Origin of the sequence: Pseudomonas pichavaramensis (assembly GCF_050473265.1) — a bacterium.
GTDB lineage: Bacteria > Pseudomonadota > Gammaproteobacteria > Pseudomonadales > Pseudomonadaceae > Aquipseudomonas.
Genome location: NZ_JBJKFJ010000018.1, coordinates 1 through 57,671, shown reverse-complemented (window position 1 = coordinate 57,671; position 57,671 = coordinate 1). Strand labels below are relative to the sequence as shown.

General features: G+C 62.4%; 44 protein-coding genes, 1 other RNA gene and 1 pseudogene (1 of these 46 running past the window's edge). 23 read left to right on the top strand and 23 right to left on the bottom strand.

The features are described 5' to 3' along the window. Both ACJRW5_RS22985 and lpcA read left to right on the top strand, forming a co-directional pair. Positions 1-248, top strand: the 3' end of a protein-coding gene (locus ACJRW5_RS22985) for a M18 family aminopeptidase (protein ID WP_484572805.1). Its footprint begins 1,042 nt before the window's first position; 248 of the gene's 1,290 nt are visible here — the last part of the coding sequence; the start codon falls outside the window, past its left edge; its stop codon occupies positions 246-248. An 8-nt stretch (positions 249-256) separates the two neighbouring features. Beyond that, complete coding sequence (gene lpcA / locus ACJRW5_RS22980) at positions 257-844, top strand: D-sedoheptulose 7-phosphate isomerase (protein ID WP_484572804.1); 588 nt, start codon at positions 257-259, stop codon at positions 842-844. Positions 845-920: 76 nt separating this feature from the next. On the opposite strand, the gene ACJRW5_RS22975 is transcribed toward lpcA, so the two are convergent. After that, positions 921-1,670, bottom strand: coding sequence for a helix-turn-helix domain-containing protein (locus ACJRW5_RS22975; protein ID WP_484572803.1), 750 nt, complete (start codon positions 1,668-1,670; stop codon positions 921-923). Positions 1,671-1,906: 236 nt separating this feature from the next. Between ACJRW5_RS22975 and ACJRW5_RS22970 the strand changes: the two genes are divergently transcribed. From ACJRW5_RS22970 to ACJRW5_RS22960, 3 genes are all read left to right on the top strand, one after another. Next, a complete protein-coding gene (locus tag ACJRW5_RS22970) occupies positions 1,907-2,611 on the top strand; it encodes a hypothetical protein (protein ID WP_484572802.1) in 705 nt (234 codons plus the stop codon). Positions 2,612-2,672: 61 nt separating this feature from the next. Continuing rightward, entirely contained in the window at positions 2,673-5,069 is a 2,397-nt protein-coding gene (gene lon / locus ACJRW5_RS22965; RefSeq protein WP_484572801.1) for an endopeptidase La, read from the top strand. Between the two features lie 76 nt (positions 5,070-5,145). Next, positions 5,146-5,538 carry a protease inhibitor I42 family protein gene (locus ACJRW5_RS22960; protein WP_484572800.1) on the top strand — a complete coding sequence of 131 codons (393 nt, stop codon included), beginning with the start codon at positions 5,146-5,148 and terminating at the stop codon, positions 5,536-5,538. A gap of 247 nt (positions 5,539-5,785) precedes the next feature. Here ACJRW5_RS22960 and ACJRW5_RS22955 read toward each other — a convergent pair whose 3' ends face one another. The 8 genes from ACJRW5_RS22955 to kdgD all read right to left on the bottom strand — a co-directional run bounded on the left by ACJRW5_RS22955 (position 5,786) and on the right by kdgD (position 15,418). After that, positions 5,786-6,547, bottom strand: a complete 762-nt coding sequence (locus ACJRW5_RS22955; RefSeq protein ID WP_484572799.1) for an ABC transporter permease — start codon at positions 6,545-6,547, stop codon at positions 5,786-5,788. Beyond that, on the bottom strand, positions 6,544-7,473 hold the full coding sequence (locus tag ACJRW5_RS22950; protein ID WP_484572798.1) for an ABC transporter ATP-binding protein: 930 nt from the start codon (positions 7,471-7,473) through the stop codon (positions 6,544-6,546). The genes ACJRW5_RS22955 and ACJRW5_RS22950 overlap by 4 nt, the downstream gene beginning before the upstream one ends. A 198-nt stretch (positions 7,474-7,671) precedes the next feature. Further along, on the bottom strand, positions 7,672-8,613 hold the full coding sequence (locus ACJRW5_RS22945; RefSeq protein WP_484572797.1) for a 2-hydroxyacid dehydrogenase: 942 nt from the start codon (positions 8,611-8,613) through the stop codon (positions 7,672-7,674). Positions 8,614-8,639: 26 nt separating this feature from the next. After that, positions 8,640-10,058, bottom strand: coding sequence for an FAD-binding oxidoreductase (locus ACJRW5_RS22940; protein ID WP_484572796.1), 1,419 nt, complete (start codon positions 10,056-10,058; stop codon positions 8,640-8,642). A 1-nt stretch (position 10,059) separates the two neighbouring features. Further along, positions 10,060-11,616: a galactarate dehydratase gene (garD, locus tag ACJRW5_RS22935; RefSeq protein ID WP_484572795.1), complete on the bottom strand. Its 1,557-nt coding sequence runs from the start codon at positions 11,614-11,616 to the stop codon at positions 10,060-10,062. 23 nt (positions 11,617-11,639) lie between these two features. Beyond that, positions 11,640-12,992 (bottom strand): MFS transporter, encoded by a 1,353-nt coding sequence (locus ACJRW5_RS22930; protein WP_484572794.1) that lies wholly within the window; start codon positions 12,990-12,992, stop codon positions 11,640-11,642. 56 nt (positions 12,993-13,048) lie between these two features. Next, on the bottom strand, positions 13,049-14,398 hold the full coding sequence (gene gudD, locus ACJRW5_RS22925) for a glucarate dehydratase (protein ID WP_484572793.1): 1,350 nt from the start codon (positions 14,396-14,398) through the stop codon (positions 13,049-13,051). 108 nt (positions 14,399-14,506) lie between these two features. Then, on the bottom strand, positions 14,507-15,418 hold the full coding sequence (gene kdgD / locus ACJRW5_RS22920; RefSeq protein WP_484572792.1) for a 5-dehydro-4-deoxyglucarate dehydratase: 912 nt from the start codon (positions 15,416-15,418) through the stop codon (positions 14,507-14,509). 530 nt (positions 15,419-15,948) lie between these two features. Between kdgD and ACJRW5_RS22915 the strand changes: the two genes are divergently transcribed. From ACJRW5_RS22915 to ACJRW5_RS22895, 5 genes are all read left to right on the top strand, one after another. Continuing rightward, positions 15,949-17,343 (top strand): enolase C-terminal domain-like protein, encoded by a 1,395-nt coding sequence (locus tag ACJRW5_RS22915; RefSeq protein ID WP_484572791.1) that lies wholly within the window; start codon positions 15,949-15,951, stop codon positions 17,341-17,343. Between the two features lie 34 nt (positions 17,344-17,377). Continuing rightward, complete coding sequence (locus ACJRW5_RS22910) at positions 17,378-18,355, top strand: tripartite tricarboxylate transporter substrate binding protein (protein WP_484572790.1); 978 nt, start codon at positions 17,378-17,380, stop codon at positions 18,353-18,355. A 58-nt stretch (positions 18,356-18,413) separates the two neighbouring features. After that, a complete protein-coding gene (locus ACJRW5_RS22905) occupies positions 18,414-18,923 on the top strand; it encodes a tripartite tricarboxylate transporter TctB family protein (RefSeq protein WP_484572789.1) in 510 nt (169 codons plus the stop codon). A gap of 9 nt (positions 18,924-18,932) precedes the next feature. Further along, positions 18,933-20,453, top strand: coding sequence for a tripartite tricarboxylate transporter permease (locus tag ACJRW5_RS22900; protein ID WP_484572788.1), 1,521 nt, complete (start codon positions 18,933-18,935; stop codon positions 20,451-20,453). Between the two features lie 167 nt (positions 20,454-20,620). Continuing rightward, complete coding sequence (locus ACJRW5_RS22895; protein ID WP_484572787.1) at positions 20,621-21,526, top strand: LysR family transcriptional regulator; 906 nt, start codon at positions 20,621-20,623, stop codon at positions 21,524-21,526. A gap of 4 nt (positions 21,527-21,530) precedes the next feature. Here the strand turns inward: ACJRW5_RS22895 and ACJRW5_RS22890 are convergent, their stop codons facing one another. Continuing rightward, a complete protein-coding gene (locus tag ACJRW5_RS22890; RefSeq protein ID WP_484572786.1) occupies positions 21,531-22,685 on the bottom strand; it encodes an L-talarate/galactarate dehydratase in 1,155 nt (384 codons plus the stop codon). 223 nt (positions 22,686-22,908) lie between these two features. Here ACJRW5_RS22890 and ACJRW5_RS22885 point away from each other — a divergent pair, with 223 nt between their 5' ends. The 4 genes from ACJRW5_RS22885 to ACJRW5_RS22870 all read left to right on the top strand — a co-directional run bounded on the left by ACJRW5_RS22885 (position 22,909) and on the right by ACJRW5_RS22870 (position 29,386). Then, complete coding sequence (locus tag ACJRW5_RS22885) at positions 22,909-24,534, top strand: methyl-accepting chemotaxis protein (RefSeq protein ID WP_484572785.1); 1,626 nt, start codon at positions 22,909-22,911, stop codon at positions 24,532-24,534. A 145-nt stretch (positions 24,535-24,679) separates the two neighbouring features. After that, on the top strand, positions 24,680-25,813 hold the full coding sequence (locus ACJRW5_RS22880) for an efflux RND transporter periplasmic adaptor subunit (protein ID WP_484572784.1): 1,134 nt from the start codon (positions 24,680-24,682) through the stop codon (positions 25,811-25,813). An 86-nt stretch (positions 25,814-25,899) separates the two neighbouring features. Then, positions 25,900-28,953 (top strand): multidrug efflux RND transporter permease subunit, encoded by a 3,054-nt coding sequence (locus tag ACJRW5_RS22875; RefSeq protein ID WP_484572783.1) that lies wholly within the window; start codon positions 25,900-25,902, stop codon positions 28,951-28,953. A 205-nt stretch (positions 28,954-29,158) separates the two neighbouring features. Beyond that, the gene (locus ACJRW5_RS22870; protein ID WP_484572782.1) at positions 29,159-29,386 is read left to right on the top strand and encodes a PA4570 family protein; all 228 of its coding nucleotides are present in this window, start codon (positions 29,159-29,161) and stop codon (positions 29,384-29,386) included. 339 nt (positions 29,387-29,725) lie between these two features. Here the strand turns inward: ACJRW5_RS22870 and bamJ are convergent, their stop codons facing one another. Then, on the bottom strand, positions 29,726-30,355 hold the full coding sequence (bamJ, locus tag ACJRW5_RS22865) for a BamJ family beta-barrel-assembly machinery protein (RefSeq protein ID WP_484572781.1): 630 nt from the start codon (positions 30,353-30,355) through the stop codon (positions 29,726-29,728). Positions 30,356-30,568: 213 nt separating this feature from the next. On the opposite strand from bamJ, the gene ACJRW5_RS22860 reads away from it, so the two are divergent. The 4 genes and pseudogenes from ACJRW5_RS22860 to ACJRW5_RS22845 all read left to right on the top strand — a co-directional run bounded on the left by ACJRW5_RS22860 (position 30,569) and on the right by ACJRW5_RS22845 (position 35,805). Continuing rightward, positions 30,569-33,058, top strand: a complete 2,490-nt coding sequence (locus ACJRW5_RS22860; protein ID WP_484572780.1) for a hybrid sensor histidine kinase/response regulator — start codon at positions 30,569-30,571, stop codon at positions 33,056-33,058. After that, positions 33,048-34,127 (top strand): HD domain-containing phosphohydrolase, encoded by a 1,080-nt coding sequence (locus ACJRW5_RS22855; protein ID WP_484572779.1) that lies wholly within the window; start codon positions 33,048-33,050, stop codon positions 34,125-34,127. Before ACJRW5_RS22860 ends, ACJRW5_RS22855 begins: the two co-directional genes overlap by 11 nt. A gap of 52 nt (positions 34,128-34,179) precedes the next feature. Next, positions 34,180-34,947 (top strand): annotated as a pseudogene (locus ACJRW5_RS22850) (MCP four helix bundle domain-containing protein); the annotation flags it as partial. Further along, entirely contained in the window at positions 34,942-35,805 is an 864-nt protein-coding gene (locus tag ACJRW5_RS22845) for a methyl-accepting chemotaxis protein (RefSeq protein ID WP_484572820.1), read from the top strand. The pseudogene ACJRW5_RS22850 and the gene ACJRW5_RS22845, both read left to right, overlap by 6 nt. On the opposite strand, the gene ACJRW5_RS22840 is transcribed toward ACJRW5_RS22845, so the two are convergent. From ACJRW5_RS22840 to ACJRW5_RS22810, 7 genes are all read right to left on the bottom strand, one after another. Continuing rightward, on the bottom strand, positions 35,796-35,957 hold the full coding sequence (locus ACJRW5_RS22840) for a DUF2256 domain-containing protein (RefSeq protein ID WP_484572778.1): 162 nt from the start codon (positions 35,955-35,957) through the stop codon (positions 35,796-35,798). The two genes, ACJRW5_RS22845 and ACJRW5_RS22840, sit on opposite strands and share 10 nt — an antisense overlap. After that, positions 35,954-37,489, bottom strand: coding sequence for a cryptochrome/photolyase family protein (locus ACJRW5_RS22835; protein WP_484572777.1), 1,536 nt, complete (start codon positions 37,487-37,489; stop codon positions 35,954-35,956). The genes ACJRW5_RS22840 and ACJRW5_RS22835 overlap by 4 nt, the downstream gene beginning before the upstream one ends. Next, entirely contained in the window at positions 37,486-38,832 is a 1,347-nt protein-coding gene (locus ACJRW5_RS22830; protein ID WP_484572776.1) for an exonuclease domain-containing protein, read from the bottom strand. Before ACJRW5_RS22830 ends, ACJRW5_RS22835 begins: the two co-directional genes overlap by 4 nt. Before the next feature lie 49 nt (positions 38,833-38,881). Further along, the gene (locus ACJRW5_RS22825; RefSeq protein WP_484572775.1) at positions 38,882-39,184 is read right to left on the bottom strand and encodes a DUF6482 family protein; all 303 of its coding nucleotides are present in this window, start codon (positions 39,182-39,184) and stop codon (positions 38,882-38,884) included. Positions 39,185-39,315: 131 nt separating this feature from the next. Next, entirely contained in the window at positions 39,316-39,807 is a 492-nt protein-coding gene (locus ACJRW5_RS22820; RefSeq protein ID WP_484572774.1) for a TIGR00645 family protein, read from the bottom strand. 137 nt (positions 39,808-39,944) lie between these two features. Further along, a complete protein-coding gene (locus ACJRW5_RS22815; RefSeq protein ID WP_484572773.1) occupies positions 39,945-40,298 on the bottom strand; it encodes a PA4575 family protein in 354 nt (117 codons plus the stop codon). 164 nt (positions 40,299-40,462) lie between these two features. Next, a complete protein-coding gene (locus ACJRW5_RS22810; protein ID WP_484572772.1) occupies positions 40,463-42,946 on the bottom strand; it encodes a Lon protease family protein in 2,484 nt (827 codons plus the stop codon). A 185-nt stretch (positions 42,947-43,131) separates the two neighbouring features. Here ACJRW5_RS22810 and ACJRW5_RS22805 point away from each other — a divergent pair, with 185 nt between their 5' ends. Continuing rightward, positions 43,132-44,772, top strand: coding sequence for a cation:proton antiporter (locus tag ACJRW5_RS22805; protein ID WP_484572771.1), 1,641 nt, complete (start codon positions 43,132-43,134; stop codon positions 44,770-44,772). 6 nt (positions 44,773-44,778) lie between these two features. On the opposite strand, the gene ACJRW5_RS22800 is transcribed toward ACJRW5_RS22805, so the two are convergent. The 4 genes from ACJRW5_RS22800 to ACJRW5_RS22785 all read right to left on the bottom strand — a co-directional run bounded on the left by ACJRW5_RS22800 (position 44,779) and on the right by ACJRW5_RS22785 (position 49,176). Then, positions 44,779-47,241 (bottom strand): TonB-dependent siderophore receptor, encoded by a 2,463-nt coding sequence (locus ACJRW5_RS22800; RefSeq protein WP_484572770.1) that lies wholly within the window; start codon positions 47,239-47,241, stop codon positions 44,779-44,781. Between the two features lie 102 nt (positions 47,242-47,343). Then, positions 47,344-48,267 carry a DUF4880 domain-containing protein gene (locus ACJRW5_RS22795; RefSeq protein ID WP_484572769.1) on the bottom strand — a complete coding sequence of 308 codons (924 nt, stop codon included), beginning with the start codon at positions 48,265-48,267 and terminating at the stop codon, positions 47,344-47,346. Further along, complete coding sequence (locus ACJRW5_RS22790) at positions 48,254-48,772, bottom strand: sigma-70 family RNA polymerase sigma factor (RefSeq protein WP_484572768.1); 519 nt, start codon at positions 48,770-48,772, stop codon at positions 48,254-48,256. The genes ACJRW5_RS22795 and ACJRW5_RS22790 overlap by 14 nt, the downstream gene beginning before the upstream one ends. An 80-nt stretch (positions 48,773-48,852) precedes the next feature. After that, a complete protein-coding gene (locus ACJRW5_RS22785) occupies positions 48,853-49,176 on the bottom strand; it encodes a TraR/DksA family transcriptional regulator (protein WP_484572767.1) in 324 nt (107 codons plus the stop codon). A gap of 210 nt (positions 49,177-49,386) precedes the next feature. On the opposite strand from ACJRW5_RS22785, the gene ACJRW5_RS22780 reads away from it, so the two are divergent. Together ACJRW5_RS22780 and ACJRW5_RS22775 are read left to right on the top strand one after the other, a co-directional pair. Then, positions 49,387-51,228 (top strand): DUF7840 domain-containing protein, encoded by a 1,842-nt coding sequence (locus tag ACJRW5_RS22780; protein WP_484572766.1) that lies wholly within the window; start codon positions 49,387-49,389, stop codon positions 51,226-51,228. 63 nt (positions 51,229-51,291) lie between these two features. Further along, positions 51,292-51,537, top strand: coding sequence for a hypothetical protein (locus tag ACJRW5_RS22775; protein WP_484572765.1), 246 nt, complete (start codon positions 51,292-51,294; stop codon positions 51,535-51,537). Positions 51,538-51,565: 28 nt separating this feature from the next. Here the strand turns inward: ACJRW5_RS22775 and ACJRW5_RS22770 are convergent, their stop codons facing one another. Next, entirely contained in the window at positions 51,566-54,481 is a 2,916-nt protein-coding gene (locus ACJRW5_RS22770; protein ID WP_484572764.1) for a hybrid sensor histidine kinase/response regulator, read from the bottom strand. 126 nt (positions 54,482-54,607) lie between these two features. Here ACJRW5_RS22770 and ssrA point away from each other — a divergent pair. Together ssrA and ACJRW5_RS22760 are read left to right on the top strand one after the other, a co-directional pair. Beyond that, positions 54,608-54,964: a transfer-messenger RNA gene (gene ssrA, locus ACJRW5_RS22765) on the top strand. 40 nt (positions 54,965-55,004) lie between these two features. Then, complete coding sequence (locus ACJRW5_RS22760) at positions 55,005-57,536, top strand: site-specific integrase (protein WP_484572763.1); 2,532 nt, start codon at positions 55,005-55,007, stop codon at positions 57,534-57,536. Positions 57,537-57,671: the final 135 nt, after the last annotated feature.

Here is a 57,671-nt window from a genome sequence, read left to right as displayed (position 1 = left end):
CCGCCGGCTTCTTCCGCCACCTGTGCCTGGAGAACGAAGTACCGGTGCAAAGCTTCGTGGTGCGCAGCGACATGGGCTGCGGCTCCACTATTGGCCCGATCACCGCCAGTCAGCTCGGTGTGCGCACCGTAGATATCGGCCTGCCGACCTTCGCCATGCACTCGGTGCGCGAACTGGCCGGCAGCCATGACGTTGACCACCTGGTGAAAGTGCTAACCGCGTTCTACTCCAGCAGCGATCTGCCTTGAGGCCCTAGATGATCGAACATATCCGCAACAGCCTGCAGGAAGCCCAGCGTGCGCTGGAGGCCTTCCTCGCCAACGAACAGACCCTCGGCAACATCCAGAAAGCCGCCGAGCTGCTGGTCGAGAGCTTCGAGCACAAGGGCAAAGCTTTCTCTTGCGGCAATGGCGGCTCGATGTGCGACGCCATGCACTTCGCCGAAGAGCTGACCGGACGCTACCGCAAGAACCGCCCGGGCATCGCTGCGGTGTCGATCAGCGACCCCAGCCATATCAGTTGCGTGGCCAACGACTTCGGTTACGACTTCATCTTCTCGCGCTATATCGAGTCGCACGGTCGCGAAGGTGATGTACTGATCGCCATCAGCACCAGCGGCAAGAGCCCCAACGTGGTCAAGGCCGCGGAAGCGGCCAAGACCTTGGGTGTGAAGGTGATCGCGCTGACCGGCAAGCCCGGTTCGTTACTGGAAAGCCTGGCTGACGTGTGCATCTGCGCTCCAGGCGGCGACTTCGCCGACCGCGTGCAGGAGCTGCACATCAAGACCCTGCACATTCTGATCGAGCTGATCGAGCGCAAGCTCAGCCCGCAGAACTACAGCTGAGACTCGTCGAACGCAGTCGAGACAAAACGTAGCCCGGATTTCATCCGGGCTACGACAACCAGCGAGCTGCGTTCGATCAGGCCGCGCGCAAACGCTTCGGTGTCAGCCCCAGATAACGACGCATCGCGGTGGTCAGCGCGCTCTGACTCGAAAAGCCGCACTCCTCGGCAATACGCACCAACGGCAGACTGCTCTCGCGCAACAAGCGGGCCGCACGGTCGAGGCGAGCCTTGAGCAGATACTGATGCGGGGTGAGCCCGACGCTGTCCTTGAACTGCGCATGAAAGTGACTGGCACTCAGGCACATTACCTGGGCCAACTCCGCCACACTGATACGCCGCGCCATGTGCGCGTCGATGTAAGCGTCGAGACGCTGCAGATCCAGCGTACCCTGGGGCTGACGACGGCGCTCACCGAATAGCCGCAGGTGCAGGGCCCGCAGCAGCACACCGCCAATCGAACGCGCCAGGATCGAATCGCCGCCGTAGCGTTCCAGCTCGGCGCCCGCGTAGTTGAGGAGGTTCTGAAAATCCACATCCAGGGCTGGATAGCGCGGAGTCTCGAACAGGCGATGGAGCAACTCGAGATCTTCGCCAGGGGTGTCCTGTTCATCCAGATCGAGAATCAGCATGCGGTTGTCACCCATGCCGGCGAACTGGTGAGCGGCATCCCCTGGAACCAGGCAAGCGCGCATGCGGCAGACCTCCCCGCCACGACCACCGACCTCGAATTCAGCCCGGCCGGCCAGCGACATCACCAACTGGTGATGGTCATGAGCATGTACATGGGCCTGCTCATCCAGGCGGATCACACGGGCTTGCAACATTACGGAGAACTAAGGTCACGAAACGGGGTTGCACTTTACTCGTTTTCGCAGAGAAACGCCGCAACCACCCATCAGCAGCAAGGTTGCACTTATAGCAACCAAGCCGATCAGCGCCAAACTTTCGGTGGCCTCACATAACGTGGCGCTCTTCTTTCGCGTCGTCGAATGCTCTGGCAGGAGAGTTGCTTGGCCCTAACAATCTCCAGCGCCGACGCATACACAACAAGCGAGACTAAATGAGCACTACCGCCCTGATGGCTCTCATACTACTGGCCGCGCTGCTGACGCTGAGTTTCTGGCTCGCCCAGCGCCGCGAGTCAGGCCAGCAGTCTGCGAGCACCCGGCTGGATAACCAGATCGTGCAGCGTTGTCTCGACCTGCTCCAGGCGCTTCAGAAACACCGCGGCCTGGGAGGTCAGCAGGACACAGCCAGCGCCGAACAACGCATCATCATCGCCCAACAGCTCGACGAACTCTGGCTGAACTGGCCAGGCGCCGAGCTGCAATTGCCGGCGTTGCAGCAGCACTGGCCGCAGTTACGGCGCAACCCAGGCGACTTCGAGGCACATTGCAGCCTGATCGAGTCACTTCTGGCCGTAATCGAACAGCTCGAAGATCGCCTCTATCGTCATGACCATCCCAGGATCCGAGGGCTTGGCGAAGCCTGCCGATCACTGGAGGACCTCGCCCGATTACGCGGCCTGGCCGTTCGCGCAGCCAATTACGAGCGCTGCCCGCCGGGATTGCAGATGCAACTGCGCTTTCTCTGCCAGCGCCTGCTCGATCATCAGCAATCACCCTCGCTGCTGGCCCTGATCGAACGACTGCAGGCCGATCTGATCGAAGCGCCACACGTTCGCCTGACGCCAGCTGAGTGCTTTTCCCTGCTCACCCCACTGATCGAACAGCGTCTTCAGGGCATCCGCCTGAGCATTGAATGAAACATTGAAAAAATCCTGAGGTCGCCCCATGTAGCATCCAACGTACACGCAAAGGTGCTCCATGAACGATCAGGACAACACCCCCGAAGCTGTCGAAGTTCACGCCCAGGCTGGAAGCACCGGCCTGGTATTGCCCGCGCAGCAACTGCCGGACAAGCTCTACATCATCCCCATTCATAACCGCCCGTTCTTCCCGGCCCAAGTATTGCCGGTGATGGTCAACCAGCAGCCCTGGGGACGCACGCTCAACCGCGTGGAAAACACCGAGCACAAATGCCTGGCGGTGTTCTATGTCGACACACCACCGGACGAGCATGGCGAATTCGATCTCGACAGCCTGCCCGAGCACGGCACGCTGGTGCGCCTGCATCACGTCAGCGAGGAAGGTGGCAAGCTGCAGTTCGTCGCCCAGGGCCTGACCCGTGTACGCATTCGCGGCTGGCTCAGCCGCCGTGGCCCGTACCTGGCCGAAGTGGAATATCCGCAGGCACCCAACGACCCGCGTGACGAGGTCAAGGCCTACGCCATGGCGCTGATCAACGCGATCAAGGAACTGCTGCCGCTCAACCCGCTGTACAGCGAAGAGCTGAAGAACTACCTCAACCGCTTCAGCCCCAACGATCCATCGCCACTGACCGATTTCGCTGCGGCGCTGACCACCGCTTCCGGCCATGACTTGCAGGACGTGCTGGACACCGTACCGATGCTCAAGCGCATGGAGAAGGTGCTGCCGCTACTGCGCAAGGAAGTGGAAGTCGGGCGTCTACAGAAAGAGCTGTCGGCCGAGGTCAACAAGCAGATCGGCGAGCGCCAACGTGAGTTCTTCCTCAAGGAACAGCTCAAGCTGATCCAGCAGGAGCTGGGCATCAGCAAGGACGACAAGAGCGCCGACCGCGAGGAATTCCTCGCGCGGCTGGAGGGCAAGAGCCTGTCGCCTGCCGCGCAAAAGCGTATCGACGAGGAACTGAACAAGCTGTCGATTCTGGAAACCGGCTCGCCGGAATACGCCGTCACCCGCAACTACCTGGACTGGGCCACCGCCCTGCCCTGGGGCGTGCACGGCCAGGACAAGCTGAATCTGAGCCATGCACGCAAGGTGCTGGACAAGCACCACGCCGGCATGGACGACATCAAACAGCGCATCACCGAGTTCCTCGCCGTTGGCGCCTTCAAGGGCGAGATCGCCGGTTCCATCGTGCTGCTGGTCGGCCCGCCCGGCGTCGGTAAAACCAGCATCGGCAAGTCCATCGCCGAATCCCTCGGCCGGCCGTTCTACCGTTTCAGCGTCGGCGGCATGCGCGACGAGGCGGAGATCAAGGGTCACCGTCGTACCTACATCGGCGCCATGCCTGGCAAGATGGTGCAGGCGCTGAAGGAAGCCGAGGTAATGAACCCGGTGATCATGCTCGACGAGATCGACAAAATGGGCACCAGCTACCAGGGCGACCCGGCCTCGGCGCTGCTGGAAACACTGGACCCGGAGCAGAACGTCGAATTCCTCGACCACTACCTGGACCTGCGCCTGGACCTGTCCAAGGTGCTGTTCGTGTGCACCGCCAACACCCTCGACTCGATCCCCGGGCCGCTGCTCGACCGCATGGAAGTGATTCGCCTGTCCGGCTATATCACCGAAGAAAAACTGGCCATCGCCAAACGCCACCTGTGGCCCAAGCAACTGGAAAAGGCCGGCGTGCCGAAATCACGCTTAGGGATAAGCGATGCCGCCCTGCGCACGGTGATCGAGGGTTACGCCCGCGAAGCCGGTGTGCGCCAACTGGAGAAACAGCTGGGCAAGCTGGTGCGCAAATCGGTGGTGAAGTTACTGGACGACTCCGAAGCGAAGATCCGTATCGGTGCCAAGGACCTCGAGGAGGCGTTGGGCATGCCGGTGTTCCGCAACGAACGGGTACTGGCCGGCACCGGGGTGATCACCGGCCTGGCCTGGACCAGCATGGGCGGCGCCACCTTGCCAATCGAGGCGACGCGCATCCATACGCTCAACCGCGGCTTCAAGCTCACCGGCCAGCTTGGCGAGGTGATGAAGGAATCGGCGGAAATCGCCTACAGCTACGTCAGCTCGCACCTCAAGCAGTTTGGTGGCGACCCGAGCTTCTTCGATCAGGCCTTCGTTCACCTGCACGTGCCGGAAGGCGCCACGCCCAAGGACGGCCCCAGCGCCGGCATCACCATGGCCAGCGCCCTACTCTCACTGGCGCGCAACCAGGCGCCGAAGAAAGGCGTGGCCATGACCGGCGAGCTGACCCTCACCGGCCAGGTGCTGCCCATCGGTGGCGTACGCGAGAAGGTGATCGCTGCGCGCCGACAGAAGATCTTCGAGCTGATCCTGCCGGAGGCCAACCGCGGCAGTTACGAGGAACTGCCGGACTATCTCAAGGAAGGTATTACCGTGCACTTTGCCAAACGCTACAGCGATGTGGCCAAGGTACTGTTCGACTGAGAGCAGACCGTTACGACTCGCATGCCGCACCTCGGTGCGGCTATGCTGGGCCTGGTTTCATCGATTGGAGTCCATCATGCACGCCACCTTGCGCCTGCTTACCCTGCCCGCCCTGACCCTGCTCACGGCGTGTGCCCATGACTCAGGCAGCCTGGCCCTGAAGAAGGACGAGCAGTGTCCGCTGACGCTGAACAAGGGTCAGCTGCTTATTCTCAGCCTGCCCAGTAATCCCACCACCGGTTTTCGCTGGGAGATCCGCGACGGTGCAGAGCAGGTACTGCAAAGCCTCGGCCCCGAGGTTTACAGCAACCCGGAAGATTCCGGTCTGGTCGGCGCAGGAGGCATCTCCACCTGGCGTTTCAGCGCCCGCGAGCCAGGCGAAGGTCGCCTGCTGCTGACCTACCAGCAGCCGTGGGAGCCGAACGTGCCCCCAGCGGAAAGCTTCGACTGTGAGCTGCGGGTGAAGTGAATTAACTGCGCGCGGTACGGCTTCTGTGGGAGGGGCTTCAGCCGCGACGACTCGAAATCAGCTTCCCGTAGAGCGGGTGCAACCCGACACCTATCTTATGGCGGGTTTCACCCGCCCTACAGACTGAGAATGAGCAGTGCACAGCGCCCTCACTCCCTCGTTTCGCGGCTGAAGCCGCTCCTACATAGGTCGCGTACACCTCTGACTGTAGGAGCGGCTTCAGCCGCGAATACCGCTATCCGGAGGCTCAGCTCTTGAGCCGATAACCGCTCTTGAAGATCCAGCCCACCAGCGCGATGCACAGCAGCAGAAAACCCAACACCATGGCCAGGCTGACGCCGACGTTGACGTCGGACACGCCATAGAAGCTCCAGCGGAAGGCGCTGATCAGGTACACCACCGGATTGAACAACGTCACCGTCTGCCAGGCCGGCGGCAGCATGCTGATGGAGTAGAAGGCACCGCCAAGGAAGGTCAGCGGCGTGACGATCAACGCCGGGACGATCTGCAGCTTCTCCCAGCCATCGGCCCACACGCCGATGATGAAGCCGAACAGGCTGAAGGTCAGCGCCGTCAGCACCAGAAACGCCACCATCCACAGTGGGTGCTGAATCTCGAAGTCGACGAACAGCCGCGCGGTGATGAGGATGACGATACCGAGGATCACCGACTTGGTCGCCGCTGCGCCCACGTAGCCGATGAGGATTTCCAGATAGGAAACCGGCGCCGAGAGAATCTCGTAGATGCTGCCCGAGTACTTGGGCATGTAGATCCCGAACGAGGCGTTGGAAATACTCTCGGTCAGCAGTGCCAGCATGACCAGGCCGGGGATGATGAAGGCGCCATAGCTCACGCCCTGCACCTGGGTCATGCTCGAACCGATGGCGGAGCCGAACACCACGAAATACAGTGAGGTGCTGATCACTGGCGTGGCGATGCTCTGCAGCAGAGTGCGCCAGGTACGTGCCAGTTCGAACAGGTAGATGGCCTTGATACCGTACAGGTTCATGCGCGCGACTCCTTGATCAGACCGACGAAAATCTCCTCCAGCGAACTCTGGCTCGACTGCAGGTCCTTGAAGTCGATGCCGTGCTGAGCCAGATCACGCAGCAACTCGGCGATACCGGTGTTCTCGTGCTGGGCGTCGAAGGTGAAAACCAGGGCGTGGCCCTGGTCGGCCAGTTCCAGGTTGTGACGTGCCAGCTCGGCCGGCACGCAGGACAATGGCTGTTGCAGCTGCAGGGTCAGTTGTTTCTTGCCCAACTTGTGCATCAGCACCTGCTTGTCTTCCACCAGAATGATCCTGCCAGAGCTGATCACGCCGATGCGATCGGCCATTTCCTCGGCTTCTTCGATGTAGTGAGTGGTGAGGATGATGGTCACGCCGCGCTCGCGCAGACGCCGCACCATGTTCCACATGTCGCGGCGCAGCTCCACGTCGACACCCGCCGTCGGCTCATCGAGAAAAAGAATCTGCGGCTCATGGGAAAGTGCCTTGGCGATCATCACCCGGCGCTTCATGCCACCGGACAGTTCCATGATCTTGGCGTTGCGCTTGTCCCACAGCGAGAGGTCCTTGAGCAGTTGCTCCAGGTAGGCCGGATCGGGCTTCTTGCCGAACAGCCCGCGACTGAACTTGACCGTGGCCCAGACGGTTTCGAACACGTCGCTGACCAACTCCTGCGGTACCAGGCCGATCTGCGAACGTGCCGCACGGTAGTCGCGGACGATGTCCTTGCCGCCCACCAGCACCCTGCCCTCGCCCGGATTGACGATGCCGCAGATGATGCTGATCAGCGTGGTCTTGCCGGCGCCATTGGGGCCGAGCAAGGCGAATATCTCGCCCTGATTGATGTCCAGGTCGATGCCTTGCAACGCCGGATGCCCCGACGCGTAGATCTTGTTCAGTTGCTGGATGGAGATGACCGACTGCACGGTGGGTGGTCCCTTGCCTGCGGAAAACGCCACAGTTTACAGGGCTTGGCCGGCTCGATCATCGCGCCGAATGAAAAACGGCGCACTTGTGGTGCGCCGGGGGTACTACGGAAAGGAAAGGAACGATTACAGCGCTTGTGGCGCTGCAACGATAGGCCAGGCGGCAAACCCGCCCGGCGTATTCAGTGGCGCATCAGCTCAAAGCGGCGTCAGCAGCTTGCCGGTGGCGATGTAGGCACGCAGATTATCGAGCACCAGGTCAGCCATCTGTTGGCGCGTCTCGACGCTGCCGCTGCCGACGTGCGGCAGCAGTACCACGTTGTCCAGCTCGCGCAGTGCGGCCGGCACCTGTGGTTCACGCTCGAAGACGTCGAGCCCGGCACCGCCAATCAGCTTCTGCTGCAATGCCGTGATCAGCGCCGCTTCGTCGACCACCGAACCACGCGCGACGTTGACCAGAAAGCCATCGGGACCGAGCGCTTCGAGCACCTCGGCGTTGATCAGGTGATGCGTCGCCTTGCCGCCCGGGCAGGTCAGCACCAGGAAGTCCGCCCAGCGCGCCAGCTCGAGCAGATCAGGCTCGTGCTGATAGGCGCTGCCGGCCACCGGGCGACGGTTGTGATAACGCACTGGCATGGCAAAACCCGAAGCGCGCAGCGCCACCGCTTCGCCGATCCGGCCGAGGCCGACGATCCCCAGGCGCTTGCCACTGACCCGGCGCGCCAGCGGGAAGCCCGTGGTGCTGTTCCAGGCGCCACTGCGCACGAAGCGATCGCCCTCGGACATACGCCGCGCGCTGTCGATCATCAGGCCCATGGCCAGATCGGCCACGCAATCGTTGAGCACGTCTGGCGTGGTGCTGAGCACGATGCCGCGATCTCGCAGCAGCTCCAGCGGGTAAGGGTCATAGCCGACACCGAAGCTGCTGATCGCCTCTAGGTTGGGCAGCAGCGCCAGTTGCTCGGCCGTGCAGCCAAAACGCGCCGACGACACCATGTAGCGGAACTGCTCGCCCTGCTCGCGCAGAAACGCCAGCGGATCGGCCTGTTGCCACAGTGCGCTGACGTCGTACTCAGCCGCCAGCTCGGCATTGAAGCGTTCGCTCAACGGGCCGACCTGCAGCACCTTGGGTTTGCTCATGGAACCTCCTGTCTCAATCGTGCAATTCACAGCAATTTGCCCGGGTTCAGCAACCCGGAAGGATCCAGCGCCTGCTTGACGCTGCGCATCAACTCCAGTTCCAGCGGCGCCTTGTAGTGCTGCGCAGCCAGGCGCTTGGACTGGCCCAGGCCATGCTCGGCACTGATACTGCCGGCGTCCTCCAGGGTCGAGTCAAAAATCACCCGCATGATCGCCTCAGCCTGTGCCTTGAATGGGCCATCTTCGGCACCGACCGGCTTGCTGATGTTGTAGTGCAGGTTACCGTCACCAACGTGACCGTAGGCGACGATGCGCACACCGGGGAAAGCCTGCAGCAACGCGGCATCGGTACGGGCGATGAAGTCAGGAATACGGCTGACCGGCACGCTGATATCGTGCTTGAGGCTCGGCCCCTCGTGATTCTGCGCCTCAGAGATACCCTCGCGCAGCGCCCACAATGCTCGCACCTGGGCGTCACTGGCAGCGACTACCGCATCCAATGCCACACCCTGCTCGAAGGCTGTCCCCAGACCTTGTTCGAGCAATTCGTTGAGCGGCGCATTGGGCTGGGTATCACTCAGTTCGATCAGCACGTACCAGGGATGCACCTCGGCGAATGGATCGCTGACCCCGGCGACATGCCGCAGCACGAACTCCACGCTCTGCCGCGACATCAGCTCGAAGCCGGTGAGGCGATCGCCGCACAGGCTGCGCATCTGCCCGATCAGTTCCACCGCCGCCTGCGCGCTCGGCAGCGCAACCCAGGCGGTGGTCAGGCTGCGCACGGCCGGGTACAGCTTGAGCACGGCGGCGGTGATGATGCCCAGGGTGCCTTCGCTGCCGATAAACAGTTGCTTGAGGTCGTAGCCGGTGTTGTCCTTGCGCAGGCCTCGCAGGCCATCCCAGATGCGCCCATCGGCCAGCACCACTTCCAGGCCCAGCGTCAGGTCACGCATATTGCCGTAGCGCAGCACCGCGGTACCGCCGGCGTTGGTCGCCAGGTTGCCGCCCACCGTGCAACTGCCTTCGGCGCCCAGCGACAGCGGGAACAACCGGCCCACTTCGGCGGCGGCCTCCTGCAACTGCTGGAGAATCACTCCGGCCTCGACGGTGATGGTTTCGTTGCCCACATCGACGTCGCGGATACGCCTCATCCGCGTCAGCGACAGCACCACCTGAGTGGCCGAATCATCGGGAATCGAGCCGCCGCACAAGCCGGTGTTGCCGCCCTGCGGCACCAGCGCCACGCCAGCCTCGGCGCACAGGCGCACCACGGCAGCGACCTCCCCGGTCGAAGCCGGGCGCAGCACCGCTGCGGCCTGGCCACGGTAGGCGTTGCGCCAGTCGCTCAGGTAGCTCTGCATGCGCTCGGCATCGGTGATCAGCCCGGCGTCGCCGAGCACCTGGTGCAGCGCTTCGCTCAGGCTTGCAGACAGGCCACTCATCTCAGGTCACCGGCGCCGGGTTGAACAGCACCAGATCGTTGTGCAGGCGCAGCTGCTCGGCGCAGGTCTGCTTGCGCCCGCTGGCCACATCCAGATACAGCTGGAAGATGTGCCAGCCCATTTCCTCCAGGCTCATGCGTCCAGAGACGATTTGCCCGGCGTCGACGTCGATCAGATCCGGCCAGCGCTCGGCCAGCTGGGTACGGGTGGCGACCTTGATCACCGGCACCATGGACAGCCCGTACGGCGTACCACGCCCGGTGGTGAAGATGTGCAGGTTCATCCCGGCGGCCAGTTGCAGGGTGCCGCAGATAAAGTCGCTGGCCGGCGTGGCGCAGAACCACAGGCCCTTGCCGCGAATGCGCTCGCCCGGCGAAACGACGCCGGCGATGGTGCCGTTGCCGGACTTGGCGATCGAGCCCATGGCCTTCTCGACGATATTGTTCAGGCCGCCCTTCTTGTTGCCCGGCGTGGTGTTAGCGCTGCGGTCGGCCATGCCGCGCTGCAGGTAGCGGTCGTACCAGTCCATCTCGCGGATCAGCGCATCGGCCACTTCGACCGTGGCTGCGCGCGGGGTGAGCAGGTGGATGCCGTCGCGCACCTCGGTGTTCTCGCTGAACATCACCGTGGCGCCGGCGCGCACCAGCAGATCGGCAGCCACACCCAGCGCCGGGTTGGCGGTGATGCCGGAAAATGCATCGCTGCCACCGCACTGCATGCCCACCACCAGCTCGGCAGCCGGCACGGTTTCACGGCGGCGCTGATCGAGCACCTTCAAGCGCTCCTCGATCATGGCCATGATCTGCTCGACCATGCCGGTGAAGCCGGTACCGGAATCCTGCAGGCGGAACAGCCAGTCTTCCTCGTCCATGCCATTGGTGAGCAGGTCGCCATCCATCAACTGGTTGGCCTGCAGCTTCTCGCAGCCGAGGCTGATCACCAGCGCCTGGCCGCCGAAGTTGGGGTTGCGGCTGATGTTGTACAGGGTACGGATCGGCACCACGGCGTCCGGTGCGTTGATCGCCACGCCGCAGCCGTAGCTGTGCGACAGCGCCACCACGTCATCGACGTTGGGGTACTTGGGCAGGATTTCCTTGCGTACACGCTCGACCACGTGATCGAGCACGCCGACCACGCACTGCACAGTGGTGGTCACGCCGAGGATGTTGCGCGTGCCGACCGTGCCGTCCGGGTTGCGGAAGCCCTCGAAGGTGTAGCCTTCCAGCGGCTCGCCCGGTGAGTTGTGCAGAGTCGCCTTGGGCAGGTTGTCCAGCACCGGCGGCTCGGGCATGCGCAGCACTTGCTCGGTGACCCAGCTGCCGGCGGCGATGAGTTTCAGTGCGTAGCCGATGACCTCGCCGTAGCGCACCACCTCGCCGCCTTCGGCGATGTCGAGCAGCGCCACCTTGTGGCTCTGCGGAATGCCTTCGATGGCGCTCAGGCCGTCGTCGAACTGGCCGCCGGCGGCCACGCCCTGATCGTTGACCACCACGCCGACGTTGTCGCTCGGGTGCAGGCGGATGTAACGGGGCGAATCCTGATGGGGAATCAACTGCATGGATGTTCTCTCCTGTTGTGCGCTCAGGATACCGGGCCGGACGCCGAACCGGACGCCTGTGCGTCCGCTTGCGGGTCCAGCGCTATCCTGTGAATACGACCGACGATCAGACCGAAACTGACCACCGCCAGCAGGGCGTTGGCGGCCACGTAGAGCAAGGCCCCGTCGAATGAACCGGTATGACTGACCAGATAACCGATGACGATCGGCGTGGTGATCGCCGCCAGGTTGCCGAAACTGTTGAACAGCCCGCCGGACAGGCCGAGGATCTGCCGCGGCGAGGTATCCGCCACCAGCGTCCAGCCCAGCGAGCCGAGGCCCTTGCCGAAAAAGGCCAGCGCCATCAGCGCCACCACCGTGGCGTCCCGCTCGGCGAAGATGCACAACGCCAGGCTGCTCGACAGCAACAGGCCGAACACCATCGGCAGTTTGCGCGCCAGCGTCAGCGAGTGGCCACGGCGCAGCAAGCCGTCGGACAGCAGGCCGCCGAGCACGCCGCCGACGCAGCCGCTGACGGCCGGCACCGCGGCAGCAAAGCCGGCCTCGACAATGCTCATGCCGCGCGCCTGCACCAGGTACACCGGGAACCAGGTGAGGAAGAAATAGGTAATGGCGTTGTTGCAGTACTGGCCGAGGTAGATGCCGATCAGCGTGCGCTGCCCCAGCAACAGACGCAGATGGCGCCATTGCGGCCCGCTCGCCACTGCACCCCGGCTCTCCAGATCGATCAGCGCACCACCGCGTTCGAGATACTCCAGCTCCGCCGCCGTGATGCGCGGATGCTCGCTCGGGCCATGCAGCTGTCGCAGCCATACGATAGACAAGGCCAGGCCAAGGATGCCAAGCACGATAAATACGAACTGCCAGCCCAGGCTCTGCACCACCCAGCCCATCAGCGGGGCGAACAGGGCCGTGGCGGCATACTGCGCCGAGCTGGAAATGGCCGTCGCCGTGGCCCGCTCGGCACTGGGAAACCAGGAGGCAATGATTCGCGCATTGCCGGGAAAACAGGGCGCGCCAGCAAAACCGACCAGCAGGCGCAGCAGGAACATCGAGCTGACCGCCCAGGTGGCCGGCAGCCAGCCGACAAAACCTTGCAGCAGGGTCAGCGCCGACCAGATGAACAGCGCCAGGGTATACACCGGTTTGGTGCCGAAACGGTCGAACAGCCAACCACCGGGTATCTGCCCAATCACATAGGCCCAGCCGAAGGCCGAGAAGATATAGCCCAGCGTCACCGCGTCGATGCCCAGACCGGCCTGCATCGCCGAACCGGCGACCGACAGGCTGGAGCGATCGGCGAAGGTGATGGTGGTGACCAGAAACAGCATCAGCAGGATGCTGTAACGCACACGACCGGGCTTGGCGGCTGACATCAGAACGACTCGCGTAAGGGACGAAAGGCCCGGCGCCAGGCACCGGGCCGACTGACTCAACGCACCAGGCAGGGCTTCTTGTTGTTGAAGGTCCAGCCCGGGATCAGGTACTGCATGGCGATCGCATCGTCACGTGCGCCCAGGCCCTTGGTCTGGTACAGCTCGTGCGCCTTGGCCAGCGCATCCCAGTCCAGCTCCACGCCGAGGCCCGGCGTTTTCGGCACCTGCACCAGGCCACCTTCGATGCGCAGCGGGTTGCGCGTCAGGTACTGGCCGTCCTGCCAGATCCAGTGGGTGTCGATGGCCGTGACCCGGCCCGGCGCCGCGGCGGCGACGTGGGTGAACATGGCCAGCGAGATGTCGAAGTGGTTGTTGGAGTGCGAGCCCCAGGTCAGGCCCCAGTCGTTGCACATCTGCGCCACCCGCACGGAACCGGCCATGGTCCAGAAGTGCGGGTCGGCCAGCGGGATATCCACCGATTGCAGGGAAATGGTGTGGCCCATCTGCCGCCAGTCGGTCGCGATCATGTTGGTCGCGGTGGGCAGGCCGGTGGCGCGACGGAACTCGGCCATCACTTCGCGGCCGCTGTATCCGTTCTCGGCGCCGCATGGGTCTTCGGCATAGGCCAGCACGCCGTGCAGGTCGCGGCACAGGGCGATGGCCTGATCCAGCGACCAGCCGCCGTTGGGATCGAGAGTCACCCGCGCCTCGGGGAAGCGCGCGGCCAGGGCGCGAATCGCCTCGACTTCGGCTTCGCCATGGAGCACGCCGCCCTTGAGCTTGAAGTCGTTGAAGCCGTAGCGCGCATGCGCCGCCTCGGCCTGCCGGACGATGGCTTCGGGGGTCAGCGCGGTCTGGTTGCGCACGCGCGCCCAGGCGTCGTCGGCATCGCGCTCGTCGCGGTAGCCGAGATCGGTCTTGTCCTTGTCGGCGATGAAGAACAGGTAGCCGAGCATTTCCACCGCATCACGCTGCTGGCCTTCGCCGAGCAGCGCCGCCACCGGCACGCCAAGGTGCTGGCCGAGCAGGTCGAGCAGCGCCGACTCCAGCGCGGTGACGGCGTGAATGGTGATGCGCAGATCGAAGGTCTGCAGGCCGCGGCCGCCGGAATCACGGTCGGCGAAGGTGCGGCGCACCTGATTGAGCAGCGCGTTGTAGTTGCCGACCGGCTGGCCGACGAGGATCGAGCGGGCGTCTTCGAGGGTCTGACGAATGCCCTCGCCGCCGGGGACTTCGCCGACACCGACATGGCCGGCGCTGTCCTTGAGAATGAGGATGTTGCGAGTGAAATACGGGCCGTGAGCACCGCTCAGATTAAGCAGCATGCTGTCCTGACCGGCGACCGGTACGACTTGCAGCTCGGTAATCAGCGGAGTGCCGACAGCGGCAGGATTCTGTGAAGTCATGAGCGTTACCCTGTTGTTCTTATACGGGTTCGACGATTGTTCAACGCTGCTGCGCCCTGCAAGCAGGGCGCAACGATGCCGCTCGCCGCAGCGAGCGGCCAGTCTCGCTTACTGCGCGCCTTGCGCTTCGATCAGCTTGGCCAGGGCTTCGTACTCGTCAGGCAGCAGGTCGGTCAGCGGAGCGCGTACCGGGCCGGCATCGTAACCAACGATCTTGGCACCGGCCTTGACGATGCTCACGGCATAGCCGGACTTGCGGTTACGGATGTCCAGGTACGGCAGAAAGAAATCATCGATCAGCTTGCCAACGGTGGCGTGATCTTCAGCAGCGATGGCCTTGTAGAACGCCATGGCAGTTTTCGGGATGAAGTTGAACACCGCCGAGGAGTAGACCGGTACGCCCAGTGCCTTGTAGGCCGCGGCATAGACTTCTGCAGTCGGCAGGCCACCGAGGTAGGTCAGACGCTCGCCCAGGCGACGACGGATCGACACCATCAGTTCGATGTCACCCAGGCCGTCCTTGTAGCCGATCAGGTTCGGGCAACGATCAGCAACCTGCTCCAGCAGGCTGGCATTGAGGCGGCAGACGTTGCGGTTGTACACCACCACACCGATGTTCACCGATTTGCACACCTGTTCGACGTGGGCGGCAACGCCGTCCTGCGAGGCTTCGGTCAGGTAGTGCGGCAGCAGCAGCAGGCCTTTGGCGCCCAGGCGCTCGGCTTCCTGCGCCATCTGAATGGCCACGCGGGTCGGGCCACCTACGCCGGCGAGGATTGGCACGGACTTCTCGCAGGTGTCCACGGCAGTCTTGATCACGGCGCTGTACTCATCCGGCGCCAGGGAGAAGAACTCGCCAGTACCACCGGCGGCGAACAGAGCGGATGCACCGTAAGGCGCCAGCCACTCGAGGCGGCGCACGTAACCCGCCTGATTGAAATCACCGGCAGCATCGAAATCGGTCACTGGGAAAGACAGCAGACCGGAGGAGAGGATGGACTTAAGTTCTTGTGGATTCATTATGCGAACACCCTGTAAAGCGAATTGTGAGGAATAACGTCAGCCGCAGCTGTAGAGATACGTTATCGTACAACAACAAAAAAAACACCAGTTTTCGTATCCTCCGTTCGTCGAAGATTTTCCAACCCTCGCCCGACAACAACGGAAAACCAGCCCTCAAGCGCCAAACGCTGGAATAGATAGGCTTCTAACATTGCCCAGAGCGAATGGCAACGCAATCATCCTTAGCCATCCGGAGCGTTGACAGGCCAGAAACAGACTGGTACTAATTTCACCAAGTCATACGACAACCTATGACATTCCAATAAAAACAAGCGAGGCCCCAGGTCATGTCATCGACCTCCATTGCCGCCTGCTCCATCTGCATCAGCCATCGCACTACGGCAGGCGATCTTTTCCACCGCATCGCCGCCATCTCATCCCCTGCTCCCGAGCCCGGCAGACGGACTCCCCGAAAGAGTTCGCTGCACGACTGAAGCGTACCCTTGCCTCCGCGGCCAAGGCCGCGTCACGTTCGGAGCCCAACCAAGATGCACCACACGTCACACAGCGGCACCCCGCACATCACTGAAATGCAGGTCATTCCGGTCGCCGGTCATGACAGCATGCTGCTCAACCTGTGCGGCGCCCATGCGCCTTACTTCACACGCAACCTGGTCCTGCTCAAGGACAATGCCGGACGTACCGGCTGTGGCGAGGTGCCGGGCGGCGAAGGTATTCGTCAGGCCCTGGAACGCTGCCGCGAACTGGTGATTGGCCAACCGGTCGGCCGCTACAACTCTGTGCTCAACCGTTTGCGCCAGGCCATCGCCGGCCCCGCGAAAGGACCGCAGACCACTCAGCATCAGGTCACCTCGGAATCCGAAGCGCGCGTCCTCAAGCAACCGCACGAGATCAATCTGCGCCTGGACAACGTGATTACCGCAGTCGAGGCCGCCCTGCTCGACCTGCTCGGCCAGCACCTGGACGTACCAGTCGCAGACCTGCTTGGCAGCGGTCAGCAACGTGATCGCGTGCCGATGCTTGCCTACCTCTTCTATATAGGTGAACGCCAGCGCACCGACCTGCCCTACCTCAGCGGCCAGGGTTCGTCCGACGACTGGTATCACCTGCGCCACCAGGCCGCGATGACGCCTGAGTCCATCGCCCGTTTGGCCGAAGCCGCGCATGCGCGCTACGGCTTCAACGACTTCAAGCTCAAGGGCGGCGTGATGCGCGGCGCTGAAGAAATGGATGCCATCCGCGCCATCAAGGCACGCTTCCCCGATGCCCGCGTGACACTCGACCCCAACGGTGCCTGGTCGCTCGACGAAGCCATTGCCCTGTGCCAGGGGCAAGGCCATGTGCTGAGCTATGCCGAAGATCCCTGCGGCCCGGAGAACGGTTATTCGGGGCGCGAGGTGATGGCCGAATTCAAGCGTGCCACTGGCATTCCGACAGCCACCAACATGGTCGCGACCGACTGGCGGCAAATGGGCCACTCGCTGCGCCTGGAAGCGGTCGACATCCCACTGGCCGACCCGCACTTCTGGACCATGCAGGGCGCCGTGCGCCTCGGCCAGGTCTGCGAAGAGTTCGGCCTGACCTGGGGCTCGCACTCCAACAACCATTTCGATATTTCCCTGGCCATGTTCACCCACGCTGCGGCCGCCGTGCCAGGCCGGGTCACGGCCATCGACACGCACTGGATCTGGCAGGAAGGCAGCGAACGCCTGACGCGCGAGCCACTGCAGATCGTCGGCGGCCAGGTGGAAGTTTCCGACAAGCCCGGCCTCGGCATCGAACCGGATATGGAGCGGATCATGGCCGCCCATGAGCTTTACAAGAAAGTGGCCAACGGCGCGCGTGACGACGCCATGGCCATGCAGTACCTGGTTCCGGGTTGGCAGTATGACCCGAAACGTCCCAGCCTCGGCCGCGACTGACTCAAGCGGCTTTCATCCAACCCGGAGTATTCCAATGAAAAAAACATTCCGCGCCTCTCTCCTTTCTGCCCTGGTCGGTGTCGGTGCCCTGGTCACCCACGCCGCCACCTTTGCCGATGAGGTCAAATGGCCGACTCGTCCGATCCAGGTGGTGGTCATCGCCAACCCTGGCGGCGACACCGACTTCAACGCCCGCACCATGGCCAAGTACTTCAACCAGATCACCGGCAAGACCATGGTGGTAACCAACGTCGCAGGCGGCGGTGGCACCCTGGCGGCCGAACAGGTCAAGGGCGCAGCAGCCGATGGCAACACCATCCTGTTCACTCACCCGGGTCAGTTGATCGTCAACGAAGTGGCCGGCCTGTCCGAAGACAGCTTCGAAGCCTTCGATGTCTCCTGCATCGCTGGCGTCGACAAGAGCGCCGTGTTCGTCGCTTCCAAGCAGTCCGGCGTGACCAGCATGAAGGACCTGATCGAGAAGTCGAAAGCCAACCCGGGCAGCCTGACCTACGGCACCGAGATGGGTAACTTCTCCCACGTACAGGGCCTGCAGCTGGAAAAACTCAGCGGCGCCAAGCTGAAGATGGTCGACGCCGGCACCGTATCGGACCGCGTTGTGGCCATGCTCGGCGGTCGTGTCGACCTCGGTGCCATCAGCTATGGCGCCGTGCAGGATTACGTCAACGGCGGCCAGATGGTTGCCCTGGGCCAGCCCAACGAAGAGCGTAACCCGCTGATCCCGGACGTTCCGACCCTCAAGGAGCAAGGCCTGGACATCACCATGGACAAGCCGTACGTCGTCGCCTTCCCGAAAGGCACCGACCCGGCCATCGTCAAGAAGATGGCTGATCTGATGAAGCAGATCACCGAGATCCCCGAGTACGCCGAAGACCTGAAGAAATTCAAGCAGCCGGTGTCGTACTTCGGTACCGAAGAGTCGAAGGCAATCCTGGCCAAGACCCGCGACGACTTCATGCAGTTCAAGGACGACCTGCGCAAGGCCAAGTAAGCCCTGACGCAACACCGGCCCGAGGCCGGTGTTGCACCTCAGAACATCGAGGTAAGCGATGAACACCCTGAACAAGAAAGAACTGATCATCGGCGTCGCCATGCTGGGCGCCAGCCTGGCCTATCTGGCGATGGCCAAACAGCTGCCCGGCCATGAAGGCGTCGACGCCGCCACAGTCCCCACCCTGCTGGCCGGGCTGCTGTCGATACTCGGCGTCATGCAGCTGCTAAGCGCCTTTTCCAGCAAGCCCAAGACCGTCGCAGAAGCCCCCAGCCAGGCGGCAGGCGAAGATGACAGTTCCGCCCCCGACGTTATCGAAGCCAAGACCGTCTTCAAGACTCTGGCCCTGATTCTTGGCTATATGGCCCTACTCGGCCCTGTCGGCTTTCCGATCATGACCGTGGTCTACCTCTATCTGCAGTTCATCGTGCTGACACCGGTGAACCAGAAAGTCAGACACCTTGCCTATCTGCTGATCGCCGCCATCAGCTCTGCCGTCATTTTCCTGCTGTTCCGCGAGGCCTTCGATCTGATGCTGCCCGCTGGCCTGCTGAACAACTTCATCTGAGGATCGACCATGCTCGAATTACTGCAGCAAGGCTTCGGTGCCGTCTTCTCAATCAACATTCTGCTGCTCATGGCCGTCGGCGTGGCCATGGGCATCGTATTCGGTGCGGTACCTGGCCTGTCGGCCACCATGGCAGTTGCCCTGTGCCTGCCGCTGACCTTCACCATGGGGCCACAGGCTGGCCTTTCGTTGCTGGTAGCGCTGTTTATCGGCGCGACATCCGGCGGCCTGATTTCGGCGATTCTGCTGAAGATTCCCGGCACGCCCTCCTCCATCGCCACGGTATTCGACGGTGGCCCGCTGATGGAGAAGGGAGAAGGCGTCAAGGCGCTGGGTGTCGGTATCGTCTTCTCCTTTCTCGGCACCATCTTCAGCATCGCGGCCCTGATGTTCATCGCGCCGCAACTGGCCAAGGTGGCACTGAGTTTCGGCCCGCACGAATACTTCGCCATCGCCGTGTTCTCCCTGACCCTGATCGCCACCCTGTCGGCCGGCTCCATGGTCAAGGGCCTGTTCGCCGGCGCCCTGGGCATCGCGGTCTCCACAGTCGGTATCGCGCCGGTTGAAGCGATACGCCGCTTCACCTTCGGCGTCAGCGAACTCAACGGTGGCTTCTCCATGCTCACCGTGATGATCGGCATGTTCGCCGTGGCCGAGATCATCAAGCTCGCCGAAAGTGGCCGCCATGCCGTTCAGGGCAAGGCCAAGTCGGTGAGCATGAAGAACATCAAGGGCTTCGGTTTCTCGCTCAAGGAGTTCCGTGAACAACTGCCCAATGCCGCACGTTCCGGCGTCATCGGCCTGGGTATCGGCATCCTCCCGGGGATCGGTGCCGGCACTTCGAACCTGGTGTCCTACATCATCGCCAAGAAACGCGCCAAGGACGGTGACACCTACGGCAAGGGCAACATCGGCGGTGTGGTGGCCAGTGAAACAGCCAACAATGCCGGCGTTGGTGGCGCCATGATGCCGCTGATGACCCTGGGCATTCCCGGTGACACCGTGACCGCGATCATGCTCGGCGGCTTCCTGATCCATGGTATTCAGCCCGGTCCGTTGCTGTTCATCAGCCAGGGCCCGCTGGTGTACACCATCTTCGCCGCGCTGATCGTCGCCACCTGCATGATGCTGTTCATGGAGTTCTACGGCCTGCGCCTGTTCATCAAGCTGCTCGACGTGCCCAAGCACATTCTGCTGCCGATCATCCTGGTGCTCTGCGTGGTCGGTGCCTTCGGTCTGTCCAGCCGCCTGTTCGACGTCTGGGCGATCCTGCTGTTCGGCCTGCTCGGCTACGCCTTCGTCAAGGCCGGCATGCCGGCGGCGCCCTTCATCATCGGCTTCATCCTCGGGCCGATGGCGGAGACCAACCTGCGCCGAGGCCTGATGCTGTCGGATGGCAGTTTCGCTGACTTCTTCACCAACCCCATTGCCGGCACCTTCCTTGGTCTGGCCCTGGTGTTCGTGCTCTGGCAGGTGTTCAGCGCACTGCGCCCCAAACCCAGTGCGATCAACGAGATCCTGCGTACCTGATCCACTCCATCGCCCCCTCGACTCAGAGGGGGCGCTTCATTTCCCGTCCCGCCAGCCAACCAACCCGTCTAAACCGCTATCTGCATCGACTCGCAGCAGATGATGGACGCCTTCATTGATCCAGGTCTAATCTAATCAAGCACTTGATTGATACCTGGAATGAATCAATGTTCGACCTCGCGCAACTGCGCTGCTTCACCACCCTGGCTGCCGAACTGAACTTCCGCCGCGCCGCCGAACGCCTGCACATGACCCAGCCGCCGCTGAGCCGGCAAATCCAGCTGCTGGAACACCAGCTCGGCGTGCCGCTGTTCACCCGCAGCACTCGCTCGGTAGCCCTGACCGCCGCTGGTCGCGCCTTCTTCGTCGAAGCACAGTCGTTGCTCGACCAGGCTCAGCGTGCAGCACAGAGCGCACGCCTGGCGGCCATCGGCGAGAGCGGTTCACTGAACATCAGCTTCGTCGCCAGTGCGGTGTATGACGTACTGCCGCGCGCGATCACCTGTGCCAAACGCGAACGCCCCGGGGTGAACATCGATCTGCTGGAGATGAGTACCTTCGAGCAGGTACAGGCATTGCGCGCCCGACGTGTCGATCTGGCCATCGTCCGGGCGCCGTTGCAGCAACCCGGTTTGGTCTGCGAATGTCTGCTGCGCGAGCCTTTCGTGCTGGCCGTACCGGCAGACCATGCACTGGCTCAACATGAACAGCCAACCCTGGAGATGCTCCATGGCCAGCCGTTCATCCTCTATGCGCACACAGCCTGGCAGCCCTTCAATGAGCTGCACACCGGCCTGTTCAGGGCCAATGGCATCCAGCCGCAATTCGTCCAGGCGCTAGGCTCGACCCTGACCATTCTGTCGCTGGTCAATGCCGGCATGGGCCTGGCGCTGGTCCCACGTAGCGCCAGCGCCATTCGCTTCGCCCAGGTGCGCTTCCGTGACCTTGCATTACCCAAGGGGGTCAGCGGCGAACTCTATCTGGCCTGGCGCGACGACAACGACAACCCTGCATTACCCGCTGTGATCGATGCCGTACGCCAGGCCGCCCGGGAGATGTACCCGGCGGCGTGATACCTCAGGCGCGCTGACCGACCTCGGCTTGCTGCACGGTCCAACTGGCTACCTGCTCGCTGAGGCTGAGGCCCAGCCCCGGACGGGTCGGTACCTGCATGCGGCCGTCGCGAATCTCCAGGCGCTCGTTGAACAGCGGCTCCAGCCACTCGAAATGCTCGACCCACGGCTCACGGTTGTGGGTCGCGGCCAGGTGCACATGCAGCTCCATGGCGAAGTGCGGCGCCAGGGTCATACCCGCCTGCTCGGCCAGGGTCTGCACGCGCAGGTACGGGGTGATCCCGCCGACACGCGGCGCATCGGGCATGAGGAAGTCGGCGCCACGCTGGCGGATGAACTCCCAGTGCTCGGCCGGGCTGGTGAGCATTTCACCGGTGGCGATCGGCGTATCGAACTGGCGCACCAGTTCGGCATGGCCTTCGGCGTCGTAGCAGTCCAGCGGCTCTTCGATCCAGATCAGGTTGAAGGGTTCGAGACGGCGGCACATGCGCCGCGCGGTCAGACGGTCCCACTGCTGGTTGGCGTCGACCATCAGCGGGAAGTTCTCGCCCAGGTGCTCACGCACCGTACTCACGCGGTGGATGTCCAGCGCCCAGTCCGGCTGGCCGACCTTGAGCTTGATCCCGCCGATGCCCTTCTCGCGGGAGATATCGGTGTTCTTCAGCAACTGGTCGAGCGGCGTGTGCAGGAAGCCGCCGGACGTGTTGTAGCAGCGCACGGAATCGCGATGGGCACCGAGCAGACGCGCCAGTGACAGACCGGCACGACGCGCCTTGAGGTCCCACAAGGCAACGTCGAATGCACCGATTGCCTGAGTCGCCAGGCCACTGCGCCCAACCGAGGCGCCGGCCCAGCACAGCTTGTCCCAGAGTTTGGCGATATCGCTGGGGTTCTCGCCGATCAGGCTCGGCGCCAGTTCCAGGGCATGGGCGAACTGTCCAGGGCCACCGGCGCGCTTGGAGTAGCTGAAGCCTAGGCCGCGATGACCGTCACGGGTTTCGATCTCAGCGATCAGGATGGCGATCTCGGTCATCGGCTTCTGCCGACCGGTCAGCACCTTGGCGTCACTGATCGGGTTGGCCAGCGGCAGTGCCACGGAACGCAGACTCAGCCAGGCAATGCGGTCGTCGTCAGCAAAGGCAGTGGAGCGATCGGTCATTTCGAATTCCTCATGATGAACCCGGCGCCCCGGATAGGTCGCCAGAAAATGGACAACCCGAACCAGACTATGATGATTGCGCAATCATTCAAGCCTAAAAATAACCACATCTGCCCTCATTCCAGCCCATCGACACCACTCGTCTAGACATTTCACAAATCTGTAATATTTGCCGACTACGCTGAATATGAGGCGCTACGCCTGACTTCCGAGGCATTCCATCATGTTCCTGCAAAAATCCCTGCGCGCGCAGATTCTCGCCCTGCTCGGCGGCAGCCTGGCGCTGATTCTGATCACCGCTCTCGCCTGTTTCAGCTTTCTCTCCAGCGGTATCCAGTCCTACCGCGGTCTGCTCGACGGGCCGGTGGAGTCCTCGCGGCTGATCGATGCCGCCAATGTCGAATTCAAGATCCAGGTGCAGGAATGGAAGAACGTGCTGCTGCGCGGCCAGGACGGCGCCAACCTGGAGCGCTACTGGGGCCAGTTCGAAGATCAGGAGCGCAAGGTTCAGGACACCCTCGCCCAACTGATCAAGGTTGCCGCCGGCAACCCCGCCTTGAAAGAGCAGGTCGAACGGCTACGTGCCGAGCACCAGAGTCTCGGCGCCAACTATCGCAAGGGCCGTGACGCCTTCGTTGCCGCCGGCGCAGACGCCAAGGCCGGCGACGAAGCCGTAACAGGCATCGACCGTGCCGCCAGCGATCAGATGACAGCCCTGGTCGAACAACTGCGCTCCAACAGCCTGAACCAGGCCGAGCAGATCAACACCAACGCCGCACGCACCATCCTCAGTGGCACCGTGCTGATGCTGGCCGCGGCGCTGGTCATCGCCGTGTTCAGCCTGTGGCTGGTCAACCGCAACCTGATCATCCCCATCCGCCACCTGATCGGCCACGTCGACCAGCTCAGCCATGGCCAGTTCGGCCAACGCGTGGAAAGCACTCGCCAGGATGAACTGGGCCTGCTGGCACGTGCCGCCAACAAGCTGCGCGACTTCCTCGCCAGCACCACCGAGCGTCTGCACCACAGCACGCAGAACCTCGACAGCGCCAGCAGCGAGCTGAACGCCATCGCCACACGCATGACCGAAGGCGTCAGCGAGCAGTTCGAGCGCACCGACCAGGTTGCCACCGCCATGCACGAAATGTCGGCGACCGCTCAGGAAGTGGCGCGTCATGCCGCCGATGCCGCACACGCAGCCAATGATGCCGACGACTCGGCGCGCCAGGGCGGTGCGGTGATGCAGTCGACCATCGCCACCATCACCGATATCCGTGGCGAGATCGCCAGCACCGCCGAGGTAATCCGGCGCCTGGAAAGCGACAGCGGGCGTATCGGCAAAGTGCTGGAAGTGATCCGCGGCATCGCCGAGCAGACCAACCTGCTGGCACTCAATGCCGCGATCGAAGCAGCCCGTGCCGGCGAGCAGGGTCGCGGTTTCGCCGTGGTTGCCGACGAGGTTCGTCACCTGGCGCAGCGCACCGCCGAGTCCACGGCGGAGATCAACCAGATCATCGATACCGTGCAGACGGGCGCATTGAATGCCGTGCGCGCCATCGAAAGTGGTCAACAGCGCAGCGAACAGGGCGTCACCCAGGTTACCGAGGCCGGCGCGATGCTCCAGCGCATCACCGACGCCGTCGAGGCGATCCGTGACATGAACCAGCAGATTGCCACTGCCGCCGAGGAGCAGACCTCGGTGGCCGAGGATATTTCACGCAATCTCACCGAGCTGACCGCCATCGCCAGTGCCAACCAGGACAACGTCGAACGCACGCAGAAAGCCAGCCACAATCTGCATGAAATGTCTGGAGAACTCGGTGAAGTGACCCGTCGACTCGGCTCCTGAAGCCAGTGGCGAAAGCGGTACACGGAAGTGCCCAATGCCACGTATGACGTGGCCTCAAGAGACGCTTTGACAGGCTAAGGATCTGGCACTATCGTGCCTTCCTTGCCTATTCCCAGGCTCCATCCAGCTCGCCAAGGAACGGAATATGTTGCGTCGCCGCATGCTCATCATGCTCGGTGCAGTACTGCTTGTCGTACTCGCCCTCGCCGCCTACAAAGGCCTCTCCATCTATCGTCAGATCCAGATGTTCTCGGCGCCGCAACCCGCCATCAGCGTCTCCGCGGCCCATGCCGAACAACAGCCCTGGCAGGGTCGACTGCCGGCCATCGGTACCCTCAAGGCATTCCAGGGCGTGGACCTGGCCGCCGAAGTCGACGGTATCGTCCGCGAGGTGCTGTTCGAATCCGGGCAGAAGGTGACTCAGGGGCAGCCGCTGATCCAGCTCGACAGCGAAGTGGAGCGCGCCAGCCTGGCCACCGCCGAAGCCGAGCGCAGCCTGGCACAAGCCGAATTCGAGCGCGGGCGCAGCCTGGTCAGCCGGCAGAACATCTCCAAGAGCGAGTTCGATCGCCTGTCATCGACCTTGCAGAAAGCCAGCGCCAGCGTTGCCCAGTTCAAGGCCCAGCTGGAGAAGAAACGCATCAGCGCGCCGTTCGCCGGCACCATCGGCATTCGTCAGGTCGACACCGGCGACTATCTCTCGCCAGGCGCCACCATCGCGACGCTGCAGGATCTGTCGCGCCTGCATGTCGACTTCTTTCTCCCGGAACAACGCGCGCCGCAGTTGCAGGTGGGCCAGCCGGTGAAGCTGAGCGTCGCCGCCTACCCGGGCGAATCCTTCGAAGCACGCATCAGTGCCATCAACCCCAAAGTGGAGAACGAGACCCGCAACCTGCAGGTGCGCGCCACGCTGATCAATCCGGACGAGAAGCTGCTGCCCGGCATGTTCGCCAATCTGGAGGTGCTGCTGCCGGATGACCAGCCGCAGATCGTCGTCCCGGAGACCGCCATCACCTACACCCTGTACGGCAATTCGGTCTACGTCATCGCCGAGAACAAGGGTGAGAACGGCGAACCGGTCAAGGATGCCGACGGCAACCCGCAACTGAGCGTCGAGCGGCGCTTCGTCGAAACCGGCGAGCGCCGTGATGGCCGCGTGGTGATCAGCAAAGGTCTGGAGGCCGGTGAACAGGTGGTCACGTCCGGCCAGCTCAAGCTGGACAACGGTGCTCACGTCACCATCGTCGCCGATCCGACCTTGCAACTAGACGCGAACTGATCCGTCAACGCGCGTAGGAGCCAGCTTGCTGGCGATCTTCGCCGGCAAGCCGGCTCCTACGGTTGACCACAGCCAAGGACACTCTCATGGCTTTTACCGATCCCTTCATCCGCCGCCCGGTTCTGGCCACCGTGGTCAGCCTGCTGATCGTCCTGCTCGGCTTTCAGGCATTCAGCAAGCTGGTCATCCGCCAGTATCCGCAGATGGAGAATGCCCTGATCACGGTGACCACCGCCTACCCCGGCGCCAACGCCGAGACCATCCAGGGCTACATCACCCAACCCCTGCAGCAGAGCCTGGCCAGTGCCGAAGGCATCGACTACATGACCTCGTCGAGCCAGCAGAACCTGTCCACCATCTCCATCTATGCGCGCATCGGCGCCAACAGCGACCGTCTGTTCACCGAGCTGCTGGCCAAGGCCAACGAGGTGAAGAACCAGCTGCCACAGGACGCCGAGGACCCGGTGCTGTCGAAAGAAGCGGCCGACGCCTCGGCGCTGATGTACGTCAGCTTCTACAGCGACGAGCTGTCCAACCCGCAGATCACCGACTACCTGTCGCGCGTGATCCAGCCCAAGCTGGCCACCCTGCCCGGCATGGCCGAGGCGCAGATTCTCGGCAACCAGGTGTTCGCCATGCGCCTGTGGCTGGACCCGGTAAGGATGGCGGCCTACGGCGTCACCGCCGGTGACCTGAACAGTGCGGTGCGCAAATACAACTTCCTCTCCGCCGCGGGCGAGGTGAAGGGCCAGTACGTGGTCACCAGCATCAACGCCAGCACCGACCTGAAGTCGGTCGACGCCTTCGGCGCCATCCCGGTGAAAACCGTTGGCGACACCCGCGTACTGGTGCGTGACATCGCCCGCGTGGAGATGGGCGCAGCCAACTACGACTCGATCAGCTCATTCGACGGTATTCCCTCGGTATACATCGCCATCAAAGGCACTCCCAGCGCCAACCCGCTGGACGTGATCAAGGAAGTACGTGCAGCCCTGCCGGAGCTTGAGGCGCAGCTGCCGCCGAACCTCAAGGTCGCCATCGCCTACGACGCCACCCTGTTCATCCAGGCCTCCATCGACGAAGTGGTGAAGACCCTGGCGGAAGCCGTGCTGATCGTCATAGTCGTCGTATTCCTGTTCCTCGGCGCCTTCCGCTCGGTACTGATTCCGGTGGTGACCATTCCGCTGTCGATGATTGGCGTGCTGTTCTTCATGCAACTGATGGGCTACTCGATCAACCTGCTGACCCTGCTGGCCATGGTGCTGGCCATCGGCCTGGTGGTGGACGACGCCATCGTCGTGGTGGAGAACATCCACCGCCATATCGAGGAAGGCAAGACGCCCTTCGATGCCGCCATCGAAGGCGCGCGCGAGATCGCCGTGCCGGTGATCTCGATGACCATCACCCTGGCCGCCGTGTACGCGCCCATCGGCTTCCTCGAAGGCCTGACTGGCGCCCTGTTCAAGGAGTTCGCCCTGACCCTGGCCGGCGCGGTGGTCATCTCCGGCATCGTCGCCCTGACCCTGTCACCGATGATGTGCGCCAAGCTGCTGCGCCACGAGGAGAACCCATCGGGCCTGGCCCATCGCCTGGACAGAATCTTCGACAGGCTCAAGCAGCGTTATCAGAAGATGCTGCACGGCACCCTCAATACCCGCCCGGTGGTGGTGGTGTTCGGCGTAATCGTCATGGCGCTGATTCCGCTGCTGCTCAGCTTTACCCAAAGCGAACTGGCGCCCGAGGAGGATCAGGGCATCGTGTTCCTGTTCGCCAACGCGCCGCAGCCGACCAACCTCGACTACATGAACGCCTATACCAAGCAATTCGTGGAGCTCTTCAAAACCTTCCCCGAGTACTACTCGTCGTTCCAGATCAACGGTTTCGATGGCGTGCAGTCGGGTATCGGTGGCTTCCTGCTGAGCCCCTGGAACGAGCGCGAACGCACGCAGATGGAGATCCTTCCCGAGGTGCAGGCCAAGCTCAACCAGATCCCCGGCCTGCAGATCTTCGGCTTCAATCTGCCATCGCTGCCAGGTACCGGTGAAGGCCTGCCCTTCCAGTTCGTGATCAACACGCCGAACGACTACGAGTCGCTGCTGCAGGTGGCCGAACGGGTCAAGGCACGCGCACAGGAGTCGGGCAAATTCGCCTTCCTCAACATCGACCTGGCCTTCGACAAACCGGAAATCGTGGTCGATATCGATCGCGAGAAAGCCGCGCAGATGGGCGTGTCCATGGAGGACCTCGGTAGCACCCTGGCCAGCCTGCTCGGCGAGGGCGAGATCAACCGCTTCACCATCGATGGCCGCAGCTACAAGGTGATCGCCCAGGTCGAACGCGCCTATCGCGAAAACCCGAGCTGGCTGGACAACTACCATGTGCGCAGCGAAAGCGGCGCCATGGTGCCGCTGGGCACGCTGATCAGCCTCAGCGACCGTGCACGGCCGACCAAGCTCAAGCAGTTCCAGCAGCTCAACTCGGCGATCATCGAAGGCGTGGCCATCGTCAGCCAGGGCGAAGCCATCGACACCATCACCGCCATCGCCCGCGAGGAAGCCCCACGTGGCTACAGCTTCGACTACGCCGGTGCCTCGCGTCAGTTCATTCAGGAAGGCAGCGCGCTGTTCGTGACCTTCGCCCTGGCCCTGGCGATCATCTTCCTGGTGCTGGCGGCGCAGTTCGAAAGCTTCCGCGACCCGCTGGTGATTCTGGTGACGGTACCGCTGTCGATCTGCGGCGCGCTGGTGCCGATCTTCCTCGGTTTCTCGACCATGAACATCTACACCCAGGTCGGCCTGGTGACGCTGATCGGCCTGATCAGCAAGCACGGCATCCTCATCGTCGAGTTCGCCAACCAGCTGCGCCGCGAACAAGGCATGCCCCTGCGCGAGGCCATCGAAGAAGCCGCGGCGATTCGCCTGCGCCCGGTACTGATGACCACCGCAGCGATGGTCTTCGGCATGGTACCGCTGATCTTCGCCACCGGCGCCGGTGCAGTGAGTCGCTTCGACATCGGCCTGGTGATCGCCACCGGGATGAGCGTCGGCACGTTGTTCACCCTGTTCGTCCTGCCCTGCGTCTACAGCCTGCTGGCCAAGCCGGATGCCGAGACGCAGACGCAAGCCGCGCCCGCCCACTGATACAGCCTGCCTCTCCCTCACGGGAGAGGCGATCCTCCGTAGGGTGCGCCGTGCGTACCGCTCCTTCTGCGCCAGCGGGTGGTGCGCGCAGCGCACCCTACAGCCCGCCCGGCGCACGGAAACGACAAAAGGTCGCAATTAGCCCTTGCTATTTATGTAATAGGAATTATTCTCAGTTACGTAATGACAGCCAAGGAGACCTGCCATGACTTACCTGATCGATGCCTGGCTGGACCGCCCGCATCCCTATCTGCGCATCCTCAACCGCGAAACCGGGGAAGTCTGCGCCATGCTGGAAGAAGAAGCGCTGGACGAACTGCGCGACCAGGGCGACCTGGATCTGCACGAACTCAACTCCAATGAGCCAAGCGTGCTCAAGGAGCAGGTCCGCAGTCTGTTCCTCTATTGCTACGCAAGAGCCTTGCGGCCCTGAGTGCAGCAGCCATGCAGCAACTGCTCGGTGCGCGCAGAAACGCAAACGGGGCGCCCTGTCACCAGGGCGCCCCGTTTCGTTGGAGATTCACGCGGTCAGGTAGGGTGCGCCATGCGCACCGATACTGCGAGATCTCAGAACCTTCTCACGATCTCACGATCTCGCGAGCTAGAGCGATACAAGGCAAAAACAAGGGAGAAAGCGGAGTGTACTTTTGTACATGAGCATTACTCGCTTCGCTCGCCCTCCGGGCCGCGCTGAAGCGCGTTAGCCGCAAGCGACTCTCCGAGCTTGTTTTTAACGCAGTAGCGCCGACGCGCAGCAGGTCGTGAAAGGTTCTTACAGAATGTCGAGCAGCTCGACATCAAATACCAGCACGCTGTGCGGCGGAATGCTGCCAACGCCCTGAGCGCCATAGGCCAGCTCGCTCGGCACGTGCAGACGCCATTTGTTGCCGGTGCCCATCAGTTGCAGCGCTTCCACCCAACCGGCGATCACGCCACCGACCGGGAATTCAGCCGGCTGACCGCGCTCGTAGGAGCTGTCGAACACGGTACCGTCGATCAGGGTGCCGTGATAGTGAACACGCACCTGATCCTCGGCCGACGGCTTGGCGCCCTCGCCTGCGACCAGCACTTCGTACTGCAGACCGGACTCCAGAACGGTCACGCCTTCACGCTTGGCATTCTCGGCCAGATAGGCGCGACCTTCGCCGGCAGCAGCTTCGGCCTTGGCCGCCGCTTCGGCCTGCATGATCTCGCGGATGACCTTGAAGCTGGCACCCAGCTCGGCCTCGGAAACGCGGCTGGCCTGGCCATTGAACGCGTCGGTCAGACCGGCCAGGATGGCCTGCAGATCAACTCCCGGCGGCGGGTTGTCACGCAGCTGACCACCGAGTTGGCGACCGATGCCGTAGCTGACACGACCTTCATCGGAGGACAGATCGGGGCTGAAGTTGAATTCGGACATGAAGGGCTCCGCTTGGGGCTATGAAAAAGGCCGGCCAGCCTAGCACAGAACCTGCTGCGGCCGTGCTTCCTCCCGCCACCGCCGTGCGCTGCAACGGCAACCTGATCCTCTGCCTCGCGCAATAGCTACTACCTTTAGCTAAGCCTCACTTAAGAAACGGAAAGATATCATATTGATATCACTCATTCGTTTTCCCACGCAGGAGCGTGCAGCATGCAAAAAGGCTCTCGCGTCAGTCTTCGGACATGGATATGGCGTGCATTCGCTCAAACAGCCCTGATACCCCTGATTCTGGTGGAAACGGTGCTGATCAGCGTCTATCTGATCAGCAACGTCTCCATCCGCGACGCGCAGATATCCTATCTGCGCGAGACCGCACTCAACGACCTGCAGAGCGCCGCCGGTCAGGAGGCTCATCTGCTGGAGAGCGAGCTGGGGCATATCTCCCGCCTGACCAGCACCTATGCAGCCCTGACCCAGCAAACGCTGGAAGACAGCAGCCCGGTAACACCGGCCCAACTGGCCGTTACCCCTGGCGGCGTGCGTTACAGCGCCAGGGATGACGGTGGTTCGGCCTCCTTCTACTCCAACGTCACCCCCCTGGCGCAGCAGGACCTGAGCAAAGTCGCCCGCCTCGCCCAGCTCGACCCGCTGATGCGCGAAACCGTACAGCAGAATCCGCTGGTGGCCAGCATCTACTTCAACGGCTGGGACAGCTACAACCGCATCTTTCCCTGGTTCGACACCTCGCAGCAGTATCCCCACGACATGGTGATACCGGACTTCAATTTCTATTACCTGGCAGATGCCAAGCACAACCCGCAGCGCAAGGTCGCCCTGACCGATATCTATCTCGACCCCGCCGGCCAGGGCTGGATGCTCTCCGCCGTCGCGCCGGTGTATCGCGGCGACTTTCTCGAAGGCGTGGTCGGCCTGGACGTTACCGTGAGCAAGCTGCTCGAACACATCCAGGAGCTGGACGTGCCCTGGGGTGGCTACGCAGTGATCGTCAGCAACGAGATGAACATCATGGCCTTGCCGCCGTCGGGCGAAGCCGATTTCGGCCTTAGCGAGCTGACGACTCACTCCTACGACGAAGCCATCAGCTCGGAACTGTTCAAGCCGGAAGACTTCAACCTGCTGAAACGCAGCGAAACCATGGAATTGGCCAAACGTATCCGCGAGCAGACAAAGGGTGTGCTGGCCATATCACTGAATGGCCGTCCCAAGCTCGTGGCCTGGGCCAGTATTCCCGCAACCGACTGGCACCTGCTGGCGGTCGTCGACGAAACCGTTGTATTCAGCAAAACCAACGAGCTTGCCAGCCATTACCGCAACATCGGCTACCTGCTGATCGCCGGTCTGGTGTTGTTCTACCTGGTGTTCTTCGCCTTCATGTGGGGGCGTGCCCGGGCGCTAACCGAAAGGCTGCGCAAACCCATTGGTGGCATCGTCGCCATGCTCCGCGAAATCGGCCAGGGCAACTGGAAACCCAAGCGCCCCGATACGACCATCAGCGAACTGGAAGCCATCATTGATGACGTCGAATCCATGGGCCAGCATCTGGAGCGCAACGCCACACAGCTGCAGCGCGCCAGTCACGAAGCCCAGGAAGCCAGCCGCGCCAAGAGTCAGTTCATATCGAGCATGAGCCACGAGTTGCGCACGCCACTCAATGCCATTCAGGGTTTCGCCCAGCTGATGCGCATGCAACAGAAGCCGCAGGCAGACCTGGAAACGGACTACCTGGAAGAAATCCTCGTTGCCAGCCGCCACCTCAATCAACTGGTTGGTGACATCCTCGACTGGTCCAGCCTGCAAAGCGATCAGCCGCGCCTGGACATGCAAAAGGTCGATGCTGTTGCCCTGATGAACGAATGCGCGGATCTGGTGGCGCCGGAAGTCGAAGCCCGTGGCCTGACCCTGCATCTCTCGCTGCCTGAAGAACCGTTACCGGTGCTGGCTGATCAGCGTCGCTTGCGTCAGGTGCTGCTGAACCTGCTATCGAATGCCATCAAATACACACCTGCCGGCAGCATCACGCTCAGCGGCCATGAGCAGGGTGGACGAGTACGCCTGGCCGTGAGCGACACCGGTATGGGTATCGCAGCTGGGTTGCAGCCTCTGCTTTTCGAACCCTTCCAACGCCTGGGCCAGGAAAACGGTGCCATCCAGGGCACCGGAATCGGCCTTTCGCTGTGCAAGGAATATGCGGCACTGATGAATGGCGAGATGGGCCTTGAAAGCGAAATTGATCGCGGCAGCCGCTTCTGGATCGACCTTTTGCGCTACGAGGTCCCCAAGCGCCCAGAGGTTGAGCCCCCCGTGCAGAGCAAGGCCTGCGTCTACCACGGCGACCTCGACAGCGACAATCGTGAAGTGGTCAGCAAGACGCTGGGCGATGTCGACCTGCAGCAGTTCGACAACGGCCGCGAGTTGCTGGCTGCGCTGCACGAGCGGCGCCCAGACCTGCTGCTGCTGAGTGTCGACATGCACGAAATCGACGGGCGCGACCTGCTGCGAAGCCTGCATCAGAGCGCAGAGCTGGCCGACCTGCAGGTGGTGCTGCTGAGTCGCCCGGACCAGTTGCAGGAACTGGTAGGCCTGGGAGCCGGTGCCCTGCTTGCGGTGCCCATCGACCCGAATGAACTCCATCAGTTAGTCCGTGACCTGACCGGCAAGGAGGCAATGCATGCTGTCTAAGGATTTCCAACAATCACGCGTAGTCATCGTCGACGATGTGGTTGCCAACAGCCGTCTGCTGGAAACCAGCCTCAAGGCCTTCGGCCTGCGCGACACCGTCAGTTTCTCCGACTCGGCGGCGGCGCTGGAATGGCTGCAGCACAACCCCTGGAACCTGCTGCTGCTCGATCTCGACATGCCGGCGCCCAATGGCTTCGACATCCTCCGGGCGCTGGCCAATCGCGACCGCAGCACCAATCCGATCATCATCATCACCGCGCTCAGCGATAGCGCCAGCCGACGCACCGGACTGGAACTGGGCGCTAACGACTACCTGAGCAAACCGGTCGATCTGCCCGAAGTCATTCTGCGCGTACGCAGCAATCTGCAACTGAGCCAGGCCAGCTTGGCCCTGTATGAAGCCAACGTGACGCTGGAGCAGCGCGTGCGTGAACGCACGGCCCAGCTGACCCAGAGCTACAGCGCGGTGATACGCACTCTTTCGCGCGCCGCCGCGTACCGTGACAGCGAAACCGGCAATCACATTGTGCGTATTGGCGAATCTGCCGCACTGATCGCCAAAGCGCACGGCGAAGACGCCGATTGGGTCGAACTGATTCGCAAAGCGGCGCCGATGCATGATGTCGGCAAAATCGGCATCCCCGACGATATCCTGCTCAAGCCTGGTGCGCTGACAGAGGAAGAACGCCGCCTGATGCAGAAGCACCCGCAGATCGGCCACTCGATTCTCTCCGACCAGCATGCTTCGGAGCTGACCGCCATGGCTGCAGAGATCGCCCTGAGCCACCATGAAAAATGGGATGGCAGCGGTTATCCCCATGGCCTGAGCGGCGAGCAGATTCCGCTGTCCGGGCGCATCGTCGCCATCTGCGACGTCTACGACGCGCTGCGCATGCCCCGCCCTTACAAGGCGGCCTGGCCTCGGGAAAAAGCGCAGGCATTCATCCGCGAACAGGCCGGCAAACACTTCGACCCAGCCTTGGTTGATCTTGTCGAAGAGCTTTACGAACAGATAGAAATGCTGCAACACGCACTCAGTGATTGCCCGCAGGTCGACGGCCAGGCGTGACGCCCGATATCGATCTGATATACGCCCCTCAGACTACTCGAGTATTGCTGCCATGAACTTCAGATCCATCTCCATCGCACCACGCGCTGCAATAGGGTTTGGTTTGATCGCCCTGCTGGTCTTCGCCCTGGGCGGTTTCGCCCTGCTGCAGATGAGCAGCATGCATGACCGCTCCAGCGAGGTCGAAGACAACTGGATACCCAGTCTCAACGCACTGAGTGATGTCACTCAGGACGTCATGCGCCTGCGCGCGGTGACCCTGCGCATGGTGCTGAGTGAAGATGCCAGGCAACTGCAGGAGAGTACGCAACGGGCCGACATGCTGCTCAGTGAGCTCAAGCGTGTGCAACAACACTACGAAGAACTGATCAGCTCAGCCGAAGAACGCGCGCAATATGAACAGTTCAAGGAGGCGGAAACGGCCTATCTGGAGCTGCGCCAGCAAATGGCTCAACACCTGCGCGATGGCAATAGCCAGGCTGCACATGACATGCTCGAAGCCGGCGTCAATCAGCATGCCGATACCATGGTAAGCACCCTCAACGCGCTCATCGCTCTGAACCGTCAGGGCGCATCCAACGCAGCACAAGCCTCGCGGAGCATCTATACCCACGCCATGCGCGGTACCCTGCTGGTCATGCTGTTGTCTGCAATTGCCACGGTAATTCTCGCATCGCTGCTGACCCGTAGCATCGTCAAACCGCTTGCCGAAGCCGTACAGGTGGCGGGCTCGGTTGCCAGCGGCAACCTGACCCTGAACTTCGACACCCAGGGCCATGACGAACCAGCCAAACTGCTGCAGGCCCTGAAGAGCATGCAGGGCAATCTACGCAGCACCATCGAGCAGATCGCCGATGCTTCCAACCAGCTGGCATCAGCGGCAGAGCAACTGAGTGCGGTGACCGATGACACTTCGCGCAACCTGCACCAGCAGAGCCTGGAGATCGATCAGGCCGCTACCGCAGTGACGGAGATGAGCAGCGCGGTGGATGAGGTGGCACGCAACGCCGCCAGCGCCTCGGAGAGCTCCAACGAATCAGGGCGCATCGCCCGCCAGGGCAGCGAACGCATCACCCAGACACTTGCTTCGATCAACCAACTGGCTACGAACGTCGACACCACCTCGAGCAATTTCGACCAGCTCGCCGGCAAGATTCGCGGCGTCAGCCAGGTGTTGGACGTCATTCGCAGCATCGCCGATCAGACCAACCTGCTCGCACTCAACGCGGCCATCGAGGCAGCCCGGGCCGGAGAGGCGGGCCGTGGCTTCGCCGTGGTCGCCGACGAAGTCCGAGCCCTGGCCCACAAGACCGGCCAGTCCACGCGCGAGATCGAAACCATGATCAGCACCGTACAGAGCGACACCGAGCAGGCGCTGCGCGCCATGGCGTCTAGCAACGGTCTGGCCCAACAGACCCTGGATATCGCTCAGGGAGCGGGCTCCGCCCTGCAGCAGATCATCCAGTCGATTGGCGAGATCAGCGAGCGCAACCTGGTGATCGCCAGCGCGACCGAAGAACAGGCGCACGTGGCTCGTGAGGTGGATCGCAACCTGGTCAACATCCGCGACCTGTCCCTGCAGAACTCGGCAGGCTCGGAACAGACCAGCACCGCCAGTCGCGCCCTGTCGAACCTGGCGGTCAACATGCAGGCGATGGTGGCGCGCTTTCAGGTGTGAGCGCTGCGCGCCGCCAGCGCAGCCGAGCGCGAACGCCGACAGCGCTCGGAGCAGTAGCGCACCTCCTCCCAGCATCGCGCCCACTTCTTGCGCCAGGTGAAAGGCAGGCCACACACCATACAGGTCTTCACCGGCAACTGGCACTTCTTCACAGCATCTCCCCGGCATCGAGCCTGGCCAGCAGACGCTCGCCCCAGTCCCACAGCGCCTGCTGCTTGGCCTCGGTCATACGCGCCAGGTTGCGATAGACCATGCCGATGCGCGGGTTGCGCTCCAGGGGTTCGCGGTGACGCATGAGAAAATGCCAGTACAGCGCATTGAACGGACAGGCCGACTCGCCGGTACTTTCGCTTACCTTGTAGCTGCAACCCTGACAGTGATTGGACATGCGCTTGATGTACTGGCCACTGGCGCAATAAGGCTTTGAGCCCAGGTAGCCGCCGTCGGCGTGCATCACCATACCCAGCGTGTTAGGCAGCTCGACCCAATCGAAGGCGTCCATGTACACGGCCAGGTACCAGTCGCAGATCGCCTTGGGCGCGATCCCCGCGAGCAGGGCGAAGTTGCCGGTGACCATCAGCCGCTGAATGTGATGTGCGTAGGCATGCTCCAGGGTCTGACCGATGGCCTGGCGCATGCAGTTCATCCGCGTCTTGCCGGTCCAGTAGAACTCCGGCAACGCCCGTGAATTACCGAAACGGTTGCCTTCGGCATAGTCCGGCATGCGCAGCCAGTAGATACCGCGTACGTACTCACGCCAGCCGATCAACTGGCGGATGAAACCTTCAGCGGCGTTCAGCGGCACGTCACCAGCGCGATAAGCCGCCTCGACCTCGGCACAGATCCGCCGCAGATCGAGCAGGCCGATATTCAGCGCTGCGCTGATGCGCGAATGAAAGAGAAAGGGCTCGCCATCAGCCATGGCGTCTTGATAGTCACCGAAATCGGCCAGGCCCTTGCCGAGAAAATGCTGCCAGAGACGCTCGGCCTGCTCGGCCGTTACCGGGTAATCGAAACCTTCCAGACTCCCGTAATGCGTGGCGAAGCGCTTGCCGACCAATGCCAGCACGTCACGCGTGATGGCGTCCGGTTCAACCTGCAGCGGCGCTGGGGCGCGCATGTCCTTGGGCAGCGCCTTGCGATTGTCGGCATCGAAGTTCCAGGCGCCCCCCTCCGGCGTGCCGTCCGGGTTGAGCAACAGGCCATTGTCGCGACGCATCTCGCGGTAGAAGAACTCCATGCGCAATTGCTTGCGCCCCTGGGCCCAGGTGGCGAAGGCCTCCCGCGAGCAAAAAAAGCGGCTGTCCTGATGCCAGTGGATCGGCACGCCGCAGTGGCGCAGGGACTGCTCCAGGCGCCAGTCGCCACACTCGGTCACATGCACTTCGGCGGGATCGAGCCGTTGCGTCCAGCGCAGCAGTTCAGCAGGCAGCGAACCGCTGTTGTCCACATCATCCAGGGCCACGTAATGCACCTCAATGCCTAGCTCGCGCAGTGCTTCGGCAAAATGGCGCATGGCACTGAAAATCAGGGCGATCTTCTTCGGGTGGTGCGGCACATGACTGGCCTCCTCCATCACCTCGGCCAGCAGTACGTGATCATGCTGCAGATCGATGTCCCTCAGGGCTCTCAGGCCGTGAGTGAGCTGGTCTCCAAGGATCAGGATCAGACGTCGCACGCTCACAGCAGCACGATCTCCATGTTCGGATGACGGCGCAGATGGCCGAGGAGGATATGGTAGGTGTCGAGGTTAAAGCCGCCATGGCGCTTGAGCAGCAGCGGCTCGACATATTCGCGGCGCTCGACCGTACCGAGATGGCGCCACTGGTCGAGCACATGCCAATGGGTCAGGCCGTATCGTTCGTCGCGCTCGACCAGAGCAACGGCGCCCGGCCACGGCCAGGCCTGGGTCTGCAGACGCTCGGCACCGGCAAGCAGCCGCGCATCGTGTTCCCGACGTGACTCTTGACCACAGCAGGCCCCAGCACAACGCCCAAGTTGGAAGGCGAAGCAAGCGCCTTGCCCCTCCTCCAGCCCGAGCACACGCAGACACAGACGTCGCTCCCGCACCTGCTCTAGCAACCACTGGCGGGCATGATGGCGCGAGCGAAACAAGCCGACATGCCTGAGGCCAGGCGCCAGCGCCCGGTGCTGGACCAGCTCGACACGCAGATCACCCAACTCCCCCGTCAATGCCCAGGTCAGCAGCTCGCGCTGTTTGCGCAAGCGGCGGTTGTACAGGGGTTGCAGGCGCTTTATCTCAGCCGACTCGAGCAGCAATGCCCCCAGTTCACCCGCCGTCGCCGTCATCTGTACGTCGCGAATCTGTTGCACCATCTGCAGGCTGCGACGATCACGGTGATCGTTCTGAAAGTGAGATATCACTCGGCGGCGCACGTTGCGGCTCTTGCCTACGTATAAATGGGCGCCACCGTCACCCAGAAAGTAGTAAACGCCCGGTCGCTCCGGCAACCGGGCCAAGCGCTCGGCGGGGAGTAATGGAGGCTGCGCAGCACTGCATAGCTGGACGTCGAGGGCTGCCGGAGCTGTCCGCACGAGCAACTGCCCAGCCAACGCCAAGGTAGCCTCTGCATCGGGTACGGCACGGTAACGAAACATGCGCGCTATACCGAAATGAGCGCAGAGCGCATCAAAGCCGGCGCTCGCCAACTCAGGAAACGCCGCTCTGGCCAGACGCAAGGTACACAGCTGAGGCGGTCGCAAAGCCTTCCACTCAGGCGACACGCGGCGCAGGAAAGCCAGGGCGAAACGAAGGTTATGCCCCACCAGTACGCGGCCACGAATGGCGCTGACGATGGCCTGCGCTTCGCTCTCGATCTTCGGTTGATCGCGTAGCTCCAGAGGGTGCAAGCCACTCAGGCTGAGCATCTGCGCTGGCAGCGCGACAGACGGTTCGAACAGCCAATGCAAGCGAGCCTCGACCTCACCGCCGTCATCAACCTGAATGATCGCCAACTCCCAGATGGCATCACGCCCCGGATGCACACCGGTGGTCTTTATCTCCACAACTGCCAGGGCCCTGCCCTGCAACGTCGCGGCCGGCACGAGGCAGCAGTCACCAGCTTGAGCGAAAGGCAATGGGCACGCGCAGGCTGTTGTCAGCCGATGGCATGCCGCACATCTCGTCATGTACGGAGCTGTGCACCAGGAAAAATGGCAACGCCGGCAGATCCTGCAATACATCACGCGCGTGCTCTATAGAACGTAGATTCAAGGTGCTGCCGCGCTCATCGACAATCGGATGGTGGCAGCCGTCCATCTGCGCTTCGAGCAGGTAGATACCGCCCTCTAGGGATATCAGGCTCAGTTCAGCAATGCGCCCTGCCTGGGCGTGAATCGACAAATCATGCAGTTTCATCGGGCTTGCCTCACGCTGCTATTGTACAAAAACTTATACAAGATAGATTTTCGTACAACAACGAAAAAGCTCAAGCCTGAAAGCAAACCGCCCGTCACATAAGGACGGGCGGTCAGAGGAAGGGGGATGATTCAGTCGTGCTTCGTCAGCTTGTCCAGATAACCCATGGCAAAGGCGGAGGCGACGAAGGTCATGTGAATGATCACGTACCACATCAGCTTCTGGTTCTCGATCTGCTGGGCGTCCATGAACATGCGCAGCAAGTGAATCGAAGAAATCGCCACGATGGACGCAGCCACCTTCATCTTCAGCGAACTGGAGTCCATCTTGCCGAGCCAGTCGAGCTTCTCCTTGCCTTCATCGATATCCAGCTGCGAGACGAAGTTCTCATAGCCGGAGATCATGACCATCACCAGCAATCCACCCACCAGCGCCATATCGATCAGCGACAGCAACACCAGAATCAGCTCCGACTCGCTCTTCTCGAAGACATGCGGAAGGATGTGAAAGATTTCCTGGAAAAATTTCAGCGACAGGGCCAGCAGTGCGAGCGACAGGCCGAAGTAGATAGGCGCCAGCAACCAGCGCGAGGCATACATCGCGTTTTCGAGAATGCGTTCCATGTAAGGCTCACAGAAGAGAAGGAAAAACGGCGGCGAGTATAACCAGCGGCCGACAACAGCAGAAGCACCGGCGATTGTGGATAACCCTCAGGCCATTATGCCGACGCTACAACAAGGTACGCTCTGGCACGCGCCCTTCAGCTGTGCCCATCGGTCTCGGGATGAAACTGGAAAGGGCCTGGGTGACTGTAGCACTCACCGTTGACACGCCGCAGTTCGGCCTGCAGATGCAGGCGCCAGATCGGCGGTTCGGCGCATTCCTCGTAACCCTGCAAAGCCAGGCTTTCGGCTATTGCAGTGAGGACGTCCTCAGCGACGAAAGGCCCGTGGAACGGGCCCTGCGCCTTGATAGCGGAAGGCTGCGCGCCCGACATTCCGGCGGCGCAGAGGAGCATCCAGCGTCCGTTGTTTCCTGCCATAGGCCTGATCACGCATTCGATACGAGTCACCAGGCCCAGGCATTGGCGGGTAAGGCAGAGGTTGCGCGACATGACGGCGACCCTCGCAGAATCCAGGCCTCAGCCTACACCCCGAGCCGCTGCAGTGGGAAGCCAAAGTTATCCACGTAATCTGTGGATAACTCTGTGCATGATGGGTGAGCAAAAACCTCACTGCAGCTGCCCCGGGCGATCCGGGGCAATCGCGCAAGATCTGATCAGCTGGCAGGGCTCTCGCCTTCATCCTTCTTGCGGCGCGGCGCCTTGGCAGGCTTGGCGACGGCCGCTTCGGCTTTAGCCTTGTCGCCTTCGACCGGTTTGCTCTCTTCCTCCAGACCGATTTCGGCAATATCACGCAGACGCTCGACCACCCGGGCGTTGACGCTGCCTTTGGGGAAACGGCCTTTCTCGTCTGGGTGTCCGGCCGGCTCGCCGACCAGCAGGCTCAGTGCCTCGTCGACATGGCGCACGGCGTAGACGTTGAACTGGCCGGCACGCACGGCCTGCAGCACGCGATCATCGAGCATCAGGTTGGCGACGTTGGAATGCGGAATGATCGCCCCCTGCTCGCCCGTCAGGCCGCGCGCCTCGCAGAGACGGAAGAAGCCTTCGATCTTCTCGTTGACCCCACCGACCGCCTGCACTTCACCGAACTGGTTGATCGAACCGGTAATGGCGAAGCACTGTTTGAGCGGCGTGCGCGACAGTGCCGAAATCAGCGTGCAGACCTCGCCAAGCGAGGCGCTGTCGCCGTCGACGTAGCCGTAGGACTGCTCCAGGGCGATGCTCGCGGAGATTTCCAGGGGGAACTCCTGGGCGTAACGGCTGCCGAGGAAGCCGGTCAGGATCATCACCCCCTTGGAGTGGATCGACTGGCCGAGGCTGACCTCACGCTCGATGTCGACGATGCCGCTGCCGCCTGGGTAGACGGTGGCGGAAATCCGCGCCGGCACGCCGAAGGCGGAGTCGCCGACCTCCAGCACGGTCAGGCCGTTGCACTTGCCCACCGCAGCGCCGCTGGTGTCGATGAGGATGATGCCGGCCAGCATGTCGTCGATGATCCGCGCCGATACACGCCCGGTGCGGGTAGCCTTGGCCTTGAGCGCACGCTCGATATGACCGACCTCGGTAATGCTTTCACCGGCCAACTGACGAATGAAGTCGGCCTCACTGACCAGTTGGAAAAGATCGCCGATACGCGCCGACAAACGCCCCTGGTGCTCGGCCAGACGCGCGCTGTAAGTGGCCAGACGCGCCACGGCGGCGCCGGTCAGCGGCGCCATGCCCTCTTCCGAGGTACGCGTCTTCATCAACTGGGCGAACTGTTCCAGGCTGTCTTCGGCCAGCGGAATGTCCTCGTCGAAGTCGACCAGTACGCGGAACATCTCCTGGAAGTCCGGATCGGCATCCTGCAGCGCGTAATAGAGCTGGCGCGACCCGATGATCACCACCTTGAGCCGCAGCGGGATGACCTGCGGGTTGAGGGTTACGGTAGCGATCCGGCCCAGGTCCCCCAGTGGCGATTCCATCTTCAGTTGACGCGAATGCAGGGCACGTTTCAGGGCTTCCCAGACGAAGGGTTCGCCGAGCAGTTTTTCCGCCTCGACCACCAGATAGCCACCGTTGGCGCGGTGCAGCGCTCCCGGCCGCAACTGCCGGTAGCTGGTGTACAGGGCGCCCTGGTCGGAGCTGTACTCGATGCGGCCGAACAGGTTGTCGTAGGTCGGGTGCGACTCGAATACCACCGGCGCCCCGCCGTCGGCATGGTGACCGACCACCAGGCTCGGGCAGTACATTTCCTCCAGCAGTTTGCGCAGTTGCGGGTCGGCCTTGTCCACGTCGACCAGTTGCTCGACGGCGGTTTTCAGCAGGTTCACCTGCATAGCCTGCAAATAGGCACAGACGCCGGCGTTCTCCGCGTACTTCTCCGACAGCGGCGCCAACAGGGGCTGCAGCGCGACGGTAATGGTTTCTTCATTGAGCTGACGCAGCAGATTGCTCGACTCGCGCTTCCACTGCGGCAGGCTGGCCAGTTCTTCGTTCAGGCGTTCTTCCAGCTCGGCGATATCGGCATGGAAACGCTCACGGTCGGCCTCCGGCAACTGGGCGAACTCGGCTTCGTCGAGTGCCTTGCCTTCAGCCATAGGGGTGAAGGCAATATTGCTGCTGTCGCGATACAGGGCTACACCCTTCTCCAGCGCCAGACGCTCGATCACGTCCAGCGCCTGGTCATAGCGCTTGTTGAAGGTGCGATCGATGGCACTCTTCTTCTGCTGGTAAGTCGGCGTCTCGAACACCGCCGGGAAGGTGGCCAGCAGGTTGTCGACCAACTGGTTGATATCGGCGATGAACGCGCTCGCGGTGCCTGCTGGCAGCTCCAGTGCGCGCGGCTCGCGCGGCTCGTCGAAGTGATTGACGTAAACCCGGTCAGCCGGGGTCTCCATACGCTTGGCCTCGGCCTTGAGGTAGCGCTGGACGAAGGAAAAGCGACCGGTACCCGGCTCACCCATGACGAACACGTTGTAGCCCGGGCGCGGCATGGCCACGCCGAACTGCAAGGCCTCGACCGCGCGGGCCTGGCCCAGCACGCCGCGGAAAGGTTCGAGATCATCGGTGCTGGCGAAGTTGAACTGCTCGGGAGCGAAGGGGCGGGTCAGCGATTCGGGGGCAAGGCGCAAAGCATCGAGGCTACGCTTGGACATTGGCGATCCTTATAGCGGGCGGAAGTTTCCGCAAAACATGGGGTGATTCTGGGCCTGTGGCGCGAAGAGGATCAAGGCTTGATTCAGCTCAGGGTGAAAAATCCGTGCGCCGATAAGCTGCAGGGAGCGTCAGCAGACCAAGCCCGCGACAACGACGGGTCATGCCAACATCAGGAAGCTTGCCTATGAGTGCCTTTCAGGAAATCGCCGCCCTGCTCAGCCTGTCCGCGTTGCTGGGCATGCTCGCCGTGCGCCTGCGCCAGCCGTTGATCATCGCCTACATCTTCGTCGGCATTCTCGCCGGCCCGGCGGTGATGAACCTCTCCGGCGATCACAGTTCCATCAACCTGCTGTCGGAAATCGGCATCACCGTGCTGCTGTTCGTGGTCGGCCTGAAGCTGGACATGCACCTGGTCCGCACCCTCGGTCCGGTAGCGCTGGCCACCGGCCTCGGCCAGCTGACCTTCACCATCCTGTTCGGCCTGCTGCTGTGCCGCCTGCTCGGCCTGGACTGGGTCAGCGCCGGCTATGTGGCGGTGGCGCTGACCTTCTCCAGCACCATCATCATCGTCAAGCTGCTGTCCGACAAAGGCGAGATCGACTCGCTGCACGGGCGCATTGCCATGGGCTTTCTGATCGTGCAGGACATCGCCGTGGTACTGGCCATGCTGGTGATCAGCCTGCTGCAGCCGGCTGGCGGCAACCCGGCCGGGCTGTCGCCGCTGGCCTTGCTCGGTGCCCTGCTGGCCAGCCTGGTTATGCTCTATCTGATCGCCCGGTATGTGCTGCCACGCCTGCTGGTACCAATGGCGCGCTCGCCGGAACTGCTGATGCTGGTGGCGGTGGCCTGGGGCACGCTGCTGGCCGGCGGCGCCGAGGCGCTGGGGCTGTCCAAGGAGCTGGGGGCGTTTCTCGCCGGCTTCTGCCTGGCCTCGACGCCACTACGCGAAGCCATCGCCAGCCGCCTGACCAGCCTGCGCGACTTCCTCCTGCTGTTCTTCTTCCTGCACATGGGCATCCAGCTCGACTTCGGCTACCTGCATGCGCAGGTCGGCAGCGCCCTGCTGCTGTCGCTGTTCGTGCTGGTCGGCAACCCGCTGATCGTCATGGCCATCATGGGCGCCATGGGCTACCGCAAGCGCACCAGCTTCATGGCCGGGCTGACCGTGGCGCAGATCAGCGAGTTCTCCATCATCTTCGTCGCCATGGGCATCAGCCTCGGCCACGTCGGCGGCGCGGCGCTGGGCCTGACCACCCTGGTGGGGATCATCACCATCACCCTGTCGACTTACATGATTCTCTACTCGCAGCCGCTGTTCGAGCGTTTATCGCCCTGGCTGGGCGTGTTCGAGCGGCGCGTGGCGCACCGCGAGAACGCCGAGGACAACGCCCCTGAGCAAGCGCAACCGGAAGTGATCGTCTACGGCCTGGGCCGCTACGGTCGCCAGCTCAGCCATCGCCTGCAGGACGCTGGCCTGCGCGTGCTCGGCGTCGACTTCGACCCGCAGGCGCTGGCCAGCGCGCGGCTGGCCGGGCTACAGGTGTGCTACGGCGATGCCGAGGACGCCGACTTCATCGCCCACCTGCCGTTGCAGCAGGCGCGCGCGCTGGTCAGCACCATTCCCCAGCGCGAGGTCAACGCCATCCTCCTGCGCGCCGCACGCAGCGGCGGCTTCCGTGGCAACGTCACCCTCAGCGCGTTCCGCGAGGGCGACCTGGAAGCCTTCACCCGTGCCGGCGCCGCCAGCGTGCTGCAACCCTATATCGACGCCGCCGAGTCGGCGGCGCGGCGGGTGCAGGAGGAGATCGGCCAGACGCCTGCCTGAGCCGGATCAGAACTCGCCGCGCAGGGTCAGAGAAAAGTTGCGTGGCTCGCCGTAGTAGTAGTTGGCACCGGTAATCCCGATTTTCTCGTAGTAGTACTTGTCGAACAGGTTGTTGGCGTTGAACTGCGCCGAGTAATGCTCGTTGAAGCGATACGCGAGCATGGCGTTGTAGATCGCGTAACCGGCCTGCTCGGCACGGGCGGTACCGGCGTTGTTGGTGGCATAGATATCGCTTTGCGCCTGAACCCCGCCGCCTACTGTCCAGTTGGAGAACTGTCCCGGCAGTTTGTAGCTGGTGAACACGCGCAGCAGATGCTTGGGATCGGTAGTACGCAGCGCGTTGCCCTGGTTGTTGGCTGTGTCCTTCAGGTATTCGGTGGTGGTGTAGGTGTAGCCGCCACCGACCTGCCAGCCCGGCAGCACCTCACCCGATATTTCCAGTTCGACGCCTTCGCTGCGGCTCTTGCCGGCAGCCGTCTTGCAGTAGCCGGTCGGGTAGTACGGCAGACATTGCTGCACACCATTGGTGATGGATGGATCGTCCAGCGCCCTGCCGATCAGATTGGTACGGAACACGGCAACGGAACTGTTGAGGCGCCCCTCGTAGAACTCGCCCTTGAGACCTAGCTCATACACCTCGCCCGTCATCGGCTCAAGTACCGAACCGGCGGCATCGAACACGGCCTGCGGGGCGAAGATCTCGGTGTAGCTGGTATAGGCACTGATGTTGTCGGTCAGGTCGTAGATCAACGCCGCGTAGGGAACGACCTCACGGGTGACCTTGTAATCTCCGGTGGTGCTGGTGAGATTCTCGAAGTCGTACCAGTTCAGGCGCGCACCGATGATGGCGGTCAGCGGGTCGGCCAGCGACAGGTTCAGGCTGGCGTATGCGGCCTTCTGGGTGGTGATGGTGTGTGTCTGCGGGTTGGCCTGGGGCGCAATACGCTCCTTGTTCACGTTCGAAGGATCCCAATTGCGCACGTCCACGCCGCGAGCGTTATAGCCCCACACCGACTCGACGCCGATCGCGTCTGCCTCGTTCCACTCGGCGCCCACGGTGAGGCGATGCTCACGCCCCAACAGCTCGAACGGGCCATCCAGAACGGCACCGACATTGCTGTAGTTGGTCCGCCCACCGCCGTCGTTGAAGTTGTAGTTCACATCCCACAGATAGGGATTGGTGGTACCCGAGGTCCTGGCCAGCGAGGTCTGCTGGAAGCCGTGATCCTTGTAAGCCAGACGGCTGCGGTTGGCGTTCAGCTTGAGGTTCCAACCATTGTCGAAGGCATGCTCCAGCTCGGCGAATGCATGAGTGTTGGTGCGGTCCCAACGAGCCCAGTTGGCGCCCAGGAATGTCGAACGGGAAAATGGCAACGGTGAGCCATCGAAGTCGGGAACCAGCCCGCCCCATGCCCCCGTGGCCTCGATTTCGCTGTACTCCAGGCCGCCAGTTACTGTGGTGCGATCACTCAAGTCAGCAGCCAGCACCGTATAGAGCACGTTCTTGCGCTCCATGCGGGTGTCCTGGAAGAAATCCTTGTCATCGTGCACGGCAATCACTCGTCCACGGATATTGCCGCCTTCGGTCAGCGGGCCGGACAGATCCATCACATAACGATTGGCATCCCATGATCCAAGGGTGTAACTGGCCGAGCCCTGGAACTCGCGCGTCGGCCGCTTGCGCACCATGTTGACGACACCGGACGGGTTGCCCGAGCCGCGCAACATGCCGCTGGCGCCTCGTAGTACCTCGACGTGATCAAGAGTGGCTACATCCGGCTGGATGAAGTTGCCGCTGCGCCAGTCGACGTTGATTGTCGAGCCATCGAACTGCAAGGCATCGATCTGATAACCGCGCGAGTAATAGTTGACCCGTTCGCTGTCGGTCTGGTCCACCACCACACCCGGCGTTTGCTGCAGCATCTGCTTGAGATTGGTGATGTTCTGATCCTGCATGCGCTGCTCGGTCAGGACCGTGACCGATTGCGGCGTACGGCGCAGCGACTGCGGCGCCTTGCCGATGCTGACGCTGCCGGTGGTGTAAGAGCCGCTGCCCTCGGTGACGCCGCCGAGCCGGCTGCCGATCACGCTGCTCGCGCCAAGATCCAGGGCATCGCTGCTGTCGCCTTGCGGCACCAGCACGAAGGCACCCGGTGCTTGCGTCTGACCACGCAAACCGCTGCCATACAGCAGTGTGTCGAGCGCCTGTTGCACATCGGCCTCGGCATCGATCCCCGGGCTGCGTTTGTCACGCACGTCCGCTTCGCTGTAGGACAGGCTGACGCCCGCCTGGCGCGCCAGTTGATCCAGCGCCACATCCAGCGGCCCGGCGGCGATCCGCCAGTGCTGACGTTGCTCGCTGGCTGGCGGCGCATCCGCCGCCCAGGCGGAGCTGGCCGCCGTACTCAGGGCAAGGCCGAGAATGGCCGCGTGCAGGGCGCGGGCCAGGGGAGAAACTGAAGCGGTCATCGCATACTCCGTATCAAGATCGGCAGAGCGGCCTGTATTCGGCCTTCTCTTACTGGTCGAACGAAATGAGAATCCACCTCAATTATTTTTTTGTGCCGCAATTCAGGCCCTGGCGCCGACCGTGACCCAGTAACCGGTGCGGTAATCCACACGGATCGGCAGGGTACCGGCGAGCAGCGCCAGCACACGGTCGGTGTCGCCGAGCTGGAAGGTGCCGGAAACCTTCAGCTGCGCCACCTCGTCACGGCAGTACAGCAGGCCGTGGCGGTAGCGCGACAGCTCGGCGAGGAAGGCCCGCAGCGGCATGCCACGGGCACTGAGCACGCCGTCGCTCCAGCCCCAAGGATCGAGCCCGCTGTCACTGGCCGGGCGAATGGCCAGGCCGTCGAACTGCACCCGCTGCCCCGCCGCGACACTGGCCGAGGCTCCGGCCACGGTGAGCGCCACCTGCCCCTCCTGCACCGCCAGCAGGCTGCCGCCGGCTTCGTTCTGACGCAGCAGGAAGCGCCCCAGTGCCTGCAGCGAACCATCGCGCGCGCGCAGTTGCAGCGGCTGGCGGCGGGTTTCGGCGAGCAGTTCGCCGTAGTGCAAATGCATTCGCCGCTGCGGTACATCGATATCCAGTGCGGTGGCGCTGTTCAGTTGCACTTGCAAGTCGTCACCCAGCGCCAGCTGGCGACGTTCGCCAACGCCGCTGCGATAGTCGGCCATCAGCCCCGGCAAGGCTTGCGTGCGTGAGCCTGCCAGGCCGAGTACTCCGACGCCGACACACAAACCAAGCAATTTCAGACCCTGGCGCCGGTTAATACGCCGGCTGGCGCCCTGCAGGGTACTGCGACTCAGCGCCGGCGGCAGGTTGGCAAAGCGCTCGCTGGCCTGGTTGACCCTCTGCCAGGCCTGCTCATGCTCGGGCGAAGTCGCCAACCAGCGCTCGAAACGCTCGACGGTGTGCGCATCGGGCTGGTTGTACTGCAACTGCACCAACCAGGCGACGCCCTGCTCGACCAGATCTTCAGAGCGGCTCATGGCAGCTCCGATAGCAAGCCAGCAGTGCCTTGGCCAGGTCACGTTCGACGGTGGCCCGCGACATGCCAACGCGCTCGGCAATCTGCGGGCAGGTCAGACCATCGAGTTGCGCCAGCAGGAATACCTGACGCACCCGCGGCTTGAGGCCATCGAGCACGCGGCCGAGCTGCTCCAGGGTTTCAAGCAGCAGCAGGCGCTCTTCCTCGGACGGCACCTGCGCTTCGTCGAAGTGACTGATGCTCTCCAGATAGGCCTGTTCCAGCGCCCGCCGGCGGTACTGATCAATCATCAGACCGCGGGCAACACTGCCCAGATAAGCGCGCGGGTTGAGCAGCAAGCCGCTGGGCTTGCCACTGCGTAACAGGCGCACGAACACGTCCTGGGCCAGGTCGGCGGCGTTGTCACGGCAGCCCACCCGCCGGCTGATCCAGCCATGCAGCCAGGAGCGGTGTTCACGATAGAGCTGATCGAGGGTCGGGCTATCACCCGAAGCGTTGCGGGACATGAGACGATGAAAGATTAATTGATAATAGTTCTCAATTTATCCTTTCATCCCAGCCACTGCAATCCTGCCTTGGCAAAACCTCAGCAGTTACTGGTCATCTCAGTCACACAACCCAGACAATATTCCGCTGCCGGCAATGCGCTCAGCCGCGATTCGGCAATCGCGCCGCCGCAACGCAGACAAATCCCGTAGCGGCCTTCGGCCAGGCGTTGCTGGGCATGATTGACCAGCTGCAAAGCGATTTCCGCTTCGGCCAGCAGGGCCTCCAGGACCTCGTCGTTCTGTCGCTGTTGCGCCTGTTCGGCTGAATCCTGCTCATGCTGACGGCTCAGATCACGGCGGATGGCAACGGCACGTTCGCGGTACTCCCGGGCCAGCGCATCGAGGGCTTGATGATGGCTCATGGCGACTCTCCTGAGTAGCAAGCAAACCCCGCTGAATATCTTGCGCAACAACAAGCAAGGCGTCAGCAGACCAGACAGCAGTGTGCGCCGATAGCGCCAGTAAACCCTGACATCGATCAATAGTTGCCGAAATGCTCATCCTGTGCTGCCTTGACAGCCACAGCGGCGCCGGCCAACGCTCGGCCATTCGCCCGCAGAAGACGTACTCTCGTGAAGATCCTGTTCGTTCTCCTCGCCTTCGGCCTCAGCCCGCTCGTGCAGGCCGCCAGCCCCGCCCGCCTGACGCAGCTGGCGGCCGATCCCTACTGGATCGCCCTGGGCCACTACGAAACCGGCAAGCTTGGCGGCTGGCGCAGTTACATCGACGATGACGACTTTTTTCTCGCAGAAGATGGCGCGAGCGATCCAGCTGCGGAACTCCAGGCGACACTGAAAGCGCTGTACCAACCCGCAGAGCTGGGCGACCGCCACCCGCAGTGCGTCTACCCCGCGCGCACGCGCTGGCTCAAGGCACAATTGCAACTCGATGACCTGCCCCGACCGGACTGCGCCGAGTACCGCCGCTGGCTCGCCGACATCAACCCGCACAGTACCGTGCTGGTGTTCCCCGCCGCCTACCTGAACAGCCCGTCGTCGATGTTCGGCCACACCCTGCTGCGCATCGACCAGGCTGACGTCGACAGCCACAACACCGCCCTGCTCAGCTATGCGCTGAACTTCGGCGCCTTTATCGAAGGAGACGACAACAGCATCCTCTACGCCTGGCGCGGGCTGATGGGCGGCTATCCGGGGCTGTTCGCCCTGGTGCCGTACCGCGACAAGCTCAGCGAGTACAACCGTCTGGAAAACCGCGACCTGTGGGAGTACCGCCTGAACCTCACGGCAGAAGAAACCACGCGCATGGTCGAGCACGTCTGGGAACTCAAGCAGATCCGCTTCGACTATTTCTTCTTCGACGAAAACTGCTCCTACCGCCTGCTCGAGCTGCTGGAAATCGCCCGCCCCGGCATCGAACTAACCGAGCACTTTCCGCTCACCGCCATCCCCACCGACACCGTGCGCGCCGTCAAGGACGCCGGGCTGGTGGAGCGCATCGACTATCGCCCTTCGCGTGAGCGCGAGCTGCTAGAGCGTGCCGCCCCGCTGGACGCCGACGAGCAGGCCTGGGTACTTCGCCTCAGCCAGGATCCAGCACAACTGACTGACGCCGCCTTCACCGCCCTGCCCGCCGAGCGCCGCGCCTTGATGCAGGATGCCGCCTTCCGCCTGGTGCGCTACCATGCCAACGACGAAGCGCGCAGCAGCAACGCCCAGCGCAGTTTCCAGTTGCTCGGCGCCATCAGCCGCAATCCGCCGCCGCCGCTGGACATCGAGCGCCCGCCGCTGCCCGAGGACGGCCACGAGTCACGCACTTGGCAACTGGCCGGCGGCAGCCGTGACGATCGCGCCTTCGCCGAGTACGGCCTGCGCATGGCCTACCACGACCTCAACGACAACCTCGACGGTTTCCCGCTCGGTGCGCAGATCGAGATATTCCAGCTCAAGCTACGCCAGTACGAGCACAACCACTGGCAATTGCAGCGCCTGGACCTGGCCAACATCCGCTCGCTGACGCCGCGCAACGCCCTGCTGCAACCGCTGTCCTGGCAGGTCGGCGGCGGGCTGGAGCGGGTGCTCGGTGAAGACGGCGACACGCCGCTGGTGGCCCACCTCAGCGGTGGTGCAGGCGCCAGCTGGCAATTGCAGGGCAACCTGCTCGGCTTCGCCCTCGGCACCGCGCGCCTGGAATACAACGAAGACTTCACCGCCGCGCTCAGCCCGGCGCTGGGCTTCAACGCCGGCCTGCTCTGGCGCAACCCGCTGGGCAACCTGACAGTGGAGGCGGCCGGCGACTACTTCCACAACGGCGAAGTGCGCCGGCGCCTGTCACTCAACCAACAGTGGGAAATCTCCCGCAACCTCGGCCTGCGCCTCGGCGCCCAGCGCGAATTCAGCCAGCTCGCCAGCCCGGTCAACGAGGTGAAGCTGGAGCTGCGCTGGTATCACTACTGAGCCAGCAAGCAGATGGCGGGCTTCTATACTGAGGTTCCCATCACCCGCTTCAGGAGAACCGCCATGCGTCGCACGCTCATGTTTCTCGCCGCCACACTGATCAGCCTGCCGCTCTGGGCCATGCACTGCCCGCAGGATATGGCCAAGATCGATGCCCAACTACAAAGCGATCCCCCCAGCGATCCCGAGGTGCTGGCCAAGGTGCAGGAGCTGCGTGCAGAGGGTGAAGCCCTGCACAAGGCTGGCGATCATGCCGAATCGGTCAAGGTGCTGGGCGAAGCGCTGGATCTGCTGTCCGCTAGCGAATGACCATGCCATGGGCGCGTGAAAGAGCTTGCTAGAAGCCGCTGTACAGCAAGCTCAACGCCAACTGTCGCAGCGCCTGGAGATCAACCGGTTTGCTCAGACAGACGGTCGCACCGCGTGCCCTGGCGTCCTCGAACAGACGCTCATCGGCCACCGCGCTGATCACCAGCACTGGCACATTACGCAGGCGTGGCTCGGCACGCATCGCATCAAGCACCCGTAACCCGTTACCGTCGGTCAGATCGATGTCCAGCAGTACCAATGCCGGCTCGCCCAGCTCTAAATCGGCCAACGCGCTCTGGCATGTGCTGACACCCCGAACTTCTGCGAACTCCTTGAGAGAGGCCTGCAGCATCTTCATGCAGGCTGGGTAATCTTCGATACACAGCACCTGAACCAGGCTCCGCACGCTGTGCGTCCGGATATTGTCCGCACGGTTGCCGTCAGCCTCCGGACTCGCAGCGCTGGGTAAGTCGAGCCAGAAACGACTCCCTACACCTGGCTCGCTGCGTAGACCGATCGCACCGTTCATCAACGTGGCCAGTTCCCGGCAAAGCACCAGGCCGATGCCAGTACCGGGAATGTTGGAGCTCTCACGTCCCAGACGCTGGAACGGCTGGAACAACAGCGCCTGCTGTTCTCTCGACAGCCCCGATCCAGTGTCGTCTACCCAAAGCCGTATGCAGTCAGTTCGCACCTCGTACCCCATGCGAATCATCCCGCGCGGGCTGTTGTACTTGATCGCATTGGAGAGCAGGTTGAGCAGAATCTGCCGCACCCGCCGCGGATCGCCCTGCACGAAGAGCTGCAGATCAGCCGGCTCCATGACCTGCAGGTGCAGCTGTTTCTGCTGCACCTCTGGCTGAATCAACTCGGCACAGCCACTGAGCAGCGTACCGATGTCGATGGCCTGAAGCTGCAACTGCTGACGTCGACTCTCGATACTGGACAGGTCGAGGATGTCATCGACCAGCGAAGTGAGATGGCGGCTGGCACTGACTATTTCACGTGAGTAATCGGTCTCCAGCTTGGCGTCCGGCTTGTCCTGCACCTCCATCTCGATCAGTTGGGCGAAACCATGTATGGCATTGAGTGGCGTACGCAGCTCATGGCTCATGCTCGACAGGAAACGGCTCTTGGCCTGGCTCGCCGCATGTGCCTCAAGGCTCGCGTGACGCAGTTCCTCCTCGACCTGCTTGAGCCGGGTGATATCCACGTGCGTCCCCGCGATACGCAGCGGCCAGCCGTTCTCGTCCCGCGCCAGGACCTTGCCACGGCTGAGCAGCCAGAGGTAATCGCCATGGCAGTCGAGGTAGCGATACTCCGCATCGAAGTATTCCTCGCCACTATCGGCGAACAGCTTGCGTAAATGACGCAGGCGCTCCAGGTCATCCGGATGTACACGCTGGTTGAACTCGCTGAGCGTCAACAGCGAAGCCCCAAGACCGAAGCGCCGTACGAAACGCTCGCTGAGTTCGATGGTCAGGCTGGTCGTGTCGATCTGCCAGAGGCTTTCGGTGGTGCTCTCCAGCACCAGTTGCAGGATGCTATGCGTCTGCAGACGCTCCAGCTCACTGGCGTGCAGCTGTTTGCCTGCCTGCTGTACCGCCTCGGCCAGATCACCAATCTCCGCAATATGGCTAGCCGGTGCCGCTGGCAGGTAGTTGCCCTGACCGAGGCTCGTGGCCATATCGACAATGCCGGAGATAGGGTTCGACAACTGGTCGCTCAGCTTCCGCGAACGCGACCACATCACGGCGAAGAACAACAGATAGAAAGCCAGCAGCCCCGCAATCATCAGGTAACCGATCTGCATATAGCGCTCGGCCAACTGGTTGGTCTCATGGAAGATCTGCTCTTCATCCACCACCAGAAGCAACCGCCAGCCGGTTTGTGGAATCTCGCTCCAGGCCACCAGTTGCTTGCGGCCACCCAAAATCACTTCCTGGACGCTGGCATTGCCTTCGCTCATGGCAGTCAGCAACGGCGCCATACCGTCGCGCTTGGCGAGACTGAAGTCTTCAGGCTTGAGTACTTCGCGACGCACCGCTTCCTCGTAGGAATACTGGGTCAGCTCGCGCAAACCGAAGTCCAGCTCACCGGCTTTGGGCAGCGCCATGATGTTGTGATCGCGACTGACCAACATCGCGTAGCCCTGCCACGGCACATTGAGCTCGGCAATCTCGCCCAGCATCTGTCCAACCGTGACATCCAAACCCACTACGCCTTCGAGAAAATCCTCGCGATAGACCGGAGCAATGGCCGACATCATCCACCCCTGCCCCGCCGGATCCAGATAGACCTCGGTCCATACCTCATTGCGCTCGGGGTTGTGCTTGGCATCTGCGAGGTAATAGAAGTTGTAATCCGGTATCACCATATCGTGGGGATACTGTGCCGGCGTATCGAACCAGGGATAGATGCGGTTGTAGCTGTCCCAGCTGTTGAAATACAGCGCCGCGACCAGCGGATTGGCCTGCCGAATCGAACGCATCAACGGATCGACTTGCGACAAGCGCATGACCTTGGCGTGATCCTGCTGCGCCAGCGGCGTGCTGCTGGCATAAAAGGACGCGGCACGCCCATCGTCACTGCGGGTATAGAAAACCCCAGACGCAGTCAGCGCATGGCGCTGGGCCTCGATGTCATCAGCCTTGAAACGGATGTCGAGCAAAGCGTCATGCGTGGCATCGCGGTACACCTGCAACAACGATTCGATAGAGCGCAGTCGCCCATCGATAATCTGCCCCTCGCGCCGTGCTGCGCTTGCCAGATCCTTGACCGCTGCCTCTTGCAGATGCTCCACTTGGGCATCGCGAATAGCCTGATTGCTCAGCAAATACACCGCAATCAGCACCGACTCCACCAGAACCAAAGGAATCAGCGCGCTTTGTACAAAAGCCCGCCAGATCCACTGACGCAGAGGTTGGCGGCTGGAACTCGGCATTGCAGCTCCTTGAGACAGATGTGCAGACGCGGGCCGCTATCATAGCCTCACGGCGTCGAATCCGCAGTCGACGCAGAGGAACCTTTCCCGTACACTCCGCGTCCTAGATGTAACCACGAAAGTTTTGGGGCCGATTAGGATTCGACGCCGGTAGCGAAACTTGAGGGGCATGCCGAGTAGGTGACAGTTCTCGTAAATCCGCTGCCACAATTTGATAGTTGCCAACGACGACAACTACGCTCTGGCCGCCTAAGGGCGCCAGCTGACCCTAGGGGATGCCTGTAAACCCGAAGATCTGGTCAGTCATATAGAACAGGATCGCCGCCAAGTTCGCTGCAGACGTAACGGCTAAAACTCATGCAGCTCGCTCCAAGCACCCTGCCACTCGGGCGGCGCGGAGTTAACTCAGTAGAGATGGCTAAGCATGTAGAACCAATAGCGGAGAGCTGGCGGACGGGGGTTCAAATCCCCCCGGCTCCACCAATCATGAAGCTAAGTCTTTGATTTTAAAGACTTAATCGAAATGAGGTTCAAACCGAGTCTGGAAATTTCTCAGAAATTTCCACTGACGACGAGGTTGAACCCCATGCAACACCTAGCTCATTACCTGTACCGCGACAGCAACGACCAGCTGGTTTTCCGGCTGATCCTCCCTCGCCTGCTTCAGCAGCGCTTCCCATACGTCCCTCGCGAAATTCGCTGGCCGCTCGATGGCATGTCCGTCGAAGACGCCCGTGAACTGGCCCTGGAACTGGCCGAACGTATCCGCCAACTCCGCTTTCGCCTTGGCGAAATCAAGACGGGTGAAGGCCTGCAGCACGAATTGGCCGCCATTCGGACGTCCATCCGCCCGCTCGGCCCGCAGACAGCTCCGCGTAAAGCAGCGCCGCCGCACAGCTCGCAAATTGCTTGCCCGGTGCAGGATCTCACCCTGACCATTGGCCGCCAGCGCTACGAGCAACTGCGCCACATGCCCACCTTCATGCTGCGCGAAGCACGGCAATTCACCCTGCAAGTGCCGCTCCCCGACCTCCTGGGTGCTGCCTATCCCCTGATGCTGAAAACCCAGGTATTCGAGCTGCACACACTGGATTCGGCAGAAGCACAGCAACGTGCCCAATTCATTCTGCAGGGCATGGCTGAGTTGAAGGAACTACTGGAACAGCACCTACAGCGCGGCGAATGGTTTCCGCTCTATCACGCCAGCTTCCAACTGGAAGCGCTGCGTCGCTACCTCCTGCCTGAGCACGGCCTGCATTTCCGGCATAACCCCCGTTGGCTGGCACTGCGCCCTACGGACCTGCGTGAGCGCGACCACGAGTTCCTGCGCAAACTCGATAGCCCGGCAGGCGCCAGCAATCCGGCCCACTGCCTGCACCCCGCGATCGGCTCACCCCATCTGCTTGATGTCGACATGCCGGCGCTGCTGCACAGCAACTATCCCCAGCTTCCCGCTCGGCTGACGTTCGACCTGCACACCCACGACCTGCATGAAGCCGTGCTCAAGTCGGGCTTTGTACTGGAACGCTTCGACTGGCTGTCAGGGCTGGTTCTTCAGGGCCAGCAGTTTGGCAGTGGCATCCCCACACTCAACGAACTGCGCATTCATGTCGAGGCCATACGTGCGCGACTGCGCCCTGACAGCGATATGCCAATCCCACCGGGACAAACGCCACCGACAGCACCAACTCCGGATCACAACGAAAACTGGGCCATACCGAGTTCTCACCTGGACTCGGCGCCGGCAAACCCACTCGGCGCACTGTTCGCTGGAGGCCTGGTGCCTCAACACGAGCAATCACCCGATGCCCGTATGACCATTCAGCAATTGATGGAGCGCTACCGCCGTGACCAAGAGCTGACCGGGCAATGGTCGCATCAGGGAACGCGCTTTCTGAACTGCGCAAGGCTCGAAGCCGCCTGCGAGCTGCTGGGCCCTTTGCGCCCGATCCAGTCAGTAACGACGGAGGACTTTCGTAACCTCCGCACGGCGCTGATGATGTATCCCCGAAATCGGCGCCAGATTCGCGAACTCAATGACACGCCTATCCATGTCCTGATCGAGCAAGGTGGATACGAAGTCGTGCATCCCAAGACCGCGAAGAAATACTTCGACCTGGCCCGAGCCATGTTTCGCTTCGCCTACGAGAACGAATGGATCGCCCGCGACATTGCCGGCCCCGTCCGGCTCAAGGAGAAGGCCCGCAAGCGTAGCGCTCGAGTACGGCGTGCGTACACTCCGCAAGAGCTTGAACAACTGCTCAACGGACCGGTGTACGTCTGCCCGAAAGTACCGCGCTGGCGCATGGATGACTTCAAATTCTGGCTGCCGCTGTTGGGCCTGTTCACCGGGTCTCGATTGAATGAGCTGTGCCAACTGACAATCGAGGATATCCACCAGACACCTTGCGGTGTCTGGGTGATTAGCCACAACCTGAACCATCCTCACAAGCTGCTGAAAAATAGCAGCAGTGCTCGCGATATCCCACTGCATTCCGTGCTGCTGGAGAAAGGCTTTCTCGATTTCGTCGCACAGCGACGTGCCGCTGCGAAATCCAGCAAAGAGCTACTGTTTCCGGAAATGCGTGCCGATACCCGTCGAGCGCACAGCCATATCGCTTCGCGCTGGTTCTGTGGCGATCCCCAGCGGGCCGGCTACTTACAGCAGTGCGGATTTCCGCGCCTCAATGGCCTTAGCTTCCATTCACTACGACACACCTTCATCAATCAGCTCCGACAGACAGGAGTCGATCAAGCGCGGATTCAGGCCCTTACGGGGCATAGCAATGACTCCACTACCGCGGAGTACGGCGACGATTACAGCATCGAGATCAAGCAACAGACCATCGAAATGCTGCGTTTCAAGGTCGACCTCAGCCAGATCGACTATGCGCATTACCAGCGGTTGCAGAAACATTCACATCAGCCTGGTCGCCCAGGACGCAGTCACGAACAACCGCACAGACCACGTAAATCCCTTGGGATCGACGGTAGCGACAACAGGCCATTGGTGAATTGGCTCAAGGATCCGCGACCAGGCTTATCTCTGACGTAGACCGCCCAACCAAGAGTAAGGAGCAGCCGAGCTAGCCATAGCTCAGCTGCTTTTACTTGCCTTGATCGCCCCTAACGTATCCAACCTAAAGCCATCGAAAAAAGACCTCCTGCCTGGATGTATGAGTCGAGTCAA

Excerpts from the sequence above, each read along its gene's own strand:
- garD (WP_484572795.1), bottom strand. The coding sequence starts at position 11,616 with ATGCAGTTGATTCCCCATCAGGATTCGCCCCGTTACATCCGCCTGCAC.
- ACJRW5_RS22945 (WP_484572797.1), bottom strand. The coding sequence starts at position 8,613 with ATGAGCAAACCCAAGGTGCTGCAGGTCGGCCCGTTGAGCGAACGCTTC.
- kdgD (WP_484572792.1), bottom strand. The coding sequence starts at position 15,418 with ATGAATCCACAAGAACTTAAGTCCATCCTCTCCTCCGGTCTGCTGTCT.
- ACJRW5_RS22785 (WP_484572767.1), bottom strand. The coding sequence starts at position 49,176 with ATGAGCCATCATCAAGCCCTCGATGCGCTGGCCCGGGAGTACCGCGAA.
- ACJRW5_RS22975 (WP_484572803.1), bottom strand. The coding sequence starts at position 1,670 with ATGTTGCAAGCCCGTGTGATCCGCCTGGATGAGCAGGCCCATGTACAT.
- ACJRW5_RS22870 (WP_484572782.1), top strand. The coding sequence starts at position 29,159 with ATGACTTACCTGATCGATGCCTGGCTGGACCGCCCGCATCCCTATCTG.
- ACJRW5_RS22895 (WP_484572787.1), top strand. The coding sequence starts at position 20,621 with ATGTTCGACCTCGCGCAACTGCGCTGCTTCACCACCCTGGCTGCCGAA.
- ACJRW5_RS22800 (WP_484572770.1), bottom strand. The coding sequence starts at position 47,241 with ATGACCGCTTCAGTTTCTCCCCTGGCCCGCGCCCTGCACGCGGCCATT.
- ACJRW5_RS22790 (WP_484572768.1), bottom strand. The coding sequence starts at position 48,772 with ATGTCCCGCAACGCTTCGGGTGATAGCCCGACCCTCGATCAGCTCTAT.
- ACJRW5_RS22880 (WP_484572784.1), top strand. The coding sequence starts at position 24,680 with ATGTTGCGTCGCCGCATGCTCATCATGCTCGGTGCAGTACTGCTTGTC.
- ACJRW5_RS22930 (WP_484572794.1), bottom strand. The coding sequence starts at position 12,992 with ATGTCAGCCGCCAAGCCCGGTCGTGTGCGTTACAGCATCCTGCTGATG.
- ACJRW5_RS22910 (WP_484572790.1), top strand. The coding sequence starts at position 17,378 with ATGAAAAAAACATTCCGCGCCTCTCTCCTTTCTGCCCTGGTCGGTGTC.
- ACJRW5_RS22815 (WP_484572773.1), bottom strand. The coding sequence starts at position 40,298 with ATGTCGCGCAACCTCTGCCTTACCCGCCAATGCCTGGGCCTGGTGACT.
- gudD (WP_484572793.1), bottom strand. The coding sequence starts at position 14,398 with ATGACTTCACAGAATCCTGCCGCTGTCGGCACTCCGCTGATTACCGAG.
- ACJRW5_RS22760 (WP_484572763.1), top strand. The coding sequence starts at position 55,005 with ATGAGGTTCAAACCGAGTCTGGAAATTTCTCAGAAATTTCCACTGACG.
- ACJRW5_RS22915 (WP_484572791.1), top strand. The coding sequence starts at position 15,949 with ATGCACCACACGTCACACAGCGGCACCCCGCACATCACTGAAATGCAG.
- ACJRW5_RS22810 (WP_484572772.1), bottom strand. The coding sequence starts at position 42,946 with ATGTCCAAGCGTAGCCTCGATGCTTTGCGCCTTGCCCCCGAATCGCTG.
- ACJRW5_RS22970 (WP_484572802.1), top strand. The coding sequence starts at position 1,907 with ATGAGCACTACCGCCCTGATGGCTCTCATACTACTGGCCGCGCTGCTG.
- ACJRW5_RS22795 (WP_484572769.1), bottom strand. The coding sequence starts at position 48,267 with ATGAGCCGCTCTGAAGATCTGGTCGAGCAGGGCGTCGCCTGGTTGGTG.
- ACJRW5_RS22960 (WP_484572800.1), top strand. The coding sequence starts at position 5,146 with ATGCACGCCACCTTGCGCCTGCTTACCCTGCCCGCCCTGACCCTGCTC.
- ACJRW5_RS22855 (WP_484572779.1), top strand. The coding sequence starts at position 33,048 with ATGCTGTCTAAGGATTTCCAACAATCACGCGTAGTCATCGTCGACGAT.
- lpcA (WP_484572804.1), top strand. The coding sequence starts at position 257 with ATGATCGAACATATCCGCAACAGCCTGCAGGAAGCCCAGCGTGCGCTG.
- ACJRW5_RS22860 (WP_484572780.1), top strand. The coding sequence starts at position 30,569 with ATGCAAAAAGGCTCTCGCGTCAGTCTTCGGACATGGATATGGCGTGCA.
- ACJRW5_RS22775 (WP_484572765.1), top strand. The coding sequence starts at position 51,292 with ATGCGTCGCACGCTCATGTTTCTCGCCGCCACACTGATCAGCCTGCCG.
- bamJ (WP_484572781.1), bottom strand. The coding sequence starts at position 30,355 with ATGTCCGAATTCAACTTCAGCCCCGATCTGTCCTCCGATGAAGGTCGT.
- ACJRW5_RS22805 (WP_484572771.1), top strand. The coding sequence starts at position 43,132 with ATGAGTGCCTTTCAGGAAATCGCCGCCCTGCTCAGCCTGTCCGCGTTG.
- ACJRW5_RS22885 (WP_484572785.1), top strand. The coding sequence starts at position 22,909 with ATGTTCCTGCAAAAATCCCTGCGCGCGCAGATTCTCGCCCTGCTCGGC.
- ACJRW5_RS22845 (WP_484572820.1), top strand. The coding sequence starts at position 34,942 with ATGCAGGGCAATCTACGCAGCACCATCGAGCAGATCGCCGATGCTTCC.
- ACJRW5_RS22955 (WP_484572799.1), bottom strand. The coding sequence starts at position 6,547 with ATGAACCTGTACGGTATCAAGGCCATCTACCTGTTCGAACTGGCACGT.
- ACJRW5_RS22940 (WP_484572796.1), bottom strand. The coding sequence starts at position 10,058 with ATGAGTGGCCTGTCTGCAAGCCTGAGCGAAGCGCTGCACCAGGTGCTC.
- ACJRW5_RS22905 (WP_484572789.1), top strand. The coding sequence starts at position 18,414 with ATGAACACCCTGAACAAGAAAGAACTGATCATCGGCGTCGCCATGCTG.
- ACJRW5_RS22770 (WP_484572764.1), bottom strand. The coding sequence starts at position 54,481 with ATGCCGAGTTCCAGCCGCCAACCTCTGCGTCAGTGGATCTGGCGGGCT.
- ACJRW5_RS22825 (WP_484572775.1), bottom strand. The coding sequence starts at position 39,184 with ATGAAACTGCATGATTTGTCGATTCACGCCCAGGCAGGGCGCATTGCT.
- ACJRW5_RS22820 (WP_484572774.1), bottom strand. The coding sequence starts at position 39,807 with ATGGAACGCATTCTCGAAAACGCGATGTATGCCTCGCGCTGGTTGCTG.
- ACJRW5_RS22900 (WP_484572788.1), top strand. The coding sequence starts at position 18,933 with ATGCTCGAATTACTGCAGCAAGGCTTCGGTGCCGTCTTCTCAATCAAC.
- lon (WP_484572801.1), top strand. The coding sequence starts at position 2,673 with ATGAACGATCAGGACAACACCCCCGAAGCTGTCGAAGTTCACGCCCAG.
- ACJRW5_RS22875 (WP_484572783.1), top strand. The coding sequence starts at position 25,900 with ATGGCTTTTACCGATCCCTTCATCCGCCGCCCGGTTCTGGCCACCGTG.
- ACJRW5_RS22890 (WP_484572786.1), bottom strand. The coding sequence starts at position 22,685 with ATGACCGATCGCTCCACTGCCTTTGCTGACGACGACCGCATTGCCTGG.